General features: G+C 49.7%; 57 protein-coding genes (2 of these 57 only partly in view). 37 read left to right on the top strand and 20 right to left on the bottom strand.

The window, feature by feature from the left end:
* Both ACFQ0F_RS02860 and ACFQ0F_RS02855 read left to right on the top strand, forming a co-directional pair.
* Nucleotides 1–2,463: the 3' portion of an acyl-CoA dehydrogenase gene (locus tag ACFQ0F_RS02860; RefSeq protein ID WP_379068930.1), read on the top strand. It extends 42 nt beyond the left edge of the window; only the last 2,463 of its 2,505 coding nucleotides appear in the window; its start codon lies off the left edge, out of view; it ends in the stop codon at nt 2,461–2,463.
* 74 nt (nt 2,464–2,537) lie between these two features.
* The gene (locus ACFQ0F_RS02855; RefSeq protein ID WP_340674921.1) at nt 2,538–2,780 is read left to right on the top strand and encodes a DUF2789 family protein; all 243 of its coding nucleotides are present in this window, start codon (nt 2,538–2,540) and stop codon (nt 2,778–2,780) included.
* 54 nt (nt 2,781–2,834) lie between these two features.
* Here the strand turns inward: ACFQ0F_RS02855 and ACFQ0F_RS02850 are convergent, their stop codons facing one another.
* The 4 genes from ACFQ0F_RS02850 to ACFQ0F_RS02835 all read right to left on the bottom strand — a co-directional run bounded on the left by ACFQ0F_RS02850 (nt 2,835) and on the right by ACFQ0F_RS02835 (nt 5,136).
* Nucleotides 2,835–3,155 (bottom strand): YnfA family protein, encoded by a 321-nt coding sequence (locus ACFQ0F_RS02850; RefSeq protein WP_340674922.1) that lies wholly within the window; start codon nt 3,153–3,155, stop codon nt 2,835–2,837.
* Nucleotides 3,156–3,240: 85 nt separating this feature from the next.
* A complete protein-coding gene (locus ACFQ0F_RS02845; protein WP_379072073.1) occupies nt 3,241–3,492 on the bottom strand; it encodes a cation transporter in 252 nt (83 codons plus the stop codon).
* A gap of 96 nt (nt 3,493–3,588) precedes the next feature.
* On the bottom strand, nt 3,589–4,476 hold the full coding sequence (locus ACFQ0F_RS02840) for a DMT family transporter (RefSeq protein WP_379068927.1): 888 nt from the start codon (nt 4,474–4,476) through the stop codon (nt 3,589–3,591).
* Between the two features lie 51 nt (nt 4,477–4,527).
* Entirely contained in the window at nt 4,528–5,136 is a 609-nt protein-coding gene (locus ACFQ0F_RS02835; RefSeq protein WP_340675298.1) for a TetR/AcrR family transcriptional regulator, read from the bottom strand.
* 140 nt (nt 5,137–5,276) lie between these two features.
* On the opposite strand from ACFQ0F_RS02835, the gene ACFQ0F_RS02830 reads away from it, so the two are divergent.
* Both ACFQ0F_RS02830 and ACFQ0F_RS02825 read left to right on the top strand, forming a co-directional pair.
* Nucleotides 5,277–5,846, top strand: coding sequence for a carboxymuconolactone decarboxylase family protein (locus ACFQ0F_RS02830; RefSeq protein ID WP_379068924.1), 570 nt, complete (start codon nt 5,277–5,279; stop codon nt 5,844–5,846).
* A 33-nt stretch (nt 5,847–5,879) separates the two neighbouring features.
* On the top strand, nt 5,880–6,527 hold the full coding sequence (locus ACFQ0F_RS02825) for a DsbA family oxidoreductase (protein WP_379068921.1): 648 nt from the start codon (nt 5,880–5,882) through the stop codon (nt 6,525–6,527).
* Between the two features lie 353 nt (nt 6,528–6,880).
* Here the strand turns inward: ACFQ0F_RS02825 and ACFQ0F_RS02820 are convergent, their stop codons facing one another.
* Together ACFQ0F_RS02820 and ACFQ0F_RS02815 are read right to left on the bottom strand one after the other, a co-directional pair.
* The gene (locus tag ACFQ0F_RS02820) at nt 6,881–8,116 is read right to left on the bottom strand and encodes an alpha/beta hydrolase family protein (RefSeq protein WP_379068918.1); all 1,236 of its coding nucleotides are present in this window, start codon (nt 8,114–8,116) and stop codon (nt 6,881–6,883) included.
* Between the two features lie 62 nt (nt 8,117–8,178).
* Nucleotides 8,179–9,204 carry a helix-turn-helix transcriptional regulator gene (locus ACFQ0F_RS02815; RefSeq protein ID WP_379068915.1) on the bottom strand — a complete coding sequence of 342 codons (1,026 nt, stop codon included), beginning with the start codon at nt 9,202–9,204 and terminating at the stop codon, nt 8,179–8,181.
* 104 nt (nt 9,205–9,308) lie between these two features.
* Here ACFQ0F_RS02815 and ACFQ0F_RS02810 point away from each other — a divergent pair, with 104 nt between their 5' ends.
* Nucleotides 9,309–10,193: a metal-dependent hydrolase gene (locus tag ACFQ0F_RS02810; protein ID WP_340675293.1), complete on the top strand. Its 885-nt coding sequence runs from the start codon at nt 9,309–9,311 to the stop codon at nt 10,191–10,193.
* Nucleotides 10,194–10,285: 92 nt separating this feature from the next.
* On the opposite strand, the gene ACFQ0F_RS02805 is transcribed toward ACFQ0F_RS02810, so the two are convergent.
* Complete coding sequence (locus tag ACFQ0F_RS02805) at nt 10,286–10,723, bottom strand: hypothetical protein (RefSeq protein ID WP_379068912.1); 438 nt, start codon at nt 10,721–10,723, stop codon at nt 10,286–10,288.
* A gap of 1 nt (nt 10,724) precedes the next feature.
* Nucleotides 10,725–12,467, bottom strand: a complete 1,743-nt coding sequence (locus ACFQ0F_RS02800; RefSeq protein ID WP_379068909.1) for an N-acyl-D-amino-acid deacylase family protein — start codon at nt 12,465–12,467, stop codon at nt 10,725–10,727.
* Nucleotides 12,468–12,594: 127 nt separating this feature from the next.
* Between ACFQ0F_RS02800 and ACFQ0F_RS02795 the strand changes: the two genes are divergently transcribed.
* Nucleotides 12,595–13,605, top strand: coding sequence for a helix-turn-helix domain-containing protein (locus ACFQ0F_RS02795; protein ID WP_379068906.1), 1,011 nt, complete (start codon nt 12,595–12,597; stop codon nt 13,603–13,605).
* A 60-nt stretch (nt 13,606–13,665) separates the two neighbouring features.
* Here ACFQ0F_RS02795 and ACFQ0F_RS02790 read toward each other — a convergent pair whose 3' ends face one another.
* The 3 genes from ACFQ0F_RS02790 to ACFQ0F_RS02780 form a co-directional block, all read right to left on the bottom strand.
* Nucleotides 13,666–15,015, bottom strand: a complete 1,350-nt coding sequence (locus ACFQ0F_RS02790) for a protoporphyrinogen/coproporphyrinogen oxidase (RefSeq protein ID WP_379068903.1) — start codon at nt 15,013–15,015, stop codon at nt 13,666–13,668.
* A gap of 38 nt (nt 15,016–15,053) precedes the next feature.
* On the bottom strand, nt 15,054–16,592 hold the full coding sequence (locus tag ACFQ0F_RS02785) for a glycoside hydrolase family 5 protein (protein WP_379068900.1): 1,539 nt from the start codon (nt 16,590–16,592) through the stop codon (nt 15,054–15,056).
* An 83-nt stretch (nt 16,593–16,675) separates the two neighbouring features.
* Nucleotides 16,676–17,737, bottom strand: coding sequence for an AraC family transcriptional regulator (locus ACFQ0F_RS02780; RefSeq protein ID WP_379068897.1), 1,062 nt, complete (start codon nt 17,735–17,737; stop codon nt 16,676–16,678).
* A 177-nt stretch (nt 17,738–17,914) separates the two neighbouring features.
* Here ACFQ0F_RS02780 and ACFQ0F_RS02775 point away from each other — a divergent pair, with 177 nt between their 5' ends.
* The 11 genes from ACFQ0F_RS02775 (at nt 17,915) to ACFQ0F_RS02725 (ending at nt 27,663) form a co-directional block, all read left to right on the top strand.
* Nucleotides 17,915–19,426: a cellulase family glycosylhydrolase gene (locus ACFQ0F_RS02775; RefSeq protein ID WP_379068894.1), complete on the top strand. Its 1,512-nt coding sequence runs from the start codon at nt 17,915–17,917 to the stop codon at nt 19,424–19,426.
* Between the two features lie 32 nt (nt 19,427–19,458).
* Nucleotides 19,459–20,289, top strand: coding sequence for an AraC family transcriptional regulator (locus ACFQ0F_RS02770; RefSeq protein WP_379068891.1), 831 nt, complete (start codon nt 19,459–19,461; stop codon nt 20,287–20,289).
* Between the two features lie 129 nt (nt 20,290–20,418).
* Nucleotides 20,419–21,051 carry an RNA polymerase sigma factor gene (locus ACFQ0F_RS02765; RefSeq protein ID WP_379068888.1) on the top strand — a complete coding sequence of 211 codons (633 nt, stop codon included), beginning with the start codon at nt 20,419–20,421 and terminating at the stop codon, nt 21,049–21,051.
* 197 nt (nt 21,052–21,248) lie between these two features.
* The gene (locus ACFQ0F_RS02760) at nt 21,249–21,512 is read left to right on the top strand and encodes a hypothetical protein (protein WP_379068885.1); all 264 of its coding nucleotides are present in this window, start codon (nt 21,249–21,251) and stop codon (nt 21,510–21,512) included.
* Nucleotides 21,513–21,565: 53 nt separating this feature from the next.
* Nucleotides 21,566–21,997 carry a MauE/DoxX family redox-associated membrane protein gene (locus ACFQ0F_RS02755; protein ID WP_340675282.1) on the top strand — a complete coding sequence of 144 codons (432 nt, stop codon included), beginning with the start codon at nt 21,566–21,568 and terminating at the stop codon, nt 21,995–21,997.
* Nucleotides 21,997–22,869 (top strand): class I SAM-dependent methyltransferase, encoded by an 873-nt coding sequence (locus ACFQ0F_RS02750; protein WP_379068881.1) that lies wholly within the window; start codon nt 21,997–21,999, stop codon nt 22,867–22,869. Before ACFQ0F_RS02755 ends, ACFQ0F_RS02750 begins: the two co-directional genes overlap by 1 nt.
* Nucleotides 22,870–23,298, top strand: a complete 429-nt coding sequence (locus tag ACFQ0F_RS02745; protein WP_379068878.1) for a hypothetical protein — start codon at nt 22,870–22,872, stop codon at nt 23,296–23,298.
* 75 nt (nt 23,299–23,373) lie between these two features.
* Nucleotides 23,374–24,228: an alpha/beta fold hydrolase gene (locus ACFQ0F_RS02740; protein ID WP_379068876.1), complete on the top strand. Its 855-nt coding sequence runs from the start codon at nt 23,374–23,376 to the stop codon at nt 24,226–24,228.
* 185 nt (nt 24,229–24,413) lie between these two features.
* Nucleotides 24,414–26,429, top strand: a complete 2,016-nt coding sequence (locus ACFQ0F_RS02735; protein WP_379068874.1) for a hypothetical protein — start codon at nt 24,414–24,416, stop codon at nt 26,427–26,429.
* Nucleotides 26,430–26,565: 136 nt separating this feature from the next.
* Nucleotides 26,566–27,033, top strand: a complete 468-nt coding sequence (locus ACFQ0F_RS02730) for a hypothetical protein (protein WP_379068871.1) — start codon at nt 26,566–26,568, stop codon at nt 27,031–27,033.
* Between the two features lie 54 nt (nt 27,034–27,087).
* A complete protein-coding gene (locus ACFQ0F_RS02725) occupies nt 27,088–27,663 on the top strand; it encodes a TMEM165/GDT1 family protein (RefSeq protein ID WP_379068868.1) in 576 nt (191 codons plus the stop codon).
* Between the two features lie 30 nt (nt 27,664–27,693).
* Here the strand turns inward: ACFQ0F_RS02725 and ACFQ0F_RS02720 are convergent, their stop codons facing one another.
* A complete protein-coding gene (locus tag ACFQ0F_RS02720) occupies nt 27,694–28,533 on the bottom strand; it encodes a sterol desaturase family protein (RefSeq protein WP_379068865.1) in 840 nt (279 codons plus the stop codon).
* Nucleotides 28,530–29,666 (bottom strand): hypothetical protein, encoded by a 1,137-nt coding sequence (locus ACFQ0F_RS02715; RefSeq protein ID WP_379068862.1) that lies wholly within the window; start codon nt 29,664–29,666, stop codon nt 28,530–28,532. The genes ACFQ0F_RS02720 and ACFQ0F_RS02715 overlap by 4 nt, the downstream gene beginning before the upstream one ends.
* A 201-nt stretch (nt 29,667–29,867) precedes the next feature.
* On the opposite strand from ACFQ0F_RS02715, the gene ACFQ0F_RS02710 reads away from it, so the two are divergent.
* Complete coding sequence (locus ACFQ0F_RS02710; protein ID WP_379068859.1) at nt 29,868–30,824, top strand: AraC family transcriptional regulator; 957 nt, start codon at nt 29,868–29,870, stop codon at nt 30,822–30,824.
* 95 nt (nt 30,825–30,919) lie between these two features.
* Here the strand turns inward: ACFQ0F_RS02710 and ACFQ0F_RS02705 are convergent, their stop codons facing one another.
* The gene (locus tag ACFQ0F_RS02705; RefSeq protein ID WP_379068856.1) at nt 30,920–31,786 is read right to left on the bottom strand and encodes a LysR family transcriptional regulator; all 867 of its coding nucleotides are present in this window, start codon (nt 31,784–31,786) and stop codon (nt 30,920–30,922) included.
* Nucleotides 31,787–31,950: 164 nt separating this feature from the next.
* Between ACFQ0F_RS02705 and ACFQ0F_RS02700 the strand changes: the two genes are divergently transcribed.
* The gene (locus ACFQ0F_RS02700; protein ID WP_379068853.1) at nt 31,951–33,081 is read left to right on the top strand and encodes an S-(hydroxymethyl)glutathione dehydrogenase/class III alcohol dehydrogenase; all 1,131 of its coding nucleotides are present in this window, start codon (nt 31,951–31,953) and stop codon (nt 33,079–33,081) included.
* A gap of 285 nt (nt 33,082–33,366) precedes the next feature.
* Here the strand turns inward: ACFQ0F_RS02700 and ACFQ0F_RS02695 are convergent, their stop codons facing one another.
* Nucleotides 33,367–34,209, bottom strand: a complete 843-nt coding sequence (locus ACFQ0F_RS02695) for a metal-dependent hydrolase (protein ID WP_340675274.1) — start codon at nt 34,207–34,209, stop codon at nt 33,367–33,369.
* Nucleotides 34,210–34,476: 267 nt separating this feature from the next.
* On the opposite strand from ACFQ0F_RS02695, the gene ACFQ0F_RS02690 reads away from it, so the two are divergent.
* From ACFQ0F_RS02690 to cueR, 8 genes are all read left to right on the top strand, one after another.
* The gene (locus ACFQ0F_RS02690) at nt 34,477–35,394 is read left to right on the top strand and encodes a crotonase/enoyl-CoA hydratase family protein (RefSeq protein WP_340675273.1); all 918 of its coding nucleotides are present in this window, start codon (nt 34,477–34,479) and stop codon (nt 35,392–35,394) included.
* Nucleotides 35,395–35,708: 314 nt separating this feature from the next.
* Nucleotides 35,709–36,512, top strand: a complete 804-nt coding sequence (locus tag ACFQ0F_RS02685) for a PaaX family transcriptional regulator C-terminal domain-containing protein (protein ID WP_379068849.1) — start codon at nt 35,709–35,711, stop codon at nt 36,510–36,512.
* A gap of 153 nt (nt 36,513–36,665) precedes the next feature.
* Entirely contained in the window at nt 36,666–37,049 is a 384-nt protein-coding gene (locus ACFQ0F_RS02680) for an HIT family protein (protein ID WP_379068845.1), read from the top strand.
* A gap of 114 nt (nt 37,050–37,163) precedes the next feature.
* Nucleotides 37,164–37,322 (top strand): helix-turn-helix domain-containing protein, encoded by a 159-nt coding sequence (locus tag ACFQ0F_RS02675; protein WP_379068842.1) that lies wholly within the window; start codon nt 37,164–37,166, stop codon nt 37,320–37,322.
* A 110-nt stretch (nt 37,323–37,432) separates the two neighbouring features.
* Nucleotides 37,433–38,641 (top strand): cation:proton antiporter, encoded by a 1,209-nt coding sequence (locus ACFQ0F_RS02670; protein WP_379068839.1) that lies wholly within the window; start codon nt 37,433–37,435, stop codon nt 38,639–38,641.
* Nucleotides 38,642–38,735: 94 nt separating this feature from the next.
* Entirely contained in the window at nt 38,736–38,927 is a 192-nt protein-coding gene (locus ACFQ0F_RS02665) for a heavy-metal-associated domain-containing protein (RefSeq protein WP_379068836.1), read from the top strand.
* A gap of 45 nt (nt 38,928–38,972) precedes the next feature.
* Nucleotides 38,973–41,180 carry a heavy metal translocating P-type ATPase gene (locus ACFQ0F_RS02660; protein WP_379068833.1) on the top strand — a complete coding sequence of 736 codons (2,208 nt, stop codon included), beginning with the start codon at nt 38,973–38,975 and terminating at the stop codon, nt 41,178–41,180.
* Complete coding sequence (cueR, locus tag ACFQ0F_RS02655) at nt 41,177–41,566, top strand: Cu(I)-responsive transcriptional regulator (RefSeq protein WP_379068830.1); 390 nt, start codon at nt 41,177–41,179, stop codon at nt 41,564–41,566. The genes ACFQ0F_RS02660 and cueR overlap by 4 nt, the downstream gene beginning before the upstream one ends.
* Nucleotides 41,567–41,592: 26 nt before the next feature.
* Here cueR and ACFQ0F_RS02650 read toward each other — a convergent pair whose 3' ends face one another.
* Nucleotides 41,593–41,946, bottom strand: a complete 354-nt coding sequence (locus ACFQ0F_RS02650; protein ID WP_379068827.1) for a hypothetical protein — start codon at nt 41,944–41,946, stop codon at nt 41,593–41,595.
* Between the two features lie 96 nt (nt 41,947–42,042).
* On the opposite strand from ACFQ0F_RS02650, the gene ACFQ0F_RS02645 reads away from it, so the two are divergent.
* Complete coding sequence (locus tag ACFQ0F_RS02645; protein WP_379068824.1) at nt 42,043–42,420, top strand: septal ring lytic transglycosylase RlpA family protein; 378 nt, start codon at nt 42,043–42,045, stop codon at nt 42,418–42,420.
* Nucleotides 42,421–42,565: 145 nt separating this feature from the next.
* Nucleotides 42,566–43,888, top strand: a complete 1,323-nt coding sequence (locus tag ACFQ0F_RS02640) for an MATE family efflux transporter (RefSeq protein WP_379068821.1) — start codon at nt 42,566–42,568, stop codon at nt 43,886–43,888.
* Nucleotides 43,889–43,904: 16 nt separating this feature from the next.
* Here ACFQ0F_RS02640 and ACFQ0F_RS02635 read toward each other — a convergent pair whose 3' ends face one another.
* A complete protein-coding gene (locus tag ACFQ0F_RS02635; protein ID WP_449304933.1) occupies nt 43,905–44,171 on the bottom strand; it encodes a metal/formaldehyde-sensitive transcriptional repressor in 267 nt (88 codons plus the stop codon).
* Nucleotides 44,172–44,253: 82 nt separating this feature from the next.
* Here ACFQ0F_RS02635 and dmeF point away from each other — a divergent pair, with 82 nt between their 5' ends.
* Nucleotides 44,254–45,213 (top strand): CDF family Co(II)/Ni(II) efflux transporter DmeF, encoded by a 960-nt coding sequence (gene dmeF, locus ACFQ0F_RS02630; protein ID WP_379068815.1) that lies wholly within the window; start codon nt 44,254–44,256, stop codon nt 45,211–45,213.
* Here dmeF and ACFQ0F_RS02625 read toward each other — a convergent pair.
* The gene (locus ACFQ0F_RS02625) at nt 45,200–46,213 is read right to left on the bottom strand and encodes an AraC family transcriptional regulator (RefSeq protein WP_340675261.1); all 1,014 of its coding nucleotides are present in this window, start codon (nt 46,211–46,213) and stop codon (nt 45,200–45,202) included. The genes dmeF and ACFQ0F_RS02625 overlap by 14 nt on opposite strands.
* Nucleotides 46,214–46,344: 131 nt before the next feature.
* Between ACFQ0F_RS02625 and ACFQ0F_RS02620 the strand changes: the two genes are divergently transcribed.
* From ACFQ0F_RS02620 to ACFQ0F_RS02595, 6 genes are all read left to right on the top strand, one after another.
* The gene (locus ACFQ0F_RS02620) at nt 46,345–47,988 is read left to right on the top strand and encodes a GMC family oxidoreductase (RefSeq protein WP_340675260.1); all 1,644 of its coding nucleotides are present in this window, start codon (nt 46,345–46,347) and stop codon (nt 47,986–47,988) included.
* Nucleotides 47,989–48,012: 24 nt separating this feature from the next.
* The gene (locus ACFQ0F_RS02615; RefSeq protein WP_379068812.1) at nt 48,013–49,473 is read left to right on the top strand and encodes a coniferyl aldehyde dehydrogenase; all 1,461 of its coding nucleotides are present in this window, start codon (nt 48,013–48,015) and stop codon (nt 49,471–49,473) included.
* A gap of 250 nt (nt 49,474–49,723) precedes the next feature.
* Nucleotides 49,724–50,173, top strand: a complete 450-nt coding sequence (locus ACFQ0F_RS02610; protein ID WP_379068809.1) for a LexA family protein — start codon at nt 49,724–49,726, stop codon at nt 50,171–50,173.
* Nucleotides 50,139–51,443, top strand: a complete 1,305-nt coding sequence (locus ACFQ0F_RS02605) for a Y-family DNA polymerase (protein ID WP_379068806.1) — start codon at nt 50,139–50,141, stop codon at nt 51,441–51,443. The genes ACFQ0F_RS02610 and ACFQ0F_RS02605 overlap by 35 nt, the downstream gene beginning before the upstream one ends.
* Nucleotides 51,444–51,549: 106 nt before the next feature.
* A complete protein-coding gene (locus ACFQ0F_RS02600) occupies nt 51,550–52,494 on the top strand; it encodes an MBL fold metallo-hydrolase (RefSeq protein ID WP_379068804.1) in 945 nt (314 codons plus the stop codon).
* Nucleotides 52,495–52,543: 49 nt separating this feature from the next.
* On the top strand, nt 52,544–54,802 hold the full coding sequence (locus ACFQ0F_RS02595; protein ID WP_379068801.1) for an ATP-dependent DNA helicase: 2,259 nt from the start codon (nt 52,544–52,546) through the stop codon (nt 54,800–54,802).
* Nucleotides 54,803–54,810: 8 nt separating this feature from the next.
* Here the strand turns inward: ACFQ0F_RS02595 and ACFQ0F_RS02590 are convergent, their stop codons facing one another.
* On the bottom strand, nt 54,811–55,968 hold the full coding sequence (locus ACFQ0F_RS02590) for an iron-containing alcohol dehydrogenase (RefSeq protein WP_379068798.1): 1,158 nt from the start codon (nt 55,966–55,968) through the stop codon (nt 54,811–54,813).
* Between the two features lie 36 nt (nt 55,969–56,004).
* Nucleotides 56,005–56,703, bottom strand: coding sequence for a type 1 glutamine amidotransferase domain-containing protein (locus ACFQ0F_RS02585; protein ID WP_340675253.1), 699 nt, complete (start codon nt 56,701–56,703; stop codon nt 56,005–56,007).
* Between the two features lie 141 nt (nt 56,704–56,844).
* On the opposite strand from ACFQ0F_RS02585, the gene ACFQ0F_RS02580 reads away from it, so the two are divergent.
* Nucleotides 56,845–57,212: the start of a LysR family transcriptional regulator gene (locus tag ACFQ0F_RS02580; protein ID WP_340675252.1), read on the top strand. The gene runs 562 nt beyond the window's last position; only the first 368 of its 930 coding nucleotides appear in the window; the start codon lies at nt 56,845–56,847; the stop codon falls past the right edge of the window.

Raw genomic sequence — 57,212 nt, 5'->3', positions numbered from 1 at the left:
TATATTGGACTAAATCGCTGGCTTGCAGCCGCACTACTGCTGGCTGCCGCAGGGCTCGGCTGGGTACTCGATGCTGGGCATTGGCTAAATTTCGTCACCACCACTCTGGCACTGCTTGCAGCGCTAATACTTATCCCCTCACCGCTTCGCCGACATCTACTCAGCACTCCATTACTTGGCTGGGTGCGCGGGCGCTTACCGAAACTATCCGATACCGAAACTCAAGCCTTGGAGGCTGGTAGCGTCGATTGGGATGGCGAGCTCTTTTCTGGCCGGCCCGACTGGAATCACCTGCTTGAACTACCGCACCCCACGCTCACGACTGAGGAGCGCGCCTTTCTTGATGGTCCAACGCAGACTCTCTGCGCCATGCTCGATGACTGGGAAATCACCCAAGAGCTCTATGACTTGCCGCAAGAGGCATGGAGCTTCATTCGCAAAAATGGCTTTTTTGGCCTAGTCATCGACAAGGCTTATGGCGGCCTAGGCTTTTCCAATACCGCGCACTCTGAAATCGTCATGAAAATCGCTTCACGCGGCGTCTCTGCTGCCGTCACTGTCATGGTGCCCAACTCACTAGGCCCAGGCGAATTGATCACGCACTACGGCACCGAGACGCAGAAAAACTACTACCTGCCGCGCTTGGCCAGCGGCGAAGAAATCCCCTGCTTTGCACTGACATCGCCAGTGGCCGGCTCTGATGCCGGCGCCATTCCTGACTACGGCGTTATCTGTCGCGGACAATGGCAAGGCCAAGATGTGCTGGGCATGAAAGTCACCTTCAACAAGCGCTATATCACGCTTGCGCCAGTCGCCACGCTGATTGGTCTGGCCATCAAAGTCTATGACCCCGATAAACTACTCGCTGAAGATGCCGAGCTTGGCGTGACTTGCGTGATGATTCCTTGCGCTACCGAAGGCGTAAATCAAGGCGCTCGCCATTTGCCGATGAACACTGTGTTTATGAATGGCCCTGTTTGGGGAAGTGACATATTTATTCCGCTCGAACAAGTCATCGGCGGTCCCGACATGATCGGCATGGGTTGGAAAATGCTACTCGAATGTCTGTCGATTGGACGCTCCATCTCGCTTCCAGCATTGGGCACCAGCGCCAGCAAAATGGCCTGCCTGACCACCGGCTCCTATGCCGCTGTACGCGAACAATTCGGGCGCTCCATTAGCGAGTTTGAAGGTGTGCAAGAAGCCATAGAACCGATGGCCGGCTACACCTATATGATGGATGCCGCGCGCGTGTTTACCTCGGGCATGTTGGATCGTGGCGTGAAACCGTCGGTACCGTCGGCGATTTTGAAATACCGTAATACCGACCTCATGCGCGATGTAGTTAACCATGCCATGGACGTGATAGCTGGTCGTGGTGTCATCTCCGGCCCGCGCAACTTTATGTCACGTATTTACTCAGCAATTCCCATCGCCATCACAGTAGAAGGCGCCAATATTCTCACCCGCAGCCTGATGATATTTGGCCAAGGCGCTATTCGCTGCCACCCCTATATTCTGAGCGAAATCGAAGCCGCCAATAACGAAGACACACAGGCTGGGATTAGCCAGTTTGATAGCGTTTTTTATGCCCACCTAGGCCATACCGGGCGTAATGTTGTGCGCTCGCTCGTGCTCGGCCTCAGTGGCGCACGCTTACAAGCAGTGCCCAGTAACGGCCAACTTCAACCTTACTACCGTCAGCTTTCGCGCTTCTCCTCGGTTTTCTCGGTAATGACCGATGTCAGCCTGCTCACATTAGGCGGCGCACTAAAGGCGCGACAACGCTTCACCGGTCGTATGGCCGATGCTTTGGTGCATCAGTACTACGCCTCAGCGACCATTAAGCAATGGCATGAAGAAGGCTATCCTGAGCATATGCGCGACATCGTCGAGTGGGGCTTACAGCGCTCGCTGTTTGATTTGCAAAGCGCGCTCTATGAAGCCATCCGCAACTACCCTGTGAAAGCTCTGCGCTGGCCGCTAATGATTATGGCCTTCCCACTCGGTCAGCGTCTGCAAGCACCTAGCGATGATCTCGGCGCACGCGTCGCAATGAGTATTGTGACTTGCGGGCCAACCAAGGAGCGTTTGGTCAGCGGCGTCTATATCGATGAAGACACTACTGACGCAGTGGGCCGCGTGATTAATGCCTTGCGCTTGGCACAGGAGACACGCCCCGCTCGCGATCGAATCAACAAAGCGATTCGTAAGGCCGGTGCCGCAGAGTTGCAAGACATTGAACTGCTGCTTGGGCATCAGCAAGAAGAGTTGTTGGACTGGGCTATCGAACACGATCTCATCAGCACTGATGAGCGTGCATTGGTCTCTGAGGCCATGGTGGCGATGTACGATGTGATTCGCGTTGATGCTTTCGATGCCGATGGCATTAAGGCATTGGCCGAATGCTCGAAAGATAAGCTGGTGCCGGTGGTACGGCCCTCTGATGCGCCAATGACATAGGCCTAATCCGGTGGAAGGGTGCAATGTACGGCACATGGGTATAGCGTGGGAGGCCCAATAATGAAGGCATCACTATGCATCATGCACATCACCACATGAGCGAGCTATTCAAGCAACTCGGCCTGCCCAATACCGATGCGCAAATTCAAGAGTTTTTGAGTGCGCATCGACCATTACCGGCTAAACGCATAATCGCCGATGCGGAATTTTGGACAGATTCACAAGCCAGTTTTTTGCGTGAAGCCTTGGCTCAGGATTCAGATTGGTCTGTTATCGTTGATCAGCTTAGTCAAGCTTTACGCAGCGCTGGCACCTAACATTAAGGCGTGCAGGCATCCGAAGAGGCGCTAGTGTAGGTTACCTACCGATTATCATGAGGTGCGTGGTGCAAGCATAATAATGGCCATACCGGTCAGTGCCACAGCCGAGCCGATAACATCCCACGATGTCGGTTTAATACCTTCAACTAGCCATAGCCAACCGATTGCCACAGCGATATATACGCCGCCATAAGCAGCATAAACTCGCCCTGCTGCTGTTGGGTGCAGAGTCAGCAACCATGCAAAAAGTACCAAAGATAAAGCGGCGGGCAATATTAACCACGCCGACTTTTCTTCTCTGAGCACGAGGTAAAGCAAATAACACCCAAGGATTTCTGCAATCGCTGTGGCCACAAACAAGCCCAAAGTCATGAACAAATTAGCCTCCAAGACGCCTGTAGAAATAGCCAGACAAGCTAGCCTCTATGATAGCTATACTGAGATGCCTATCAGCACCTTAAGCCTGTCGTAACTCAAGTAATGCACTACGCGATATCTGAATTGCCCCAGAGATGGCTAGAGCCGCCATCGCAAAAGCAACGATAACATCAGGCCAGGCACTAGCAGTAAACCACACCGCGCCTGCGGCACCCATAACTGCGACATTGCCAATGGCATCGTTACGGCTACAAATCCATACCGACTGCATATTGCTATCGCCAGTACGATAGCGATACAACATCAGCGCAACACCAACATTGCTCAGCAGTGCCAGGAGTCCTACCTATCATTGCAGCAATCAGACATGTTGCCTCTCCTCGCCCCATCGCTCAATTAAAAGATACATTACCGCTAAGTCGAATCTTCACAAGCAGCGAGCTAACTTATCAGTATCCTTTTTACTGCGACTACTTCCTAAAATAACCGCCAAAACTCCGCCAAGAATTAAAACGGATGCTTCTATCAAGTGCATAGTAATTATCTCATTGGAAAATACTAAACCTCCAAAAGCTGCAATTATTGGAACAAATAATTGAACTGCTGCTGCTTTAGTAATCGAAAGCCCGCCAATGGCAATATACCATAATAGATACCCCATCCCAGAGGTTACTGCCCCAGATACAACTGCTAATAAAAATCCATTTGAAGATACATCGTAGCTCTCGAAGGTAAAATAAATAAACAATAAAATAAGTGGGGATGTTCTGAGAAAGTTATATGCCGTATCTCGCAATGGATCGACCGAGCCTTTGCCTATCAGTGTGTATCCACTCCAAGCAGCGCCAGAAAAGGCCATCAATGCAAAACCCATGATGGATGGGGTTGTTAATCCAGGGAGTACTAGATATGCCAGTCCAGAAAAAGCAACAATCATACCTAACCACTCATATAAACTTGGCCTACCACCAGAGATAATATTCATTATAGCCATGGTAATCTGGACAGATCCGAAAAGAATAAGCGCACCGGTTCCTGTATCTAAAGAAACATATCCGTACGAAAAGGTTACTGCATAAATAAACAACATGGCGGCACCGCGCCAGCTACCAACTGCCGAGCTTTCTGATTTTTTTCTTATGCAGAAAACAGCAACCATTAGCACAATAATCCCAGAAAACAGGCGAATAATGGTGAAGCTAGCAGGATCAATTGCACCCTCACCCAATGCCATTCGGCACAATATAGAGTTGCCAGCAAATGCAAGAAGCGCAAAAACAGTACACGCAATTATTTTGGCAGAATATATATTCATTGAAGATATACAAATATTTTATAAGCAACTTGAGTAGAAAATAGCAAAAATTTAGGCTGCATCAATTTCTACGCGATAGATATCAATCAAGCTGGCCATGTCGTCTGCTACAGCTGCAATCTGCTCTTTGCTTACGTTCCGCTCAGCAAATGCCCGTAATCCAATAATTTGCGTCTGCAACAATCGAGCTAACCGCGGGCAATTCACCTCAGCTCGTAACTCTCCAATAGCTTTAGCTTCCTCAAGTACTTTGCAAAGCCTCTTTTCAAAAGCTGCAAGCATTGCCTGCACCCTGTCTCTTAATACGACATCTTCTGCATTAACCTCGAGCAAGGTCTTAATTAACATACATGCCTGCGCAGACGTATGGCCACTGCAGGGCTCGGCGAATGAGCGGAGATAGCACTTTAATCCCTCAACAATGCTCGATGACTCAGCGATGGCTTGGCCAAAATCATCACTTGCACTGGAAGCATAAGCCTCCAGTGCCTCAGCAAACAAACCACCTTTGCTGCCGAAAGTGGCATAAATACTGCCTGGGCGCATATCAAGAGCCTCTTCGATATGCTTCATCGACGAGGCGTAATAACCCCTCGACCAAAACAGCTCAACGGCCTTATTGAGTGCTACTTGGCGATCAAAGCTAGCTTTTCTCGACATCCTAATCTCTCACATGAAGGGCTTCCATGCAGTTATCTACATGGATATTGAACGATCACTCAATAATAGCTTGACTGAGCCTGATGATGCAATTAAGGTTGAATTCTTAATTGAACGATCACTCAAAAAGGATACTCCCTATGAACGCTTTTACTTTACACGATCAAAACAGCGCACCCGAAGCAGCCAAGCCACTACTTGAGAAGTCACAAAAAGCCTTTGGCATGATTCCAGGCCTGCATGCGGTAATGGCTGAAGCCCCCAGCTTGCTCGATGGCTATCAAGTCCTACATAATTTGTTTGCTAACTGCAGCTTTAACGCCGATGAAAAAACAGTGGTTTGGCAAACGATTAATGTTGAGCATGCTTGCCATTATTGCGTTCCTGCGCATACAGGCATCGCCAAATCAATGAAAGTCTCCGATGAGATTAGCAACGCACTGCGTGATGAGACCCCCCTCCCTACTGCCAAGCTGGAAGCGTTACGCGACTTTACACTTGCAATGGTGCGTCAACGCGGTGAGATGGAGCCCAAGCAGCTTGAAGGCTTCTACTCAGCAGGGTTTAACCAACAAAACGTACTAGAAGTAATTCTTGGGCTTAGCCAAAAAGTCATGAGCAACTATACCAATCACATTGCTCAGACTCCTGTAGATGATGCATTCAAGCAATTCACCTGGAATAAAGCACTTAACGCCCCTAGCCAGTAATAAAATCAGCCCTATAAGCATCAGGAGTAAAAAATGTCCAACACCACAAACGTACTTAAGATAGACATTGTTTCTGATGTGGTTTGCCCTTGGTGCATCATCGGCTATCGGCAGCTGGAGCAAGCGTTAAAGGCAACGGGTACAGCATATGAAATTAATTGGCACCCGTTCGAGTTGAACCCCAATATGCCGGCGGAAGGTCAGAACTTACGCCAACATGTGGCAGAGAAATACGGGGTAAGCAAGGAGCAATCAGAACAAAGCCGAAACAGCATGGCCGCGGCTGGGGCCAGCGTTGGCTTCGAGTTTCGCTTTACCGACGACATGCGCATGCATAACACCTTCAACTTGCATCAACTCCTGCATTGGGCCAACCAACAAGGGGCCATGCACGACTTAAAACAGGCTCTTTTTGCCGCTCACTTTACATACTCTCGGGATATATCAGACCACAACACGCTGGCTGATATAGCCGCAGAAGTTGGTCTTGAGCGGAATGAAGCGCTAGCCATACTGGAAAGTCAGAGCTTTTCGGCAGCTGTACGAGATGCCGAAAATGGCTGGGTTGAAAAAGGCATTAGTGGCGTACCAGCAATCATATTTAATGACCGCCATCTCGTCACTGGAGCACAAGGCGTCGAAAACTATACACGTATCTTGCAACAACTGGCTGAAGCATAAACTCCAGAAGTTGAGCTTCAACTTAGGCTTGTAGTAAAAGCATAGCTAATGATATTTGGATAAAGGCAGCCGCTTGATGCACGCAATTAAACAGTTCTTTAATACGAGATCCGCCATTCTCAAAAGAGCTGTGATTGTCGCTCTTATCGTCGGGAGCATTCTAAACGTAGTCAATCAATGGGATTACTTTTGGGCAGCGGCTCCCCTTGACTGGCTACATTTTATCGCCAACTTTATGGTGCCGTTTTGCGTTTCTTACTACTCCGGAGCCAGCGCTCAAAAACGCTAGCTCCGCGCTTAACTTTCGCTTTCCCTGACAAGCTAACTCTCTGATTGCGTTAACTTGTTATCTATTAAGGACTAAGTGGATTTAGGCCCTGCCCGCGATAAACCACAGTCTCGTTATCAACTCTTACCTCACTATCCCAAAGGTATGACAAATGAGGATGTGCGCTGCGCAATACCTTAAGAGCCTCTTTATCACCGCGCAGATGCCAATCCATCCAAGCAAGTGAATAACGCCCAGCTATTTCAAAGCCCCAGCTTGGTGTTGGAAATAGCGGATAATTAGTGTGTTGGGCGTGCGTAGCAGCCTCGGTGATGATGAACGCGCGATCGCCACTTAGTTTCTCATATACCGGGCGAACTACTTCGGGGTTAAAAAAGGGTATCGGGGCGACCGGACCATCATGATCACCCGTTTGAATCATCACAGGGATTGGATTGGCATCAAAAGGAGCGGACTGCTCACTAATTGGCGCACCGGCTACAACAGCATGAATTCGTGGCTCAACCGCCTGCAAACCTAAAGCAGCTATCGCGCCCATGCTGTGGCCCACCACTCCCACGCGACTCTTATCAAGAACCGACTTCACTGGCGAGTTCTCAAACAACCAAGTTAGAGCATCCTGTGCCTCTTCGATATTATTTCCTGGCTCACCTTCAGCCTCGTTATCAGACAACCCTTGTCCGCTAAAATCAAAGGCAAATACTAAATAGCCTGCATCAGCAAATACCTGATGCCACCACCGATATACGGCCGTATTGGTCATTAATCCTTCGAGCGCAATAATGACAGGAAAAGGCCCCGCTGAAGGCGGTACCGTTCCGCGCTGTGGCAATACAATCTCACCATAAAGGCGTGTGCCATAGCGATTTGTGAACTCAACAGGTACCAGCTCGACTTTATCGTTATATGCTGGATGGCCAAAGCCATGGTAAATGCTATCGACCCGAGAGCCGCCTTGAAGCTGCGCCAAAAGCGCTCGAAGATGAAAGGATAAAAGCGCAGGATCAGTAATGTCGTTAACTGTCATACCAATAGCAATTGGGTCAACTATCCCCACCAATGCTTCACTGGGCAGAGCTGCAGCTAGCGCATCTATATTTGAAATAACCGACTCAAGCATCAGAGGTGCTTCAGGTGGGTCTTGACCCGGCCTATGTGCAGGCCACTCATTTTTCACTAAAGCAGCGGACTCAGACGACTCATTAATGCCTGAGTCATTAGTAGAGCCGCCGCAAGCGGTTAGAGCCAAAATCAATATCGTTGATAGCAGCGTGGCTATCGCTAAGCGAAAAGATTGCATGCGCGTTACTTCTTATATTTTTTATTGCTCACATAGTGTCCGACATCAAAGGATCTGACAAGTTAAGTTGTCAGTACTCTTTTGGCTGCACTCCGGTATTCGCGTGGCGTACAGCCCTGCCATTGCCGAAAAGCCAATGTAAAACTACGACGCTCAGTGAAGCCCAACTTTAGAGCAATAGTGTCTATATCTAAGTTAGGGTTGCGCAACATATTGACAGCATGCTCATGTCTAATGCGCCGCAGCAGCATCGAATAACTGCTACCAGCGAAGCTTAGTTGGCGCTGTAGAGCTCTAGGATGCATATTCATTGCCCGCGCAAGACCTGCTAAGCCAGCGCTGAATAAGCTCAAGTGTTGTCTAAATAAATAGTCTATCTGCATGGTCAATGGTGGAGCTAAACCATCACCCAGAAGATGTTGGCGGATGGTTTCCTCAGCACTTTTATGCGCATGCGGCAGACTGCCCGGAAGAATGCCATCTAATAATTGGTTATCGCCAAACATGGTATTGGCATCGCTATGAAAGCCAACTGGGCATCGAAAATATGTCTCGTAAAGCGCTGGGGCGGAGGTAGGAGCATGTTTGAACGTTACTCTCCTCGCACCCACCATATTTGGCGCGATCTGAGCACTGAGATGAGCAACGATTGCCATCATTAGCTCTACTAATAGCGGGTGATCTATAAGCCTAGGATCCTCAGAGTCAACACGGGGATGCAGACTGATTGCTGAGCCATGATCTTCAATATCAAAGCGTAATTCAGGATGCACCAGAACAGGCACCCATTCTAACAATGCGTTCAGCTGACGCAGGCTGTGGGCACTAACAAGAAAGGCAGAAACTGCCGGCATAGCATCAAAGTTAAAGGCCTCAGCCAGTGCAAAAATGAAACGACCGCGACTGGCTCGAGTCTCAAGCTGCTCAAGCAGGCTCGCAAGTAGCGGTAAGGGTAACGGCTCCGGCCGCCCTTCTTGAGCATGAATGCCCAACGCCAAACTGGCCAATACCGCATTAAGATTACTGCCAGAGCGCGCTGAGGCAGTCGTTAAAATACTTAAGAACTCAAGTCCAATATAGTGCTTCACTCTGTCGCCATTTAATCCTTATTTGTCACGATATTATCCCTTTTTCTTGCTGACGACACATATGATGACATTAGACACTGCTTAGCTTTACTTGGAGATCACCCATGGCTCGTCCTCAGTACAAAGAAAAAATTGTCGTGCGTAAAGGCTTAGACTTTGGCTTAGATTCCGAAGACATTCCTCGCTACTGGATGGCTGGCGACGCATTAAAAACTCGCGTATTCGATGCCGTCCAATCGACTTTCCCTGATGGCGAGCGTTATTTCATTTCAGCCGTACGCGCCTTTCGTGATCGCATCCAAGACCCTCAGCTCCTACAAGAGGTTAAGGACTTCACCATGCAAGAGGGCCAGCATGGAAAAGTGCACACTCTTTTCAATGAGCGCTTACGCCGCCAAGGCATCAACATCGATGCATTCACACGACACACACGTGAGATTACCGAACGACGCCTAAAGCAGCTGTCACCTGAATACAATGTGGCAATGACTGCCGCGCTCGAGCACTTCACAGCGATGATGGCGGACTTATTTTTTGCTGAAAAAGAGATGTTGGCTGGGGCTGATCCACACGTCCGTGCGATGTTTGCTTGGCATGCCATTGAAGAAATGGAGCACAAAGCAGTGGCCTTCGATGTCATGCAGCGCATAGCGAATGTCGGCTATGCCACACGCGTGACCGCCATGACGCATGCAACGATCATGTTTTCGCTATACACCGTGGTGGCACCGTGGTTCATGCTGGGCATGGATGGCTATAGTGTGACCGAGCGCATTAAGCTCTATCGCAAAGGTGCAGGTTGGCTGCTAGGCCCACGCAAAGGCATATTGGGGCGATTACTGCCGATGATAGCCAGCTATTACCGCCCAAACTTTCACCCTAATGATCTGCCCTCAGTACACAACTACTCGACATGGTTAAGTGCTTTTAACTCAAATCAAAATGCCATTGCTGCGGCAGAAGAAATGTATCTTGGGGCAACTGCTTGAATTAGTAGCGCTAGTAGCCTGGACGATATTTGTGGATATGGATGTACGCAACCATATCCCCGCCATGGTTGCCGCCAATATGAAACCAGACTCTACTGCTCCCGTTTCAGTACAAATGGCCAGCCCATGCTGCGAAGGCCTGGCACATCAAGCACCGTCATGCCCAGCCACTCATTTGGCGACATCTCGCGAAACTCATCGCGCACGAAGCGCCATGGCCATGGCGCTTCACTGCCATAAGTACAGACTAGCGCAGGTTGGCCATCGAGCAGCGAAGGCATTACGGTCACTTTCATGAGCAAGCGCTCATTGCCTGAGGCCAAGACATTAATCGCTGAGGTATTAGACAGGAAGCGTTTGCCTCGCCAACCGGGCAGTCCAGCTAGGTTTATGGCCGAAGGCGCCGAGGCCACCAGCCAGAAAGGCCCGACAAATGATGCCGCCCAAAAACCTGCAAATGAGGCCGTCGTTGGTAGCGCCAAAGTAGGAAAGCGTTGGCGCCATGCACGAAGAGATAATGAGCTTTTCATGTCATTGCGCCGGCAAAAAGCTACCAAAGGCCGATGACTTGCCCAACTCAGGCGTAATATCACCCTCGCTCACTGCAGCGCGGCCATTAATAAATACGTGACGAACCAAGCCTGGGTTGCGATTGACCAGGCGTTGTAGGCCAAAATTTTCCATCTCAGCCCAACTCACCTGCTCCAAATTTTGCGCCAACTCCGCTGGGTCTAGAATGACTAGGTCGGCACGATCGCCCTCACGAATATGCCCAGCATCGATACCTAACCAATCCCCTTGCTCGCCGGTTAAACGCCAAACGGCATGCTCCATCGACATCACAGATTGCCCCTTGTCAGCGGCTTTTTTAATTAGCTTGAGAAAGCGTAGTGGCAGGTTATAAAACGCCATATTGCGAATATGCGCACCGGCATCAGAGAACGTAATTAATGTTCGTGGGTCGTGCACCAGTTTCAGCAATTTGTCTTCGTGCGCATTACCAACGGTGGTGTACCAACGCAGTGATCGGCCAAATTCAACGACTAAGTCGAGAAATAAATCAACGACATGAACTGAACGCTCAGTGGCGATTTCGGCAAAATTGCGCCCAACCAAGCTAGCATCGGGGCATTCGAGCACGATGGCATCGCCAAAGTCGCGCTGCCATACGCGCGGGCTGAGCTTCTCGCCATAGAACTTGCGGAAATTACGGCGATACGCCTCGTCTTTTAGCAGCTCATTGCGCTCGACTTGGTCGCGCAAATCAAGCGCCATTTCACCGGCGCCAAACTCCTCAAAAAACACCACATCAATGCCGTCAGCATAGACTGTGAATGGCGTCGGCATTAGCTGCCAGCGGAAGTTTCCACCGAGCGCTTGAATCAAGCGCGATACCAGCTGCGCCATCGGGCGCACAGTAAAATTACCTTTAAGCTCAATGAGTGTAATCAACGTCATTTTCATCGGACGGCGTAACCAACCCAAGGCTGCGCCGATGTATTCAAAAATTTGTAGCGGGTTAGCGGCATTTGGTGCGCCCTGATGAATACGGCCGCGGCTGCGCAGAATGCGATTAAGTCGACGAATCTCGCCGGCGCGCGCATAGGTACTGGGCAGGCTTTTTGACCACTCGCGATCACCATCGATCTTGTCCCACTTCAGGCGCATGGTCGACAGCCCTAAAAAGCCAGCGTCTAATGCATTTTCTAGCGTTTTTTCCATCTGCTGCATCTCGGCCTCGCTAGGCTTAACGGCGCGATCGGTAGCGCGATGCAACCCAAGTGTGGCCACGCGCACATCGCTGTGGCCAAGCAGTGATACCAAGTTAGGTCCAAGCGGCAGTGTTTTAATAAACTCGACCCATTGCGCCGGTGTGCGCCAAGTTTTGTATTGCTGCAAAATCGGCAGCACTTTTTCGCGCGGCACCGTTTCCACGCGCGTAAAAATATCCGAGGCATCTTCTGCCTCACTACAAATCATGCTCAACGAGCAGCTGCCCACCAGCACAGTGGTCACGCCATGACGCACTGACTCTGACAAGCTCGGCGAGACCATCAACTCAGCGTCGTAATGAGTATGAGCATCGATAAAGCCAGGTGTTATCCACAGGCCATTGGCATCGATCACGCGTGCGGCAAGGCTGCTATCGAGTGGCTCAGCACTGACCTTGGCGACACGTCCGTCGTTGATGGCGACATCGGCTATCTGTGATGGTCCTCCGGTGCCATCATAGTAGCGACCGCGTTGAATCAGAACGTCGTAAATTGTTGCCATGATGAGTCCTCGATTTTTATTTTTTTTGTCAGAAGGCTGAGCTAGTCGCTTCAGTATTTAGGTCTCGACATTAACGCGCGTTAGGCCACATGATTTGATAAATCACGAGCTCTGACGGGTAAATTTCATGCGATATCTTGCGCGAAGCGGTGGATTACTGGGCTATGCCGAGCTCGTGCGCCGGCACGGTCATGATCCGAATGCGCTACTGAAAGCCGTTGGGCTACCACTCACAGCTTTAGAAAACCCCGATATTTATCTGTCCTACCCCAAGCTTGCCGCACTCTACGAGCACACCGCGCAGGTTTTAGACGAACCCCGTTTTGCGCTCCAGCTCGGCCTCCGCCAAGGGCTAGAAGTTGTTGGCGCGCTCGGTGCTTGGCTGTGCGAAAAAGCCACTATCGGCGAGGCTCTATACGGGCTACAGCGCCATCTTAGCTTTCACGCCCGCGGAATCGATGTGCATTTGCATAGCCACGGCGACCAAGTTGAACTAGAGCTGAGTTTAGCTTTTGCCCATACAAGCGACTGCCAGCAACTCATGCTGCTTAGCTTGGCACTCTTACAGCAAGGCATGCGCGAGCTTCAGCCTAATCAAGAAACCGCTACAGCCGTATGGATTGGCGCACAACGGCCTCTTCCCAGCGTACTGCGCGCCTGCGAGGAGTTTTTTCGCTGTTCGGTGAATACGACAACCCCACGTTATGCCATACGATTTCCACTAAGCTTGCTCAGCCGGTCAGTGGCCGTCTCACCCAAGTTACGCGCTCGCCTACAGCAGCATTGGCGTGATGATTGGCAACTCATGCCGATGTCGATTAGTAGTCAAGTGGCTCGCTGCATCGCCGCTCTGCTGCCCACTGGCGACTGCTCATTGTCGGCAGTCGCGCAGCTAATAGGCCTACATAGCCGCACCCTGCAAGCCAAACTTAAGGCCGAGCACACTAGCTTCGATGCTTGCTTGCGTCAGGTGCGCCTAAACTTGGCCTGTACGCATTTACGCGATAGTGATGTGGATATCACGCGGCTTGCGCTGGACATGGGCTATGGTGATATTGCGGTGTTTAGCCGCGCATTTAAACAATGGACAGGATTTGCGCCAAGCCAGTGGCGGCGCGATAAGGTGCTAACAAGTTGATCCTTCAAAAGAGCAAATGCTTACTACTGTATGGTTGATAATACTGGGATGACAGCGATGTCACTTTGACTTCCCACTCAGTATCGCGGCCACTGCACGCTCAGCCGATGCCAACGCGCCTTCGATACAAGCTCCTGCCAGATAGTCTCCAGCAAAAGCCAGGTCTGGGCGCTGCAAGCGCTGAAAACTGGCAATTTTCTTATACTGCCCAACACCAAACTCTGGGATTGCCTCTTCACGCAATGCCACATGCAGTGGCTCAGCATCGACAGGTAGGCTTGGATAAAACGCAATCGCACGAGCCCAGGTATCTTTAAAAATCCACTCATCAGACTGACCAATATAACGCCGTGAAGCCTTGGGAGAGAAATACAAACTGACAATCTCTTTACCCTCAGCACGCAACGCCGGATAGCGCTCGCCGCATAAACCAAGCGCCACAATATCTCGCTCGCCAACGCCGGCCGGCACAACCAAACTCACTGGATGGCCTTGCTCTCGATTAATCAAAAATGCGACATGTAGGTTTTCGCAATACGACTGCCCTTCAAGAAACTCACGCTGCTCAGCGTCATAGCGTTTAGCCGAAAGCGAACCGCATAACTTTGCTGCAACGCTCGCGGTAGTCGCACAAACAATGCTATCAAAAACCTCTTCGTGCTCACCGTCAGCATCTCGCCAGCACAACTTAGTACGCTCACCGTCCTCTAGTAGGGCGTGGACTTCAGCGCCAAAACTAGGCTCTAAGTCTCCTAGCAAACGACTGGGCAATTGATCAATCCCACCAGGGAAACTATAGAAACTAGCGCCAGCCGAATTCGACATCATGCTGACAAACATTGCCCGCGACACTTGCTCGGAGGGCATAAACCAAAAAGGCTCAATGGTTTGCCGAATAAACGCATGGTAAGCAGCTTCACCAACCTGCTCTATCGCATCATCTGCCACGCTACGGTCATCCAAGTGGCAGAGTGATTCTGGCGACACCCAATCCAGCTTTTTGCGCTGCGCGTTAATCTTGGCCAAATAAACGGTTAAACGCCATTTATCCGCCAAACCTAATGTAGGCAACCACAAAGTAGACCATGCCGACGCCCACACATTGCTGGCATTAAAACGATCAATGCCCGTTGGCGAGACAAAATCAAACTGGCGGCTTAGGCGGTGTACACCATCTTGCAGGCCTAGCTCTGGCAGCAATGCGATCAATCGCTCATAGAAGCTAGTGAAGAATGCTGCGCCGCTATCGAGCACAATGTCGCGATTGGGGTCGCGCCAACTCATGGCCCGCCCACCCGGCGTCATTTCTTTTTCGAAGACTCGCACCGTATAACCCGCCTGCTGCAACAGTCGCGCAGACATAGCGCCAGATACACCTGCGCCAATAACGGCAACATTGCGCTTCTTCATATTGATTCTCTCTTATTCACAATAAATGAAACGGATACTTAGCGACTTGGCGTGACACTTACGCGGTAGTCATCCTGCACTCGTAACGATAATAAAAAACCGCCAGCCATTTTCTTTAGCTCTGCTTGCTCACCACCAGAAATTTTTGGCGTTCCTATACGTTCGGGAAGCCACAACTCGAGAACACCTGGCTTAGCCGTGGTACCTGTCAACTCAATGGCTCCAGTGTCGATATCAGCGGAAAGTGTTAACAGCCGCCCTGGTGCTGCACGAGGGTATGCGCGAGAAAGCGTCAATGCATATTCAGGCACAAGGCCCATATCGATATCGCCAGGGCAACCATTTCGCCAAAGCGCGATCTGATCACCAGGAATTTCACCATTAGACTCATTGAGTGAATGCGGGTCGCCGCAGGCTTGGCGCCATACCCACCATGCGCCGCCAATGCGGTATTTGTCCTCAAACGAGGCGTACTCTCGAAGCTTCGCATCATTTTCTACAGGATCTCCGAACCATCCCCACTCACCAGACCATAAGGCTGTGCCCAGCGAGTCCGCCGCTAGTTTCGCGAGCTGAAAACCTTGCTCAATACTAAGCGGCGCTATCGTAATGGAGTCGGCGTACAGGTGAGGAGCAAAGACAATATTGGTATCGCTGGTAAAGCCTTTTAGTGGTGGGAGCGTTGCACCAAAGGCTGACCAATCCACTGTGGGCTCAAAAAATACAATGTGGGAAAAGCCATTGATGGCTTTCGCTTCTGCAGCGCGAATGGCTTTTATCGCGCGGCCGTAAAAGCTACCTGTGGATAGCAATTCCGACACGCCAAGCAAAAAGCCGGGATGGGGCTCATTGAGCAGATCATAGCCAGCGACTGCAGGCTCCGCCGCAAACTCAGCAGCAAGTTTTCCCCAAGTAGTCACTAGAGCGCTTTGAATGCCATTTCTATCTAACCAGAAGTTGGTAAAAGCAGCTGTAACGGCTGGCGATAGCTCACGAATACTGATTCGGCAGGTACTTAAGCCGTCGGTAATGGTTGCCCAATCAGGGGCGCCATCCCAGCCAATGGCAGGCTGTAATAACGGTGGCAAACAAAACTCACCAGCAGGTGTCGCAATATGCTTACCCCACGCGTCTTGATGCATGTCCAACACCACATACATGCCTTGAGCTTCAGCAGCGCGCACTTGCTCGCGAATCTCACGTATATACGCTTGGTTTAGCTCGCCTCGTATAGGCTCTAACTGTGACCAGTGGATTACCAAACGAATCACATTAAAGCCAAGGCTGGCCATATTTGGCAGGTCATTTGGTCGAGGCTTTACCGCAGGAGGAAGATCAGGATGGCCCTGGTAGTAATCACCTAAAGAGGTGTAGTTCACGCCACGCAGTAACACCTCTCGATCGAACTCATCGTAAATTCCTGCTCGGCTACCTGTCTCCGCATGTAATCGAGGCAATGGCGCCGCACGCGCAGCAGATTCAGAAGCCGCTGTGCTTTCTTCCTGGCGAGTGCCTTCATCGATACAACTGACCATCACGACTGATGCAATTAGACAGGCAAGAAGATTAGCTTTCATCGGGAATATACCTCTGGCGTAGAGGCGTCATGGTAAGGCTCAGGCGTTAAGAGTCATTACCGAATCGAGTCATGCTTATTGTCCTATTCGGACATATTGGCATTGCGATACTCGCCTGGAGTTACCCCCGTCCATAGCTTGAATCGACGATAAAAGGAGGCCACTTCCTCGTAGCCCAAAGCTTGAGCGATATCGATAAATGACTGCGTAGGATCAGATAAGAGTAACTCCGCCTGCTCTTGCCTCAGCTCATCAAGAACGAGTTGATAGTGCGTATTTTCAAGTCGAAGGTAGCGCTGCAAAGTTCGACCACTAACGCCCAGCTGAATGGCCACTTCAGATTTATTGATAGCGCCATTTTGTAGCTGACGAGAAAGCTCATGCCGCACCTTCAGTCGCCACGTCTGGCTATCGCTACTTAGCGCAGACAGCTGCTTTTGAGCATGAGTCTCTAAGGCCTGTAGTAAGCCTGCATCAGCTTGTCGCAAAGGTAGCATTAGCATGTCGTGGTCAATAACGATGCCGCTAAACAGCTGATCAAACAGTACAGGGCATCCAAAAAGCTCAAAATAATCCGCGCTCTTTGCACCCTCGGGCAAGCTATGCTCAAACCTGATTTCACATGGTGGGCGTTTGGTGTCAGCAATCCATTGGCCAAATGAAAGCCAAGACGCAAGTACATTTTCCACCATATGACGCTTCACCTGTGGGTCGGCGACTCGTGCATGCCAACTCATGCAAATACGCCCATCCAACGGCTCGACCTGACTCACACCAAGCTCACCTACTAGCCGCTCGTAGCTAGCCACTCGCGCCATAGCATCACCCAGTGAGGCGCAATTAATTAAAATATAGCCCAAGACGCTCCATGCATCTGGCTGCACTATCAGCCCTGCCCGTAGCCCAAACAAGACATCCTGCGACTGCTCAACCAGCGCCATCAACAAACGTTCGTGTATCGCAGCAGGCAAGCGGCGCTGCGCATTCTGAATATCTTGCTGATCCAAACCTAATAAGTTGAGTGCCTGTTCGCCATCAACGCCTAGCTTCTTTGCTGCGTGAACATACCGCAGCAAACCAGAGGCCGATGCTTCGCCAGCAACGTCTTTAAGATCGTGTGCTGCTGATGTCGAAAAATGAGTCATAGGGCCTGCTTAAACGCCGAAACAGCGCTCAATCTATACTGAAATTAAGCCCTTTGCCTATGTGATACATCGATATCAATGCCTTGTCCGAATCGGACAGTGAGGATGACTGTATTCGGCAATGACTTGCTTTAGGTAGTCCGTAAAATGCTTTGTAATCTATACAAGGTCGGCCTAATGATGAAGATCTCTATTTTTCTCGGTGTGTTGTTGTCTCTTATGGTCTCTGCCTGTGGCGGGAGCACTAGCAGCTCTAAGCTAACACCCTCCTCATCATCTGAAGCCGCTGCGGCGAAAGCATCGTTCAACCAAGCCAATGGCTGGGTAACCGATGCTGACGGCCATGTCATTATTTTCCACGGCTTCAATATGGTCGCCAAAGAGACGCCCTATACGCTTGAATCAGTCGGTTTTGATGATGATGACGGTGCCTTTCTCGCCGAGCATGGCTTTAACGCAATTCGTCTCGGGTTCATGTGGAAGGCTGCCGAGCCTGAGCCTGACCAATTCAACGAAGGTTATCTCAATAGCATTGAACGCACTGTTAACGCACTAGGCAAACACAAGGTGTTGACCTTATTAGACTTCCATCAAGATGCGTATAACGAAGCAGTTGAAGGCCAAGGCTTCCCAGACTGGACGGTGTATGACGATGGCATTCCATGGCTGCCTTTAATTCCAAAAGAAGCACAGCTGGTCTATCAGCGAGTATGGGATAACTTTTGGGCTAATAAACAAGGCGTTAACAACACACGGCTGTGGGACCACTTTGCTAACTTCTGGCAGCACATTGCGACACGCTTTCGCAACAATCCAAATATTCTTGGTTACGACCTTATGAATGAGCCATGGCCAGGACTGCAAACCCCGCTTTGCCTCAACCCATTGGTCTGCCCTCACAACGACACGCTCAGCAAGTTTTATGGCGATGTGATTCCCAAGATTCGGCAATATGACGCAAACACCCCCTTCTACTACGAAGGCAGCCTACTAGCAGGCGGCGGCATGGCACTAGATATTGACATTAAAGACCCAAACACAGTGCTGTCATTTCATAACTACTGTTTGCTAACCGTAGTCGGCGCAATCGCAGGCATACCAACACCAAAGTTTGTCGGTGACCTCACGTGCCCTGAGTTAGAGAAGCTCACTTTCGACAACTCCATCACGCAAGCTCAAACCCAAGGCCATCCTGCCGTGCTAACTGAGTTTGGATCAGTGCCAGACCTTGATGCGGTAGAACGAGTTGCAAAACAGGCTGATGATTACAAAGTAGGCTGGATGCACTGGACCTATTTCAATACAGGTACCACTAACTTTCCAGGCACGCCCAGCTTAGTGCTGGACCCTTCTAAAGCGCCAACAACCGATAATATCAACACAGAATTGCTCAAAGTTTTATCTCGACCTTACCCGCAAAAAACCGCTGGAACACCTGTTAAATGGGACTTTGATAGCGATAGCAAAGTCTTTGACATGTCCTACACAACATTACGTGCAGACGGCGCAGGCTCATTTGCAAAAGGCGGTGAGACCACGATCTTTGTACCTAAACTTCACTACCCGAACGGGTATAAAGTGAGTGTTACTGGGGGCAACTTAATATCCGAAGCTAATGCTCCATATGCTGTGATTACTGCTAACAATGGCGCAAGTCAGGTCGCTGTTAAAATCGAGCCTAGGCTGTAGGGCGCAGCTGCGTGTGTGATACTTAGGGCATTATGGATATTTTAACTTACCTGCTATCACACTTTAGCCTCAAGGCTGGTGTCTTTTACACCGGCCCAATTTGTGGTGTTCACGACTTCGAAGAAGATACGACTCAAGGCCACGTGCACTTGATACACCGAGGCTCAGTTAAAATTTCTGGCCCCAACATACCATCGGCAATTGTCATTAATGAGCCCACCGTCCTATTTATGCCAAGGCCCGATAAACATCGCCTTGAGATAAGCGAAGGTGAGGAAATTCAAGCGCTCTGTGGCACGATACATTTTGGCTACAGTCAAAAAAATCCTATCTCTGACTCACTTCCTGCTATTTTGGCAGCGCCATTAAGCGCACTTACAAATGGCGTTCAAGTCACCGACTTATTATTTTCAGAGGCTTTTGAACGGCTTGAGGGAAGGCAAGGTACTCTCGATCGGCTCTGCGAAATCCTCATCATGAAACTGCTACGACATGGCATGGCTGAAGGGCTCATTCATGGTGGCGTACTAGCGGGTTTGCTCGATACAAAGCTATCGAAAGCGCTCTTGGAAATTCATGAGCACCCTGCCCGCGCATGGACCGTTGCCAATATGGCAGATGCTGCTGGCATGTCACGCTCACGGTTTGCTGAGCACTTCAACCGTGTTCTCGGTGAAAGTCCCGCTGATTATTTAACGAGCTGGCGCATTATCACGGCACAACAACTCATTCGTCAGGGCATGCAGATTAAGCAGGTTTGCGGAGAGGTTGGCTACGGAAGTGCCAGCGCTTTTAATCGTGCATTCTCACGTAAAGTAGGCTGTTCACCCTCGCAATGGCTAAAGCAACACACTGACTTATAAGCAATGTCGCCTCATTGAGACGATCTGAGTCAATTCCAAGACGATCAGTCAATTTGCTTGACTATTTCTGCCAAGAAACACTTTAACATTCTTGAAAATGCTACGTAATGGCATCGAAAAGGATGGATTATGCTCAAAAAAAGCGACACCTCAGCTGCAGATAGTGTTTCTGAGGATGACTTAATTGCTGCACTGAAAGCTGGCGATAGCGCAGCCTACAAACTTGCTGCTCAGCGCTACGGTGGCGCTATGCTTTTCGCTGCGAAAGCCGTTAGCCTCCTTCATGCTGAAGATGCGGTGCAAGACGCTTGGATTGCCACAATCGACGGGATAAAAAAATTCGAGCACCGTTCATCATTGAAAACGTGGCTGATCAAAGTAACGGTAAATCAAGCTTACGGGCACCTTCGCAAAAACCATCGCTATGTATCTTTAGATGGCCTGCAGCCTGATGCAGATCCTTACAGCGAGTTATTTAGCCCTCAGGGGCGTTGGCTAGCACCTGTTTCACAATGGTCTGACGATACGCCAGAAAAGCTGTTAGAGGCTCGAGTGATGGGTGACTGCATTGATCATCACTTAGCCTCCCTGCCGCAAGGTCAGCGCATGGCTCTCGTCTTAACCGACTTCAATGCCATGACGGTAGAGGCCATATGCGAAGAACTTGATATCAACCCTGGTCATTATCGAGTACTGCTTCATCGAGCAAGAACTAGCTTATTCAGCATGCTCAGCCATTATGAATCAACCGGCGACTGCTGACTCTCAGCCAAGTACTCAGCCGTTTTACTATCTTCAATCGGCCAAACACTTGGGTCTGGTGGCGAAACCATTAAGCCTATTTGCAAAGCAGCACCAATGATAACTACAGATTATATTTTCATGAATTTCTGTAACTTTTAGGCTGCTCCAAGCAACTACTGCATGTGTAGATAAGCAGCTAGTGAGCAAGCAAGAGGATGAGCAATATGATGAGCTGCAAAGAAATATGTGCCCACCAAGCAGGTTCTCAACAAGCTGACCTTGGCTGGAGACTCAGGTTAGAGCTCAGCTTCCACTTAATGATGTGCGGCAACTGCAGAATGGCAGCTAAACAATTTCGCCTGATGCTCTCTACTACGCCGCGCCGCCAAGCTGAAGCACCAAGCGAGGCACAGATAAAACACTGGATGATCGGTGTGGAGCGTGCTCTAGAAAATAGCAAAGAGCACAAGTCTAACTAATCATATTGCACGACCAAATAATTGACCGAAAACGAAACCATATGAGGTAGTTCATGAGTACAACTTACGCATCAGATGCATTAGCGAAACCATTATCGCGCTCTTTATTAGCACTTCGCCTAGGGGTGTTTATTGTGATGCTTATGTGGACGCTTGATAAGTTTTTCAATCCAGCACATAGCAGCAAAGTCTTCGAAAGCTTTTACGGCATTGATTGGCTATCTCACAATTTCTCATACATTATTGGCTTCATTGAGCTAGCACTAGTCATTGGATTTGTCACTGGATTTAGCCGACGCTGGACCTATGGTGGCATTCTATTAATTCATGCTGTTTCCACATTTTCCTCCTATAAAATGTATATGGACCCTTTCAATAATCTATTATTTTTTGCTGCGTGGCCAATGCTAGCAGCATGCCTAACACTTTATTGGCTGAGAGATTGGGATACTTTATTTAGCCTTTCAAATAAAGGAGCGCGCTAATGTTACGCATCTTAGGTATTTTACTATTTTCAGCTACTCTAACAGTCGAGCCTGCGCTAGCTGACTCGTTGAATAGCGTAATCAAATCACCTCATCGCGAGGTTTCAGCACAAAGAGATGAGTACCGTCACCCACTAGAGACAATCACATTTTTTGATATACAGCCGAATATGACTGTCGTAGAAATTTGGCCAGGCTCTGGTGGTTGGTATACCGAAATATTAGCCCCCTACTTGAGAGATCAAGGCAAGCTCTATGCCGCACAATTCAATGCCGACTCAGAGTCGGCATTTTACCGAAACTCACGTGCAAAATTTGAAGCAAAGCTCCAGTCAGACCCAGAGTTATATAGCAAGGTTAGCGTTGTTAGCTTTAACCCTCCTACTCATGTTGATTTCGCCCCAGAAGGCAGCGCTGATCGCATTCTCACATTCCGCAGTATTCATAACTGGTATATGCGTGGCGGCGGCGATGAGCGGGTATTAGCGGCATTTTCAGCCTTTTATAAAGCACTGAAACCAGGTGGCATATTAGGAATTGTCGAACATCGCTTACCTGAAGCACGACCGTCATCAGATCAAGAAGGCAGTGGCTATATGCACGAAAGCTATGTCATCGACCTTGCACAAAGAGCTGGTTTCAAGCTGTTGGCGCAGAGCAATATCAACGCTAACTCTAAAGACTCTGCCTTGCACCCAGAGGGAGTTTGGACACTACCGCCAACTTTACGGTTAGGTGATAAGCAGCGCAGCCACTACGTATCTATCGGGGAAAGTGACCGCATGACTCTTAAACTCATTAAACCAGAATCTTCCATAGCTGATGCGAAAAACTCGATGACAACATCACAACCGACTGCAATGGATAAATAAATGACACATCAAGAATCAAGAAAGCCAAACGTAATAAAAGAAATATACTTTTCTTTTTCCGCACTCCCTTTATGGGTTCAAGCATGGGTTGCGCTAATACTAGTGCCAATCAACTTTGCCAGCCTGCTATTTATTTCAGAGCCACACGGAAAAATAATCGCTTTTTTATCACTTATAGCAATAGCACCAAATATTATTATAATCTTCTATGAAAAAGGCTTTTCTAAGCTTATGGCCCTGCCTCATATAATTCCATGGCTATTACTAGTCGGGCTAATACTGGCAACTCCATTGATTGATGGAGAATATAAATCATACCTATACGCACTAGCCACTATCAATACAATATCATTATTTTTTGACATTCCTGATGCCATTAAGTGGTTTAGAGGCGACAGAGACGTTGTACGGAAATCTACCCTTAATTAGAAGCTGCCTCCGGCTTAAATAAAGCATAAATACACCAAAATCAACTTAGCTAAATAGTTCGAAGAGATAAAGAGTATGTCGGCAAAAAAACTGATTCAACAATGGAAACAGCAAGGTCAGCCATTACAGGTTGCCGGAGCAAACTCATACATTTGGCGCCAAGGCACGGGTGAACCTGTTGTATGTATGCATGGCGTACCCGCCTCTGGCTTCTTATACCGCAAAGTTTTACCTGAACTGGCTAAACGTGGCTTTGAAGGGATAACTCTAGACTTGCCAGGCCTAGGGCTAGCCGACCGTCCGACTAACTTTGATTACAGCTGGAGCGGGCTATCCGCATGGTATGTAAAAGCGCTGGATGCTGCTGGCATAGACCGCTTCCATCTTGTGGTTCACGATATTGCAGGCCCCATTGGTTTCGATCTAATTCGTAGACTGCCAGAGCGAATATTGTCTCTAACGGTGCTCAATACCATGGTCGATGTGTCGACTTTCCACCGCCCTTGGACGATGGAACCATTTGCTTGGCCTGTCATTGGTCGACTTTGGTTACAGTCGGCGCGAACACCCTTGTTTTACTTTTTGATGAAGCTACAAGGCATGCATAACATTAGCCGTCATGAAGCGGCTGCTTATGGGCAGTTATTGTTAGGCCCAGATGGAGGCAGAGCTTTTCAGAAAATAATGTCCTCATTCAATCGAACAAAAGAGTTTGAGCACGCGATTAAAGCCAGTCTCGCAGTACGAGCCTTTCCGGCTCAAATCATTTGGGGCATGGAGGATCCAGCGCTGAAAAGCGCACAATATGCCCCTCCACTGATGAATGCACTTAATTTAACGTCATTCCAAAAGGTCTCTGGAAAGCACTTTCTGCAAGAAGATTCCTATTGCGAGATTGCCGAAGCGATTGCCATACAAGCCTCGCGTTGAGTCATGTTGCTTACGTTTTATCTTGATGAAAACGGTACCGCTTGTATGTGCTCATGAACGATGGTGCCCTTAGCTTTGTGTAATCGGCCCATCATTCAAAAAGCCTGTCATTCGCAACCAAACTCATACAACAAACGTGGATTTGACCACAGAGTAAACGCGTTCAGAGTCGCATAGTGGCTTGTATGAGCTACTTAGAGTGCGTTAAGCAGATACGCCTTACAAAGCATCGAGAACGTGGTGCAGTCATGCTCATGACAGCAGGCTTTATGCTTTTAGGCGTGACGTGCCTTGCTTTGGTTGTAGATACGGGGCGTCTCTATGTCATCAAACGCACCCTACAAAGGCAAGTTGATGTGGCTGCTCTTGAGGTGGCTGCCCGTGGAGGCCGATGTGATGACGGATCGGCACAGCAAATTGCTCAGGAAAACTTAGCGCGCAACGGATTTACTCTCGATGCAGAGCATCAGCTTGCATTGCCAGAATGTGGCGACATTATTATTAGTAATAATATGCGGCAACTCGATACCGCTAGCAGTAGTAACAAAGCAATTGCTATTTCACTTAGTCAAACCACGCCAGCGAGCATGATTGCCGGTGGCGCCTTTGGTGAAAGCATCACAATTTCTGCACGCGCCGTAGCAAGTGCAAATGGCAGCCCTTTAGCCATGCTTACGCTGCGCAGCACATTACTCAATGTAAATATCACTAAAAACAGTAAAGCAAAGTTACTTAGCGACGTTTTTGGCGGCCTACTAGGTGGCAACTTGAACATTTCAGTTGGCGCTTGGAATGGTCTTATTCATACCGATATCGATATTTTTGAGTTCATGGATCGCTTAGCCATCAATATCGGCGTTACTGCTGGTGAATATGACAGCCTACTCTCCACTAATGTGAGCACAGGAGAGCTAATCCAAGCGGCAATTGATGTGCTAGACCAGCAAAATGGCACTCCGCAAGTCACACTCAATGCTTTAGAGGCGATTGTCGCCTTAGATCAGATTTTATTGGCTAGCTCGATTAGCTCAGGCCAACTCAAGCTAGGTGAGATCGTTGGCCTTGCATCTGACGCGGACTACGATGGCGCTAAAGCACGGGTTCAGCTCTATCAGTTTATCCAAGGCATCATTCTGCTTGCCAACCAACATAATGCCGTCAGTGCTGTTATCCCTATTGATCTATTAGGCAATACAGTCGACCTCGCCATTAAGGTCATTGAGCCGCCACAGTTTGCCGCTATTGGTGACCCTGCAGCAGCGAAAGATGAGGCATATCTGGCCGTAAATAACAGCCCTAATAGAATTTATGTACGCTCTGCGCAACTTCGTATGGTTTTAAGTGTGTCGCTAAGTAATCAACTGACATCACTAGTCTCAGGCTTAGGCACTGCTGTAGGCAACTTAGCCAGCCCATTAGTTAGCGTGATAAATGGACTGCTTGGCCTGAACTTAGGCGCATTACTTGGTGGACAAGACCAATTAAGTATTTTATTGCTGCCCGCCCCGTTTCGATTTGATATAAACCTAGATCTTGCCGGCGGCGATGCTCGAGTGACAGACTTTAGCTGCCAAGGCGATGAGAAGTCCCTAACTGTACCGGTTAAAACCGCTGCAGCAACTCTTCGTATTGGCAAGATGGGTGTCTCCGCGAGCGATGCTCAAGAGCAGGTAATGTCTAGCCAAACAGAGCCTGTGGTACTACCAATACCACTTGTCGACTTCGGCATTAAGCATTGCTCATTACTCGGCTGCGGCGCACGAGTGCCATTTGCCGCCGGGGGACTTGGCTTAAAGGTCAAATCATCTGTCTTTGGCGCTGAAGGTACGCTTCTGTTTGAGTCTCCCGCTGAGGAAAACTTACCTGACTTAGTCAATATGGCGGAAACACGTGGAAGCCAGGTATATCAATCGATTAGCTCGGCAAGTCTTATAGGTAGCCTAAGGAGCACCTTGTCAGGGCCAGAAATTACCGCTTACGAAGCTAATGGCAATACATTGGGTTCAGCGCTGATGCTCGTAGGAAGTATCGCAAACACGGTAGTGGCGCTTCTGAAAACAGCCATAAGCACAGTCTTATCGCCACTGCTTGACCCATTGCTAACGTTTTTAATAGAAAATCTTGGCTTAGACTTGGCAAAAACAGAGGTTGCCGCAAACCTAAGCTGCCACGCAAACCAAGGCGTATCCATAGTTATGTAGGCGCAGGTAAGCGAACATCCTAGCTCAAAAAAAATGCTTCAAGTAGGCGGCAAATCGTAATCAGTCGTTAATGTGCGTAGGTCTTCAATGATGTCGATCAAGACATTGAGCACAACACACTATCTAGAGGTATGTCATGAAATCTTGGAACAATCTTGCAGCAGTCGCCGTGGGGCTAAGTCTGCTAGTTAGCGGCCCTGCTTTTGCTAAAAAGCCTGACTTTGCTGAACATGGTGGAAATCACTCAGCAGATCATGATCACGGCAAAAAGCACAATGAAAAACGTCACACTAACTACTTTAGCCAAGATAGATCGAAGCGAATCAACGACTACTACAGCACCAAAGCTAAGAAGTCAGGCCATTGCCCTCCTGGCTTAGCCAAGAAAAAAAATGCTTGCCAAGCTCCGGGACAAGCTAAAAAATGGGCCAAAGGTCAGCCACTGCCAGCCGACGTGATTTATTACAACCTGCCCCGCAACTTGCTATACGAGCTAGGAAATACTCCAGCTGGCCAGAAGGTGGTGCGTGTTGGAGAGGATATTCTGCTAATCAATGCCGTGACTGGTTTGGTTATCGATGCAATCGAGCATGTCTTCCAATAAGTCACTGACAATGCGCTGCAGCTAGATCCTACTTATTCTCTTTAGGAATCCAGCGTGGATGCATTTTTAGTCTCAACCGGTATCGTGGCGCTTGCTGAAATGGGTGATAAAACCCAGCTATTGGCTTTTATGCTGGCTGCGAAATTTCGTAAGCCAGCCCCCATCATCTTCGGCATTTTAGTAGCGACACTGCTTAACCATGGCATGGCCGGTGCGCTTGGCACGTGGATTCCTCATCTATTAGATGCCGAGGTTTTGCGCTGGGTGCTCGGCATTGGTTTCATTATCATGGCTATCTGGATTTTGATTCCCGACAAGCTCGACGAAGGTGATGCCAAGTTCGTGTCATTAGGCGTTTTTGGCACCACCGTCGTCGCATTTTTCCTTGCTGAAATGGGCGATAAAACCCAAATAGCCACGGTCGCGCTTGCCGCTCAGTACCAAAGTTTTATCGCAGTCGTTCTTGGCACCACTGTGGGTATGCTCTTGGCCAATGCTCCCGCCGTGCTTCTAGGTAACAAGTTCGCCAGCTCATTACCAACCACATGGATACATCGTGTGGTCGCCGCTATTTTTGCCATCATGGGCTTAGGTATTTTGCTCGGCCTTGGCTCTTATTTAGGCCTATAGAGCACTGACGAGTTGGCTTGTCAGTGCTCGTTAGCCGGTCCTCCCAGCTGTTTGTTGCACACTCTCCTGCTGCTCAATTTCTACCGCTGTTAAGCCTCTCTTCTTCCCTTGCACATACCTCAAGTACGCAGGTATGTGTGTTTTACCCATGTATTTATCAAGATACGGTAGAAACCCAGCGTAATTGCCTTTGAATTTAGCATGGTGGAAATCGTGATAAACAGGGCCTTCGTACACAGGTAGCAAGTGCACCGGGTTCCAGGGAATGTCATAGCCAATGTGGCCATCTGCACCTTCAATTTGCCGGATAATTACCCAAATCCATACGACATACAGATGCGCTCCCAAAAGAATGGGGCCTATCAGGGTCAGCGTTGCGGTTAACGAATACTCCAGCCAGTGCATATAGTTGCCGTTGATACCGCAGGTGTTACGAACCCTGTGATGCACGCTGTGCACATGCCTCAGCAACCACTTGTTCTCGTGCATGTAACGATGCATCCAGTAATACAGAAAATCATCTAGCAGCACGAAAAACAGCAATTGCGCCAAAATTACATACCAGATAGGCAGCTCGTTGTTGTGCACGGCAGTATGTTTTAGCAGCGGCCAGCTCAGCACCAGCAGCGAAGCCAAAATAGCGTTATTAACAAGAATACGCCCAAGAGACGGCAGCAAAAACTTTTTAACCTCAAACGGTTTCTGTTGAATTTTATATTTTCTCAGCGAGACGGGATCCAACCAAGCAACGATTGTCCAAGGCGTTGCGACAAGCAAAAAAGCCGCCATGCTGATGGCCAGTGTGGCCATGGGAAACTGCCAAAACCAAGGATCGTTATAAAAGCCCTCCCACAATCCAAATATATTCATAACGACTCCAAGCAAACCGAATCGGCTATCGCAACATTAGGCGACCTCTTTTTGTAAACAGTACCAAAGCTTAAATCGCCATAGGTGACGGTTGGCCGGTACCCGGGAAACCCCCAATAACTGGTTAGCTCGGAGGAGTTCGCCATATTTGGGAAATCTGTATACAGCGGATGGTTACCAGCAATGGTTTTCTCAACCACCATAGAAATGTATTGATCAAGCCCGCCCTCAAGGGTGTTGCCATTCAGAATCACTTCCATGCCGGTTTGCTGCGCGTATTTCTTCAGGCCAGGAATCCGTGAATGCAGAGGCGCGTAGCAATCTGGCCCAACGCCATTTTCACTGGTTACCTTCAAACCTTCCGGTGTATGCGCCACAAATGAATGATTTCCAACGGTATGGCCAGGCGTACGAATCAGTGCCAGCCCGTCACCAATCATCACATCTCCATCCAGTTGAATAATGCGACTTTCCGGAACACCCGCCAATCCATTGGGGCAGTACCAATCGAGCTGTGGTGGCATCAGGAAATTAGCCGCAGTCCACTCTTCTCTCATCACCAGAAGCTTGGCATTGGGGAACAAACCTGGATTCTTGCTATCTCCCAACCAGCGACGAATGTCCTGAGTGTGCAAATGGTCATAGCTTATGTAATCCACGTCTTCCGGCGTCAAACCAACCTGTTTTAAGCACGCTTCGACTGTGTTGATTTCAGGCGCGAGAAACTTCCTAACCAACGCTTTGAGCGGTCCAGCCTTGTCGATCACTTTCCTGAAGTACGGGGTTTCTGCGTTCGCTTCGGCATCTGACGGTGACAGCAATATTGTTTTCACACCTTCTTCACTATCAACTTGCACAATAAACACGCGATTCAGAATATGGATATAGGGGTTAGGGATAACATTGCAGTTCAGAAAAGCGTATTTGCTGGGGTACGGCACGCGGATTAACCCCATGCTTTGATAAAACCTAGCCTGAGGCTTTGCCAGCATGTCATCACGGAAGCTGACCGCCGCTTTACGCATGGCTTCCAGCCGATAGTGCGCAGTATTGCACTTTCGAGCCTCTTCGAAATGCTTGATCGGCTTGATGATGCTGCTTTCAATCGTGCTGGTTTTGAGAACGCTGCCCATATACCACCCCTTCTATAATTGTGTTGGGATCTATGACTCGCTGATTGAAAAGCATCCTAGCCTGCTATAACGTAGCTTAATTGTTTGATTACGAATAAAAATTACTAAAAGGCGATAAAAACCATCAGCAAACCAGAGTCAGACGCCTCTCGAAATCACCCGCTAAACTTTGTGGTTGGAGCGTATATTCAGCCCATTCTCGTGGCTTACCTTCAACAAGGCGGCCGCTTATCTGCCCTTGCTGATGCTATTTCAGTTAGCGATTTATGGATGATTAACCCTCCGGAAATTGTCGCAGTAGAGGATTACTTTCGACTTTGCCTTAGCGCAAGCGAGCTTCTTCATGATCCCTTGCTCGGTATAAAGGCGGGTCAAAATGCAGGCTTGGAAAACTTCGATGTGCTAGGTGAGGCCCTCGTCAATCTGCGCGCAAAATCTCTGACCTTAGGCCATGCATTGCATCAGGTGATGGCTCTTGAGCGACTGGTACATCGGCTGGGCACCTCTCGCATTGAATCTGACGGTGGAAATATTCGACTGATCTGGCGAGCCCATTTCCAGCAGCACAAGGCTGCGCGATTAGTGTGCGAAAGCGTACTTTCGGGAATTATTCATCTGGCAGAACAGCTGACGGGTCGGCTGATACCCGTAATGGAAGTGTGCTTTATTCATGCAAGGCCCGAAAACCATCAGGAAGCAAAGTACCAGCAAGGATTTCGAGCCCAGTGCCGATTCAGCCAAAGCCATAACAGCATGATGTTTGCAGCTGACGTATTGGCCTGGCCTTTAAAGAACATAGCTCGCCCTTCCGTTGCCGAATCTACTGCAGGGCAAATCGTTGATCAGGTGAAAAACCATATTGGAAAGAACCTACTAAACAGCCCAAAGCTCCCTCAAATAGCCGCTATTCTTGGGCAAAGCGAGCGCAGCTTGCAGCTGCAGCTAAAGCAACAGGGAACCAGTTATCAACAGCTACTGGCCGATGTTCGCTTGCATCATGCTCAGGATTATCTGCAGTATTCGAATTTAAGCATTCTGCAGATCAGTCAGTTACTAGGCTTCAAGGAGCAAAGCTCGTTTAACCACTTTTTTTTGCAAGGCAGTGGCTTATCGCCGAAAAAGTGGCAGAAGGTGAGCCGGGGGGCGCTGACAAGTTAACTTCCAAGCACAGCAATAATTGAACCTTTCGCCTCTCAGCAACCACCGCTCGCCACAAACCGAAAAGGCACTCGATGATACAAACAGTAGAGCAACTACAGTAACCGCTTTGCCAAATAGTCCACTAACAATCGTATTTTCGGTGATAAGTGTCGATTGTGAGGATACACAGCCCAGATCCCCTCTTCGGGCTCTCGGTAATTATCGAGCAATGTAATCAGCTCGCCCGACTCTAGATGCTTGTTAACGTAATAGTCCGGTAGCTGCACGACGCCTAGGCCTTTTAACGCGGCATCCACTAAGCTGTAGCCGCTGTTATAGCGAATTTTACCGACCACCCGAACATTCCTATCTTTACCCAACTCCTTGAAGTGCCAGTAGTCCAGAGTACCTAGCAGGCAGTTATGCTTACTAAGCTCCGTTAAGGAGTACGGCATGCCATACTGGTCAATATAAGATGGTGAAGCACAGACGAAATTTGTTCGATGGCTTAGCTTTTTCGCCATCATGGTAGAGTCGCTCAGCTTGCCGATTCGTATTGCTAAATCAAAACCGCCTTCAATTAGATCAATATTTTGATTGCTCAGAAAAGCCGACACCTCAATGTCGCCGTATTGCACCATGAAGTCATTTACTAAAGGCAGTAATTGCTGCTCTCCATAAGTAACAGGGGCCGTCAGCCGAATCATACCTTGTGGCTTCAAGCTTAAGTTGCTCACGGCCTGCTCAGCTGCATCTAAGCTGTCGAGAACACTACGACAGTGTTGATAATAAACACGCCCCTCCTCCGTTAGCGATACGTTGCGAGTTGTGCGGTAAAGCAGCTTTATGTTCAGTCTTTTCTCTAAAGCACTAACTTGCCGACTGACTTGAGCCGTCGAAATGGCCATTTCTTTTGCGGCTCGGGTAAAGCTCTCATACTCTGCAACGTATACAAATTCAGTAATGCCATCCCACTTCATGATTATTACTCATACGCAAAGGTATTTTACCAAAGACGCACATTATCACTTCTGCAGGAATAAATATAATGACCATCATAAGCTCAAAAATGCTCCTGCCTGTGGCGGCTGAGGTCAGCCAAAATAGAGGAGAAAAACTCATAAACTAAAGAGTACGAACTCCTATGTCAGATCAATTTATTAAATCACGAGCTGCAGTTGCTTGGGGCCCAAACCAGCCACTGTCTATAGAGGAAGTGGATGTCATGCTGCCGCGCAAAGGTGAGGTACTAGTAAAAGTTATTGCTAGTGGTGTATGCCATACCGATGCATTTACTTTATCGGGGGATGATCCCGAGGGGATTTTCCCTGTCATTTTGGGTCATGAAGGTGGCGGCATCGTCGCACAAATTGGCGAAGGCGTTACCAGCGTAGCGGTAGGTGACCATGTCATTCCGCTATACACGCCTGAGTGTGGTGAATGTAAGTTTTGCCTCTCTGGGAAAACCAACCTGTGTCAGAAAATTCGCGAGACACAGGGCAAGGGTCTTATGCCGGATGGAACCACACGCTTTTACAAAGATGGCCAGCCTATTTTTCACTATATGGGTTGCTCAACGTTTTCTGAATACACCGTATTGCCTGAAATTTCTTTGGCAAAAGTGAATAAGGAAGCGCCCCTAGAAGAGGTCTGCCTACTCGGCTGCGGCGTCACAACAGGCATGGGTGCGGTAATGAATACCGCGAAAGTTGAAGAAGGCGCTACTGTCGCTATCTTTGGTCTTGGCGGCATTGGGCTGTCAGCAGTCATCGGGGCAACGATGGCTAAAGCCAGCCGTATTATCGCTATCGATATCAACGAAAGTAAGTTTGAGTTAGCGAAGAAGCTGGGCGCAACTGACTTTATTAACCCGAAAAACCATGACAAGCCTATACACGATGTCATAGTAGAGATGACTGATGGCGGTGTTGACTACTCGTTCGAGTGCATAGGTAATGTAAATCTCATGCGCTCTGCGCTTGAGTGCTGCCACAAAGGCTGGGGCGAGTCGATTATTATTGGTGTTGCCGGTGCCGGGCAGGAAATCTCAACTCGCCCATTCCAGCTAGTCACCGGTCGAGTCTGGCGTGGCTCAGCATTTGGCGGCGTCAAAGGTCGCAGCGAACTGCCAGAATACGTCGAGCGTTATATGAAAGGTGAGTTTCCACTAAAAGACTTCATCACTCACACGATGAACCTGGATCAGATTAACGAGTCATTTGAGCTAATGCACAAAGGCGAAAGCATCCGCACTGTTATTCATTTCAACAAGTAGATAGATACAGTCGCTGCTCCTTTAGCCGGGGCAGCGCTCGAAGGATAGTGGAAAATTGGATTGGGTTTAAAGCCTCCTGTTTCCTCGACAGATATAATTTCATCGAAAAAACTTGTTAGCCCAGAGTTTTTTTATTTTTGAATAAATAAGGCTCAACGATTAGTTAAAAAAGCTACTGAGTTAAATACTGCCGCATGGTTCATTTGAAATTAGAAAGCCTGTCTCGGTGATTTAAATCTACGAGACAGGCTTTCTAAATCAAATAGACTGATTGCCACATCGAATCTACTGCTCAGCACATAACTCACTTCGGAGAGTATGCAAAATAACCTGCGCATCTAAGTCATTAGGATGAAAATCTAATCGATAGTAGTGAAGTAGCTCTGGAAGCAGTTCGGAAAAAAAGCCGTTAGAGCCCCAATAGCTTTTTAAGAAGCGGCTCCAAGAGGCTAAATTAGAAAGTTGCCTGTCTTGGCGCAAGCAAACGATCATGCCAAAAAGCACTGTTGGGGTAATGCCTATCGACACAACTGTCATGGCCAACGCACGTGTAAAATAGCCTCCTCCCGTGCTTTGATAGACATCAAAAGCTACTGCGCGATGCTCCGTCTCCTCCATGGCGTGCCAGAGAATTAATGCCTTAATTCTGTCGTCAACAATGCTTGCCCTAAAGTCATCTCTCTTGGCTATTTGGCTGCTAATCACACCAGTGAAATGCTCTGCCGCTGCGGTTAACGCCAAACGAAATCTCTTCGACAAGTGTTTATTTCCAAGCCTTCTAACTCTTGCTGTGGCTCTATCTAGCGCAGAGACATCAATACCTTGTCTTCTCGCCTCTTCGTTAGCCACATAGTGCTCTTTACCATGCATAGCTTCTTGACCAATAAAGGCGCTGACATTCTTTTGGAGTAGCTCGCCCTTAACTTGATCACGCATATCACGCACAGAATCTACAAAGAAGGCTTCGCCTTCAGGAAAGTAAGCTTGAAAAGCCAGCCAGAGCATGGAGGGCACTGGATCATTATTAATAAAGTACTTATTGATTCCTGTGAAATCAAAGTCCATGCGCCGCACGGGAAAGCTTGCCCCCTTCTGATGAATAGCTTTTGGATTGTATGCACTTGGCATGATGACCACCTCAATTTGATGTTATGCACTAAGAATACGTGTGTCTGAAAATAATGCCGCGCTCATGCTTTTCTTAGCAGACACCATTGTCATGGCATCTCAATAACTAAGAGCCAACTCAGCAGTCTGTCGAGCATGAAGCTACCGACAGGCTAGCGGATGAATTGCTTCACCAAGAGACATATAATTAGATTTCAAGTATCATTACAATGTATTTTTGAAAAATAAATTTACCGTAGCTTTGTTGCCAATCCGTGGAGCACTCGTATGAATAATTTGAAAACAATGACCTTTGAGGTTACTGGCCGTATCGCTCGAATCACACTCAATCGCCCCGCTCGCGGCAACGGCATCACGATGGATATGCCTCGCGAGTTGGCTGCCTGTGTTGAGCGCGCCAATCTTGACCCTAGCGTGCATGTGATTGCGCTCGCTGGAAATGGAACTGGCTTCTGTGGTGGCTATGATTTGGTCGACAGTGCCGAGTCACTGAGCTTCGAGCATCTGAGTCAGAGTGACTTGCCCCCAGGCTCTCCCGCAGACCCCATGGTGCAGATGCAAAACCATCTGCCCGGCCAAACCTGGGACCCGGTTATCGACTATCAGGGCATGAGTCGCAATGTGAAAGGCTTCATGAGCCTGTTTCACAGCGATAAGCCGGTGGTCTGCAAGGTGCATGGTTTTTGTGTGGCGGGTGGGACCGATATGGCACTGTGCTCGGATTTATTGGTAATAGCTGATGATGCCAAAATTGGCTATCCGCCAGCCCGTGTTTGGGGCTCACCAACGACCTCCATTTGGTTTTATCGATTGGGTTTAGAGAAAGCTAAGCGCCTGCTTTTTACCGGTGACTGTTTGTCTGGCAAAGAGGCTCAAGAGTGGGGGTTGGCGATAGAGTCTGCGCCGGCTGCGCAGCTTGATGAGCGCTTTGAGATCCTGCTGGAGCGCATTGCGCGTATGCCGATTAATCAGTTGGTGATGATGAAGTTGCTGCTGAATCAATCCGTTTCGCAGCAAGGCCTACACACCACTCAAATTCTTGGCACCGTATTTGATGGCATTACGCGTCACACGCAAGAAGGTTATGCCTTTCAGCAACGGGCCGCCGAGGCTGGCTTCAAGCAAGCCGTTCGAGAGCGCGATGAACCTTTTGGTGATTTTGGTATGTCTTCATTTAAGGGATGAAAGCAGGTTCCATCAAAGGAAAAAGCAGCGCATCTATGGGGCCACCTCTGTTAGTACGCACATTCAAATCCGTAGAGAAAAGTGCCCCAAAAGCTCACATCGGCAAATGCCTAATAGCGAGAGAAATGGCATTCAAACTTGTAGTAATGACCATCCCAAGTGCACTTTGCCTAAATAATACAGCTTCATATAAGGCACTATAAATATATAACATGTAGCGTTAAAGCATACGCCTCTAACAATAACGTTAAGTAGCTGATGCTTGGCTTTCCTCTCATGGAGTGCTGGATGCCACAACTATTGAGCCTACTCCTATGAAGAAAATGAACACAGCAAGCCCTAAAGATTTGATTTTAAACATATTACTAGCAGCAGAAGGCCGACCTCTCTTGACTCGCGAAGCAGTCGAGGCCTGTGCCTTGTTTGGCATTCCTCCTAGTAGTGTACGCGTGGCACTCGCTCGCTTAAGCGGAGCTGGTCAAATCGAGGCAATCGGTCGCGGCGCGTACCAACTGGGTCCAGCAGCAGCGGAGCTCGCCCGCGAGCTGGGGTCATGGAAGACCATAGAGCAGCGTCTAAAAGAGTGGACTGGGGCCTGGATCATGGTCTGCTCTGGAATGCTGGGTCGCACAAATCGCACCGCTCTGGCTAAACGCCAGCGTGCCTTAAATCTTCTGGGCTTCCAGGAGCTCGATCGAGACATTTATGTCAGACCAGACAATCTGGTCGATGGGCTTGAAGTCATTCGTCAGCGACTACGTCGGCTGGGACTCGAACAAGATGCAATAGTACTGAAAGCTTGTGAGCTAGATGAAGAGCGCGAAGCCCAGGCTCGCAAACTATGGAATAGCCAAAGCCTTACTATTGGCTACAAACAGATCAGAGAACGACTAGAGCATTCGCTCTCAAAAATTGAAGCACTGGAACTCGAAGAGGCCGCACGTGAATCGTTCTTGATTGGTGAGGCTGCGATTCGCCAAATGATTTATGACCCCTTATTGCCGCCTCCTCTAGTAGACGAAGCCGAACGCAGAGCCTGCCTGACAGTAGTGAAACACTACGACATGGTGGGCCATGAAATTTGGCGCCGTATTTCAGATAGCTACCTAACTGAATGAAAGCCTGCTTGACCTGTGAGCTTTCTCTATTAATACAAATAAAGTACATGGGGGTTGTTCTTGTTCACCAAACTCCCATTCACTAAACAGCCTTTGTCGTGATAAACATACTGATGCATATATATTAAATTTTAATTAATCTTGGAGAGATTTATGGCAACATATCATTGTCCTTTTTGCCATATCCGTGCCGAGCAAATTATTGATCAAGATGAGTGGGTATTTGTAATACGTGATGGCTTTCCAGTAACCAGAGGCCATACGCTGATAATTCCAAATCGTCATATTGAAAGTTACTTTGAAACGACTAAAGCCGAGCGTAGAAGCATGGATGAAATGCTCTTCAAGCACCGCGGCGAGCTTGCCCTACAGTACTCGACAGATAGCTTTAACATAGGAATCAATGACGGGCCAATGGCAGGACAAACGATGAAGCACATCCACTTGCATATAATTCCAAGACACTCTGACGACATGCCAGATCCACGAGGTGGGGTTCGTTTCGTTATCCCTGATAAAGCAAAATACTGGCCTTAATGAGATACTAAAAAACTAATTTTTAATTTAAACAGCCATTTAAATATACTAGCTGACCTGATTTTATAGACTTAGTAGCACTAGGCGTTTCAATCTAATCTCGCCCTCTATGCAGTGAACTACCACTGCCCCCTTACGCGCCTTGTGATCGATAAAATACTCTCTATCACCGCCATCGCCAACGAACTTGGCTTCAATGATGCCCGCGATTTTCGCCGAGCGTTCAAACGCTGGACAGGTATGGCGCCCAGTAGCGTTAGGAAGAAGATCTAGTACTTATGCGGCTTGGTCCGAGTAGTTATTGTATTAAGACGCTATAGCGCAAGCTCATTGCTGCTAATCTGAAAAACAATATGTGGCCTAGTCTTGAGGTGTAACTGCGCGTGAACTGGCAAATTATTACCATCTGCGTTGGCATAGTCGCCTGGGCACTGATCTCTCAGCGTTTATCAAAAACTCTGCTGACATTGCCCATGTTATTTGTGGGCTTTGGCTACTTATTGGGTGAGGCTGGCGCAGGGCTTCTCGATATTCGGGTTGATAGCAAGCTGCTTCATATATTTGCCGAGTTCACGCTGGTACTAGTGTTGTTTAGCGATGCCGCCAGCGTGCGACTATCGAGCTTGCGCCGGCATGCCGCCACACCGGCTCGCATGTTGCTGGTTGGCATGCCACTGACAATCGCGTTAGGCACCGCAGTAGTGCACTGGCTATTACCCGAAGTACCACTCGTGCTGGCATTGCTGGTAGCGGCGATCTTAACGCCCACCGACGCCGCGTTGGCGCAACCCATTTTAGCTAGCCTTAAAGTGCCAGAGCACGTGCGCGAAGGCATTAATGTAGAAAGCGGTCTGAATGATGGCCTAGCAGCACCCGTTATTATGATGTCGGCAATATTGGCAGCGCAGGCTACCGGCACCTACATCAACGATGCGCCTGAAAGCCTTTTTCAATTCGTTGCACTACAGCTCATTGTTGGCCCACTCATTGGTGGTGGCATTGGCTACATCCTCGCTCGTTTGCTAGATCGCTGCATTATCAATGGCTATGTGTCGCCCCCTAGCCGCGGCATTGCCGTGCTCGCCGGCGCGCTACTGTGCTTTACCGCCGCCGAGCAGCTAGGTGGCAATGGCTTTCTCGCCGCCTTTGTGGGTGGGCTAACGTTGGGCAACACACTCACTAGCGAGCGCGACTTCATCGTCGAATTTGTAGAGGGCGAAGGTCAAATTCTCACTATCCTGACCTTCATCATTTTCGGCGCCATTTTATTGCCCATTGGCCTTAGCCATATCAGCTGGCAAACCATCCTTCTAGCACTAAGCTTCTTGACGGCAGTGCGCATGCTACCGATATGGCTGTCATTAATAGGCACTGGCATGCCAACTGCACATAAGCTCGCACTCGGCTGGTTTGGGCCGCGCGGACTGGCATCAATTTTGTTTGTATTAGTGGTCGATGAGCAATTTAATTTACCCGGATTCGAGCAGCTAATATCCGTCGTCGTATTAACCGTGCTGATGAGCATCGTATTGCATGGCGCCAGCGCACAACCTATCGCCAACTGGCTGGGGCGGCGTTCTAATTCACGGTAATTTTAAAATCCGCTTGACCTTACCACTATGGAAAGCCTGATCTTAAGGATGCGGCCAGCTGAGGCCGCGCATTGCGACTCATCGGAGAGATACCATGCATACATTTAAAGTTTCAGGAATGGGCTGCGGTAGCTGCGTGGCGAAAATCACTACGGCCATTCATGCGATCGACTCCAAGGCATCTGTTAACGTTGACCTGTCACAAGCTCAGGTGAAAATTGAGTCATCTCTAGCGTATGAGCTACTAGCTAGCGTAATTAAAAACGTCGGCTTTGATGTGCAATAAACAGGTGTAGTAGCCAGATACGATAGCCGACTCAAGGAGCCTCATATGAACAAACTCTCAAGCGAGATAGGCAGTGATAAAACCATGAATGAGCTAGATCTTTTTGTCGATGGCATGACCTGCGCATCTTGTGCCGGCCGTGTTGAAAAGGCGCTCTCCGCTGTCGACGGGGTTGAGTCGGCAACGGTTAATTTAGCCACTGAAAAAGCCCATATCCGCATGAAAGGCAGCGCCTCGCCAACACGCTTCATTGAGGCGATCGTGAATATTGGCTACCAAGCTAGGCTCGTTGAGGACAATGCAGGCCCCGAGGTGAGTAATCGCCATGCACGTGAAAAGCAGCATCTGCTTATTGCAATCTTACTCACGCTGCCTTTAGTCGTTCCCATGCTGGTAGCGCCATTCGGATATGACTGGATGCTGCCGGTCACCCTGCAATGGCTATTAGCCACGCCGGTGCAGTTCATCTTAGGCGCTCGGTTTTATCGCGCTGCCTGGGGTGCGTTAAAGTCGCGGACAGGCAATATGGACCTGCTAGTAGCAATAGGCACGTCGGCAGCTTATGGCCTCAGCGTGTACCACCTAATGGTATCGAGTGCGGCGCACGATCAGGTCTACTTTGAAGCATCGGCAGTCGTGATCACGCTGGTCATGTTGGGCAAATGGCTGGAAAGCAGAGCGAAACAACAGACCACAGAAGCGATTCGCGCACTGCAGGCGCTACGCCCAGATACCGCGCGCATTCGCCAAGATGGCCAAGAGCGCGAAATTCCCTTATCTGAAATCAAGCTAGGCGACATCGTTGCCATTCGCCCCGGCGAGCGTATTCCAATCGACGGCGTCATCACAGAAGGCCAAAGCTTAGTCGATGAATCCATGCTTACTGGCGAAAGTCATCCCGTAGTAAAAGGCGTTGATGACCAAGTGGTGGGCGGCTCAATAAGCACCGATGGCTTGCTGCTAGTAAGCGTGCAGCTGCTTGGCTCTGAAACATTGCTGTCTCGCATTATCAGGATGGTTGAGGATGCGCAGGCTGCAAAAGCTCCCATTCAGCGCCAAGTCGATAAAGTCAGTGCGATCTTTGTCCCCGCCGTTTTAGCTATTGCCGCCTTCACCTTTTTTGCTTGGTGGTTATCGGGCAATAGCATCGAAATTGCCATCATCAATGCCGTCGCAGTCTTAGTTATCGCCTGCCCCTGCGCGCTGGGTCTTGCCACGCCTACTGCCGTGATGGTGGGCACTGGCGTTGCTGCCCGACGAGGGATTTTGATCAAGGATGCAGAAGCCTTAGAGATAACGCATAGCACGCAGATTATTGCCTTCGATAAAACAGGCACTTTGACACTCGGTAAACCTGAGCTCGTGGCTCAAGAAAGCGTGGCTGCTACAGATGACATGCTAACTATAGCCGCCAGCCTTCAAAGCGATAGCGACCATCCATTAGCTCATGCCGTGATGAAAGCGGCAGAGAAAGACCAACTACAGCTGCTGAGTGCTAGCAATAGCCGCGCCATAGCTGGCCGAGGTGTATCTGGCAGCGTGAATAGCATTGAGTATTTGCTGGGTAATAGGCAGCTCATGGAAGAGAGCCATGTCGACATGTCGCCGCTGAAAACCAAGGCCGAAGCATTAGAGGCGGAAGGTTGTACTATCTCTTGGCTAGCGCGCGTGACTGACTCAGCATTACTCGGCTTTATGGCCTTTCGTGATCAAATCAAGCCCGAGGCATTTTCCGCTATACGTCGTCTGCAGCAGCTCGGTATAGAGACCGTGATGATTACAGGGGACAATAAAGGCAGTGCCAATGCCGTGGCCAAGCAGCTTGGCATTGATCATGTGGTGGCTGAAGTATTACCACATGAGAAAGCGCAGGAGATCACTCGCCTTAAAGCACGAGGCGTGACGGCCATGGTGGGTGATGGCATTAACGACGCTCCTGCACTAGCGGCGGCAGATATCAGCATGGCGATGAGCGATGGTAGCGACGTTGCCATGCACACAGCTAAAGTGACCTTAATGCGCGGCGACCCGAGCTTGATCGCAGAAGCCATTGAGATTTCACAATTGACGTGGACGAAAATTCGCCAAAACTTATTTTGGGCATTCGCCTATAACACAGTCGGTATTCCGCTGGCTGCGCTAGGTTATTTAAGCCCTGTCATTGCCGGTGCTGCCATGGCTTTCTCAAGTGTTAGCGTTGTCGCCAACGCCTTATTGTTAAAGACATGGAAGCCATCGAAGGCAGAAAAATGAATATTGGTGAAGCGGCTCGTCAGGCAGGCGTAACAAGCAAGATGATTCGACATTATGAGTCAATCCACTTGATTGCTGCATCACCTCGCACGAACGCGGGCTATCGGATCTACTCGAGTGAAGCTGTGCACGAGCTACGCTTTATCAAGCGCGCACGGCATATGGGCTTCTCATTAGATCAGATTGCTGAGCTGCTATCGTTGTGGCGAGATAAAGGTCGAGCCAGTGCCGAAGTAAAGCAGCTAACCAGCCGTCATATAGATGAGCTCGATGCTCGCATCACGCAGCTGCAAGAAATGCGAGCGTCACTTGAGGCGCTTGCAACTGCCTGCCATGGCGATAATCGACCCGACTGCCCCATCCTAAACAGGCTGGGCAGCGAGTAGTTTCAAGAGATGCACACCACTGCTAATCATTCCTCCGCTACAGCCGGTGCTAATACGATCGTCAGCAGAACAACTGACCGCTTAACCCCAACCAGCGCATGCTCTGTGCCGCCATTTAAGTACACTAGTTCGCCGGGCTTGATGGCGCTGGTTGTACTCGTCGTTTTTAATATAACCTCACCCTCTATGCATTGAATCACTATCGGGCCATTCACACTACAATAGGTCGAATGATGCATATTGGTGCCAGCATCGATCACGAGCCGCGCAAGCTCGAGCCCCGATGTTTTCGTTATCACCTTTGATTTCTCGACAGCTAAGTCATTCGCCCAAGTCTTGAGGCATACAACCTCGCCTTCAGCTGCGTGATGTGTTGCCATATTTGCTCACCCATTTTTGACATGTGGATCGTTGAAGCTTACACCCAGAAAACTAGCATGACTCGGTGCTGGCAAGTTAACCATCAGGAATACGCCATGAAGAAAATACGAATCACGCTATTTACGTTTATGGCCTGTTTAAGCTTATTTGGCTGTAGCACAGCACCCACTAAAAGTGCTGGCTTTACAGCCTCTGGGCAAGCTTCTTTCTACGCCGATAAATTCCAAAACCGTAAAACGGCTAGCGGCGAGCTGTATCAACAAGACAAGCACACCGCTGCTCATAGAAGCCTGACTTTTGGCACTAAGGTAAAGGTTACAAATACTGAAAATGGCGACAGCGTCGTCGTAAGAATTAACGACCGAGGCCCCTTCATTAGAGGCCGAATTATCGACCTATCACAGTCTGCATTTAGCCAAATTTCCCACACACGTTCAGGCGTCATAAATGTCGTCATCAGTCTGGTTCCATAAAGCACTGATGAGCTGCTACCGTAGCAGCGAACTGCCAGAGTACGTCGAGCGCTATATGAAGAGTGAGTTTCCATTGAAAGACTTCATCACTCACACAATGAGTTTGGATCTAATTAGTATTTACACACTCAACATTAGGTAGTTCATGTCGCCCGATCGTCGTCGCACTATTCTTACCTTGGCGCTACCAATTATTGGCGGCATGACTTCGCAAAACATCATGAACTTGGTCGATACCGCCATGGTCGGGTCGTTGGGAGCGAATGCCTTGGCGGCGGTTGGTATTGCCGGCTTCGCAAACTTCATGTGCATCTCGATCATCCTAGGCTTATCGACCGCTGTGCAGGCAACTGCGGCTCGGCGTAAAGGTGAAGGCAACGAGGCCATCATGGCAGGCCCGCTCAATGGCGGCTTACTGCTGGCTGTCGCGATTGGGCTACCGTTATCGATTCTGTTTTATTTGCTCACGCCATGGCTTTTTCCCTATTTAGTGGATGACCCCGCCGTGCAGCCATTGGGCACTGAGTACCTGCAAGTGCGCCTTATCGGCATGATTTTCGTGGGCATGAACTTCGCGTTTCGGGGTTATTGGAACGGTGTCTCCATGCCGCAACTGTATTTCCGTACTTTATTGATCATGAATGTGCTCAACGTCTGCCTTAACTACGTGCTCATTTATGGTCACGCGGGCATTCCCGCTCTAGGCGTCTATGGTGCCGGTCTTGGCACGACGCTCTCGCTAGCCACTGGCACCGCCATCTACTTTTTTCTTGGCCATCGCCATGCATCTGCGCACAGCTTTTTACACGCCCTGCCGAGTAAAAACGTACTCATTAGCATGCTGCGCCTGTCGATACCCTCCTCCATTCAGCAGTTCTTTTTTGCTGCGGGACTTACCGCACTATTTTGGATTATTGGCAAAGTGGGCACCGCCGAATTAGCTGCCGGCAATGTGCTGGTAAATATCATGTTGGTGGCGCTACTGCCGGGCATAGCACTTGGGCTCACGGCGGCCACGCTAGCAGGCCAGGCCATGGGCAAAGGTAATATCGCCGATGCCAAACAATGGGGCTGGGATGTCAGCAAGATCGGCTTTTATTTGCTCGCGGTGCTGGGTATCCCCATGGTGGTCGTGCCCGAACTGCTGCTATCTGTGTTTATTCATGAGACGGAAACGATGCAGCTAGCGATCTGGCCACTGCGCATCATCGGCCTCTTCATTGCCTTCGATGGCGTTGGCATGATTTTGATGAATGCGTTATTTGGCGTTGGCGCTAGCAAAGCCGTCATGAAAGTTTCGCTGCTCATGCAATGGTGCGTATTTCTGCCATTAGCTTGGCTCATTGGGCCGGTATGGGGCGGCGGCCTGATGGCCATTTGGCTATTACAAGTAGCGTACCGCGCAATACAAGTTAGTATTTTTAGCCATATTTGGCGCAAGGGTAACTGGCAAAGTATTAAGGTTTAATAGCCCTGCTTGATACCTACTTAAGATACGAGCGCAGCACCGCAACCACCTGCTCAACGTCCTTGCTACGCTCCTCCGGCGTGACATCAACTGGGCCTAAATGCTCGCGGATATGTCCTTCTAATATCTCTGTCATCAGACCATTCACTGCGCCGCGAATTGCCGCTACTTGCTGCAATATGGCGGCGCATTCGGCCCCACTCTCAATAGCGCGCTCCAAGCTTTCCGACTGGCCTTTGATGCGCCGAATTCTCATTAAGAGCTTTTTATTGTTCTGATGCATATGAGCCATAGCACGTCGTCCTTTATGTAAAATACAATACTGGGGTATAGTATATTGAAATAGCACTTCACGAGCAGATCTAATGTCCAACTTAGCAAGCGCCTCCCGATTCTCGCACGGCCACAGCTTCCACGAAGGTAACCCATCGGCCGAACGCAAAACGCTTATCGTCGTCATAATCACCGCAATAATGATGTGCGCAGAAATTGCTGGCGGCTGGATATACAACTCCATGGCCCTGCTCGCCGACGGCTGGCATATGAGCTCGCACACGCTCGCCTTAGGCTTATCTTTGCTGGCCTATGCCGCCGCAAGGCGCTACGCCAACGATCGCCGCTTCAACTTTGGCACCTGGAAAATAGAAATATTGGGTGGTTACACCAGCGCGATTTTATTGATACTCGTTGCCGGCCTAATGCTTTTCCAGTCATGTGAACGCCTGCTTTCACCAAGCCCAATTTTCTATAACGAGGCCATTGCCCTAGCCAGCCTTGGTCTTGTGGTAAACATTGTTTGCGCATGGCTATTGCGAGATGACCATACGCATGGCCACAGCCATGACGCGCATGAGCACGACGATCATGGCCACGAGCATCATGACCTAAACCTACGCTCAGCCTATATCCACGTCATTACCGACGCCGCCACCTCTGTGCTCGCCATCATCGCCCTTATAGGCGGCAAATTCTGGGGTGCCGACTGGCTTGATCCCACAATGGGAATCGTTGGTGCCGCACTGGTGAGCTTTTGGGCTTATGGCCTAATTCGCGACACTAGCCGCGTCTTGCTTGACGCTGAAATGGATGCGCCGATCGTCAAAGCCATTGAGAAGTCTATCGCCTCAATGAGCCCACGCGCCGAGCTCACTGACCTTCACGTTTGGCGCGTTGCGCAGAAGCAATATGCCTGCATTGTCAGCGTCGTCGCTGAACACCCTTTATCCGTCGATGAGGTGAAACAGGCTCTGATGCATCACCACGCAGTGGCTCATATTAGTGTCGAAATCAATGCCAATTTGCCGCAATCAACTAGTTTGAAGTGATGCTCGCTCGCCTGTCAGCAGGGGATATTCCTGTCCAGCCTTTATAGACTCGTGAAAATGCGCTGTGCTCGGAGTAGCCAAGCAGCATGGCAATATCAGCGATAGATAGCCCGCGATCACGCAGATAACTTTCGGCCAAGCACTGGCGCACCATAGCCAGTTCGGCGCGAAAGCTGCTGTCTGCACTATTCAAAAGCCGCTGTAAGCTCCTGGTCGAACTATGCAGCTTTACGGCCACTGCTGTTAAATCAGGCTCGCCATCGTGCAGCATTCTTGCAATAGCCTGACGCACCTGCGCGATAACCGGCTCAATAGTCGGCGTATTATCGAGCAGCTGAATGGCATGTCGTTCCATTACAGCCACCACGTTTGCATCAGCCGCCATCAACGGTATCTGCATTGCCTCTCTACTAACTCGGATCAGCGCCTCACTCGCACCAAACTGCACCTCACAACCGAACCATTTTAGATAAGGCTCAATGTTTTCAGGTGGTGGCCCTGGAATCGTGATCAGCGTTGCTACATCTCGCCTTCCAGTTAAGGTACGGCCAAGCTGTATGACTATTGCAAGACCCGTTTCGTTAACCAGTCTGCCGGGATCAAATATAGCGGTATCCCAAACCAAATCGACATGGCCTGGCGCCAAATGTGTAGTCATGGAAACCACGTCATAGACAAGCCGCTGATACCTATCTAAGCGCTTAAGTACCTCGGCCAATGTTGGGCAAGCGGTGGCTAAATAACCAAGCGTGCCTAAATGATGTGGCCTAATAGTCTCGGCGACATTTAAACCTAAATCGGGCTCATTAAAGTGACTTACCGCTAAGGCAAGCATGTCACTCCAGAGCTTTACCCGAATCCCGCGTGGGTCTGAACTATCCACGGCCCTGTAAAGCTGACCTAAGATGGCCTGAGGCTGCTCTCCCCTTGACTGTAAGTAGTCATATAGCAGGCTGGCAAAAACCCCTGGCACCCGCTCTGTCTTCTCAGTGTTTATCATTAATTTTTATAGCCACTTCAAGGCCTATTAAAATGGCGCAAATAGTCAAGCGGCGTCAAGCATTAAGCCGCAAACTGGTCTATGCATTATAAAAATAATGGCGAAGCTTTAAGGAACTATCGGACACCAAAATGACAACAAATAATAAAAATCAGCAGTATGACTACGACTATATTGTGGTTGGCTCAGGCTTTGGTGGCAGCGTATCTGCCCATCGCTTAACGGAGAAAAACTACTCCGTTGCCGTAATGGAAATGGGTCGCCGATGGACTCCAGAAAACCTACCAAAGAACAATTGGCAGCTCAGTTCGTGGATATGGCGCCCTATGCTTGGCCTTCGCGGGTTTTTCAATATGTCGTTTTTTCGGCATGTTGTTATTTTGCATGGCAACGCAGTTGGCGGCGGCTCAATAACGTATGCAAACACCCTATTAGTGCCGCCAGATCATGTCTGGGATGACGGCGCTTGGGCTGGCCTAAACGATTGGCATAAAGTCATGCCAACCCACTACGAAACAGCCAAGCGAATGCTAGGTGTTACCGAAAACCGAATCGTTGCACCAGCAGATCTCGCCCTGAAAAAGATGGCCGACGCTTATGGCTGTGGCGACACGTGGTACAAAACCGATGTCGGTGTTTTCTTCGGAGACAAAGACAGTGACGTGCCCGGCCAGTCGTATCCAGACCCCTTCTTTAACGGCGAAGGCCCAGACCGAAACAGCTGTATTGGCTGTGGCGGCTGCATGGTTGGCTGTCGCTATAACGCGAAAAACACGCTAGATAAAAACTATCTGTATCTCGCTGAAAAAAATGGTGCAGAAGTTCACGCAGAAACGAAAGTGGTTGGCGTTAAGCCGCTAAATAACTGCGCTGATGGCGCGAATGGCTATGAAATCACGACGGTGCCTTCTAATTTTCGCGGGCTCTATTTCGGCATTGGAAAGCGCGTTTGGCACTGCAAGTCACTCATATTTGCAGGCTCTTCGCTGGGCACACAAGAGCTACTGTTCAAGCTCAAAGACAACGGCTCGCTGCCGAAAATCTCCGACGAACTTGGTAAGCGCGTTAGAACAAATGCTGAGTCATTAATTGTGGTTCGCGTGCCCGGTAGCACCGAGGACATGTCTAAAGGCATCGCCATCGGCTCCGGCATTCATTTAAGCGATAACACCCATATTGAAGCAACCCGCTACCCTGCCGGTTCAGACTTCATGGGCCTAATGCTAACAGCGCTGACTAAGGGCAAGCCGGGCTGGACTCGTCCGTTTTTGTGGGCTTGGGTGGCCATGAAAATATTGCTGAAAAATCCAATTCGAGCGATTAAAGCGCAAGCTCCTTTTGGCTGGGCAAAAGAGACCATTATTTTTCTCTGCATGCAGACCATCGATGGCTTCATCAATATGCGACTGAGGCGACTATGGTACTGGCCATTTCGAAAAGCCTTAGTCACCGACGGCGAGCGCATACCAACGTTCATTCCTGCCGCCAATGATTTTGCTGAAAAAGGCGCGGAACTATTGGGCGGATTGGCAGGTAGTAGCTTTCCAGAAATCTTCTTCAACACACCGACTACCGCGCACTGCATGGGCGGCTGCTCTATGGGTAAGTCGGCTGAGCACGGCGTGATCGATGGCCAAAACCGAGTTTTCGGCTACCAAAATATGATGGTCTGCGACGGTTCAATGTTAGGTGCCAATCTAGGTGTCAATCCATCGTTAACGATCACCGCGCTCACAGAGCATGCGATGTCGTTGATCCCTGCCAAACCCCAATAATAATGAATAGATTTTGAGCTAAAAATGATCACTAAAGATGAATTAACAGCGCAGTTATCCAACACGCTGGCACGTCAGAAAAAAGCCTTTCGCCAACGCCCAACCCCTATTTCTTATCAAGAGCGAATCGATGCACTTGATCGATTTCAAGCCGCGCTCTATGAGCAACGGCATGACTTAGCGGCAACGATAAATCAGGACTACGGCGGGCGCTCAACAGCAGAAACATTGCTGATGGAAATCTTCGTCATCATCGATGAAATTCGCCACACCAAAAGGCATTTGCGGAAATGGATGGCGCCCAATCACGTCATGCCAAACTGGCAATTTCTGCCCGGCAGAGCACGCTACGTTTATCAGCCATTAGGCGTTATTGGGGTCATGGGAGCCTGGAACTACCAGCTCTTGCTCGCACTATCGCCAATGATTGGCGCCATCTCTGCCGGCAACCATGTCATGGTCAGGCCATCAGAGTTAGCGCCATTGACCGCCGAACTCATGCGGAAAATCATCGCCGATTGCTTTCCCGAAGAATACGTAACCGTCATTACCGGCGGGCTCGAAGTGTCGCAAGCGTTTTCCACACTGCCATTCGACCACCTTATTTTCACCGGCTCGACCAATGTCGGCAAAATTGTTATGCGCAATGCAGCCGAGCACCTTACGCCGGTAACGCTTGAGTTAGGCGGCAAATCGCCCGCGCTTATCGGTGAAAATTACGACCTTAAATCGGCTGCGCAAGCGGTACTTCACGGAAAGCTGTCTAATGCCGGCCAAACCTGCGTAGCGCCTGACTATGTACTAGTCCACGAAAAATCGCGTGACGAATTCGTACAGCACTGTGTTGATGCGGCGGCTACGTACTATCCGAGCCTGGTGAACAATCCAGACTACACGCATATTATTTCAGCTCGCCATTATCAGCGTCTGGAAAAAATCACTGCCGAGATCACTAGCAAGTCGGGCAAGGTTGTCACTGTTAACCCAGCTAACGAAGCCTGCACCATCGAAAATGGCGTATTTCCACCCACTATCGTTTATGACTGTGCTGATGATTGTGTGGCGCTGAACGAAGAGATCTTTGGCCCCATCTTGCCTATCGTCACCTACCGCACGCTAGACGAGGCCATCGAATACATTAATGACCGACCACGACCATTGGCGCTGTATTACTTCAACCGTAATAGAGCACTGAACAAAAAAGTCATCGATGGCACATTATCCGGCGGCGTAACCATCAACGGCTGCCTCTATCACCTCGTGCAAAACAACTTACCGTTTGGTGGCGTTGGCGACTCGGGAATGGGCGCGTATCACGGCCATGACGGCTTCCAAACATTCTCGAAGAAAAAAGCTATTTTCTATCAAAGCCGCTTCAGTTTGAGCAAGCTCCTTAGACCGCCTTATGGCCCATTGTTCAGCTTCTTTGTTGGCACGCTAATGCGAAACTGGCCAACAAAAGAAAATCTCGACAGCAAGAAGTAGTAATTGCTTTAGGGGTGGTGGACTAATGGTTTATCGGCCACCACCCCTTACCAGCTTGTCAGGGCCTTTGGGGCTCCGTGCAGTTTTCGATGATCTCGCCAGACGTACCAGGTGAGACTGCCGCGCTCTCCTGTGATGCGCTTGGGCATGCCATCAGGCTACTCAAGCGACAACCATCAGCCGCCATGAAAGCTCGCCTGCCTCACACAAATTATTGACGGCTTAGTGCTTGCAAGCAGATACTGTCCGCATGAACAGCATTATCGGCACCCCCGCACTTTCCGCTTCGCACCCACGCCTGCCATTGCTGCAAGGCTTCGTGCCGGCTGGCTTTCCATCGCCTGCCGCCGACTATGTGCAAAACACTATTGATCTCCACGAGCGCCTCATTCACAACCCAGAGGCCACGTTCTTCATTCGCGTTAGTGGCGACTCCATGATTGATGTCGGTATCGTCGATGGCTCTGTACTGATCGTAGACGCCTCACGCCCTCCAGTGTCTGGAGACGTTGTGGTGGCCAGTATCGATGGTCAACTCACGGTTAAGCGCTTCAAACGTGTTGCCGATCGCTATGAGCTGCATGCCGAAAATGCACAGCGCCCCTACCCCGTATTGCACCCGACTGAAGAGCTGCAAATCTTTGGTGTGGTGACGAGTCATATCGTTGAGCACGTCACGCTCACACGGCCGCGTCGCTGATATGCCGACCTACGCCTTAGTCGATGCCAATAATTTCTACGCGACTTGCGAGAAGATCTTTGATCCGTCATTAGCGAATGTGCCTCTGGTGGTGCTGTCGAACAATGACGGCTGCATTGTGGCGCGATCAGCGGAGGCCAAGATATTGGGCATTCCCATGGCTGCGCCGATGCATCAGTGGAAAGGCTTTTGCGCAAAACATGGCGTGGCTATTAAGAGCTCGAACTACACGCTCTATGGCGACATGAGTGCGCGTATGTTGGCGATTTTGCAAAAGCTTTGCCCTGAGGTCGAAAGCTATTCCATCGATGAGTCGTTTTTGAAACTGGATGGCTTTGGTGATGTCACTGCTATGGGGCACGAGATACGCCAGACCTTGCAGCAGCACATCAAAGTGACCTGCGGTGTCGGCATTGGGCCCAGTAAAACGTTGGCAAAATTCGCCAATCACATTGCCAAGAAACACCCTGAGTACGGCGGCGTGTTTTCAGTGCAAGGCGTCACTGAAGCTGTGTTCGAAAAGCTTATGGCGAGCTACTCAGCAGGCGAGGTGTGGGGCGTAGGACGCCAATTGAGTAAGCGATTAGCTGCCGATGGTATTGAGACGGTGTTGGACTTATCGCGCTGTGATGCCAAGGCCATTCATCAGCGCTATGGCGTGGTGCTGGCCAAAACCGTTCGTGAGCTTCGCGGCGAGGCGTGTATTAGTTTTGAGGATATTGCAGCACCCAAACAGCAGATCATTTCTTCTCGATCATTTGCTACCTGCCTTACCGAGTTTCAGGCGATACAGGCCGCGGTGTCTCACCACCTTAGTCGAGCGGCCGAGAAGCTAAGGGCGCAAAACTCCGTGTGCTCGCATGTGTATGTGATGATCAATACCAATCGATTTCGCGAGCAAGACCCGCAATATCGGCAAACGATTTTGACGCCACTGCCCCACCCTTCGGCCGACACATCGGTGCTGATGAAAGCCGCAATGGCAGGTCTTCGTAAAGGCTTTGTGACAGGGTTTCGTTACCACAAGTGTGGTGTCATATTGGGCGAGATTGGCCAGGCAGATGACCAGCAAACTGATCTTTTTGCCACAGTCGATGACCCCAAGCGGCTGCGGCTGATGAGCCTAATGGATAGCATTAATAAGCATCAGGGCGCAGGCACACTGCACGTCGCTAGCACGCAATTGAGTGATGCCTGGCATATGCGGGCCAATAATCGCTCGCCGCGCTACACCACGTGCTGGGATGAGTTTCCGGTGGCGTATGCTTAGGCGCATATAGATTAAGTGGCGGATCTCAACCATGGAGCCGAGCCATCAGCTTTAAGCTCATTCAGTTAAACTTACCAGAACTCCGATTTTCAACAGGAAACCAATCATGAAACATACGTTTATGGCGATAGCACTGGCGGCGTTGACTGCCAGCACACAGGCGTTTGCCGCCGCAGAGCCATTGAAAGCGCAAGCCCCCGGCTTCTACCGCATGATGCTTGGGCAAACTGAAGTCACGGTGCTAAATGATGGCACCGTCGACTTACCCGTCGATCAGCTATTGCAGCAAGATGCCGCGAAAACGATTGCCGCACTCCAGAAGGTGCATCAGACCGCGCCGCTAGAAACCTCGGTAAATGCTTACCTAATAAACACCGGCAAAAAGCTTGTGCTAATTGACGCCGGCGCCGGCAGCTTGTTTGGCCCAACACTAGGCAATGTCAGTAAAAATCTAGCGCTAGCCGGCTACACGCCCGAGCAAGTTGACGAAATTTATATCAGCCATATGCATGCCGACCATGTCGGCGGCCTAAGCAAAGACGGCAAAATGGTCTACCCTAATGCCACCGTGCGAGCCGATGCTACAGAGGCTGCGTATTGGCTTAGCGAGGCTGAAATGGCGAAAGCGCCAGACGATAAAAAAGGCTTTTTTAAGAATGCGATGGCATCACTAAAGCCCTACCAAACGGCGAATCGCTTAAAGACCTTTTCTGGCAAAACCGAGTTAGCAGCAGGCATTGCCGCACAGCCGAGCGCAGGCCATACGCCAGGTCATATCAGCTATATGGTGCAAAGCGGTGATCAGCGCTTATTGGTGCTCGGCGACATCATTCACGTTGCCGCCGTACAGTTTGATCGACCTGAAGTGACGATCGCTTTTGACTCAGATGCGACTGCGGCTAAAAAGCAGCGTTTGGCGTTATTTAAGCAAGCGACGGAAACTGGCTTACTCGTTGGCGCAACGCATTTGCAATTCCCATCGTTGGGCTACATAAACGCCAACGGTAAAGGCTACCGCTGGGTGCCATTGAACTATCAGCGCATCAAGTAACTCAGCGCATCTGCCCTAGCGGGCCGTTAATGGCTTGCTGGGAGGCAGCATGAATTATCGCGTTGCCGTGCGCTCATTGTGCGAATTTACGGCTAAGACCGGCGATCTAGACCTGCGCTTTACGCCCGCGCCTAGCCCTGAAGAAGGCATGCATGGTCATCGTGTTGTGCAGCATCGACGCCCCAATTATTACGAAGCTGAGATAGACCTTAAAGCGCATTATCCGGGCTTAGAAGTTATTGGCCGCGCCGATGGCTACGACCCAGAACTCAACCGCTTAGAAGAGATCAAAACCCACCGCAGTGATATTGAGCGCATCCCTGACAATCATCGTGCGCTTCATCGCGCACAAGCCTTGATTTACGGCCACATGCTCTGCAGCCAGCGCGGCCTTAAATCATTAGAAGTCGCCGTGGTTTACTACCACGTGATCACCGCGGAAGAGACTACGGAGCCGGAGACGTTTAGCGCGGCGGACTTAGCTTTGTTTTTCAATATGCATTGCGAGCGCTTTTTAGCGTGGGCAGAACAGGAAACCGCGCATCGTGAAGCGCGTAATCAGTCGCTCGATGTACTTGAGTTTCCACATGCCACTTACCGCGATGGCCAGCGCGACTTGGCCAAGGCCGTTTATCGTGCGGTGAAACATGAGCACGCTTTACTGGCACAGGCCACCACCGGCATCGGCAAAACGCTGGCTACTATTTTTCCTCAGCTGAAGGCGATGCCGGCATCGAACATCGATAGGCTATTTTTTCTCACCGCGAAAACACCCGGCCGGCAATTAGCCCTCGGCGCATTTCACACGCTGCGCGAACATCACCCATTGCTGCGCATTCGTGTTTTAGAGTTAGTTGCGCGCGAAAAAGCCTGCATTTATCCAGATCGCGCCTGTCATGGCGAGTCTTGCCCCTTGGCTGAAGGTTTTTATGATCGTTTGCCAGATGCGCGCGCCGAAGCCGTTAAGGCCGCGTGGCTAGACCAAAAACGAGTGAGTGAGATTGCTCAGACTCATTCGATTTGCCCCTACTACTTGAGCCAAGCCATCGCCCCCTGGGCCGATGTTTGCGTCGGTGACTACAATTATTATTTCGACATGAGTGCCATGCTCTACGCGCTCACGGTGCTCAACGAATGGCGCATTACGCTACTGGTCGATGAGGCGCATAACCTGATCGAACGCGGGCGCGGCATGTACACGGTATCGCTGAGCCAACACGCGCTGATTAGCGCCTTTGATGCCAGTCCATCTGCACTCAAACGCAGACTCACCGATCTTAATGCGGTTTGGCATCGGCGCTTTCGCGACTTCACTAATGGCTATACAGCACTTGCCGACGTGCCTGATGAGCTGATCAAAGCCCTACAAGTTGTGGTCAGCCACATCACCGATTGGCTTAGTGACAACCGCCAAATGGCGCCTGAGATTTTACGTTTCTACTTCGATGCGCTGCTGTTTCTTCGGCTCGCTGAGCAGTACGGCGATCACGCGCTATGTGACGTCATCATTGATGATCCAAAAGACCCGAGCACGCTCAGCACAGTGAGCATTCGCAATATTTTGCCAGCACATTATTTGCGCCCACGATTTGCTACTGCCATCAGCTCTACCTTGTTTTCGGCGACGCTGAACCCGACTGATTTTTATCGCGATATGTTGGGTATGCCTGACTCCACTAAAGCGATCGATGTCGACTCGCCGTTTTCGTCAGCGCAGCTGCGCGTTCGCATTGCGACGAATATATCCACACGCTATCAAAATCGAGCGCAAAGCTTACCGGCTGTCTGTGAGCTAATAGCCAAGCAATGCGCTGAGCAGCCTGGCAACTATTTGGCCTTTTTTAGCAGCTACGACTATCTGGCCGCCGCCGAGCAGCATCTCGCTAAATGCTACCCCGAGCTGTGTTTACGGCTACAACAGCGCGATATGAATGAGGCGAATCGGCAGGCTTTTGTTGACAGCTTTGGCAATGATAGTGAGCAGCTGGGGCTAGTCGTATTAGGCGGCGCTTTTGGTGAGGGCATCGACTTGCCGGGCAAGCGTTTAATTGGCGCGTTTGTCACCACGCTGGGCATGCCATCACCAACCGATATTAATAAGATTATCGAAACGCGAATGGAGGCGCAGTTTGGCAGCGGCTTCGATTACACCTACCGCTTCCCTGGCCTGCAAAAAGTGGTTCAGGCCGCTGGCCGCGTTATTCGCGACACCAGCGATACCGGCGTTGTCTATCTACTCGATGACCGTTACGCCAGACCTGAAAACCTCAATTTGCTACCTTCGTGGTGGCAAATTGAGGGGGTTTAGCTAAATCATCACAGCGCAGCGATTAAGATCTCGCGGCTTATCTCGGGCGTGATGGCCTTCTGCTCACCGAGTTTGACCATGCCATGCTGAGTAAGTTTAGCGATCAAACCATCAATCGCGGCCTCGCCTAAGTCCACATGCGATAGGCGTGTTGGTACTTGCATGGCAGTGAAAAATTGCTCAGTTAGCTCAATGGCGCGTTGAATGCGCGACTCTTCGTCGCCATCAGTCAGGCCCCATATCCGCTCTGCGTACTGCAGCAGTTTCTCGCGTTTCGCTTCCTTACGAACTTTCATCACGGCAGGCAATACGATCGATAGCGTGCGAGCATGATCAATGCCATAAGCACCGGTTAGCTCGTGCGCAATCATGTGCGTAGACCAGTCTTGCGGTACGCCTGAGCCAATTAAGCCATTTAAAGCCATGGTTGCCGCCCACATAATATTGCCGCGAATAGCCAAGTCGTTTTTAGTCTCGACAGCTAATGCTTTCGGGCCTTCTTCAATAAGCGTAAGCAGCAAGCCCTCGGCGAAACGGTCTTGCACTTTGCCGTTCACGCTATACGTGAGGTATTGCTCCATAGTGTGAATAAAGGCATCAACGACACCGTTGCTGATTTGACGATCAGACAAAGACAGCGTTACTGCAGGGTCTAGCACGGCAAATAACGGCCTCACCAATGGGCTGCTAAAAGGCAGCTTATTGCCGTCACGAGTGACCACCGCGCCAATATTCGACTCTGAGCCGGTGGCAGGCAGCGTTAAGACACAGGCAAGCGGTAATGCCTTTGTGATGGGCTGCCCTTTAGCGACAAAATCCCAAGGATCATCGCCCTCAAACACGGCTGCAGCGGCGATAAACTTAGTGCCGTCAACGACAGAGCCGCCGCCAACCGCTAGCAGGAAATCAATACCATGCTCGCGAATCGGGTCTAGCGCTTTCATTAAGGTTTCGTAGCTTGGGTTGGGCTCAATCCCGGAAAACTCAAACCAGGTGTGCTCGCTCAATGCGGCAGTAATTTGATCATAGACACCATTGGTTTTAATTGAGCCGCCACCGTAGGTAACTAAAACCTTAGCGTCTTTCGGAATAGCTTGGCTTATCGCCTGAATTTGACCTTCGCCAAACAGTATTTTCGTGGTGTTTTGAAAACTAAAATTCAACATGTTTATTTCCTTATCTATTCAATGAAGCTGGCTAGCTTAGGAGGCTAGTGCAGCAAGTAATTTTTCTGCCGCAAGTTCAGAGCTTGCAGGATTTTGGCCAGTAATCAGTAAGCCATCTTGAACAGCAAATGCTTGCCAATCGCCTACTTTTTGGTAGTCACCACCGCGCTTAATTAGCTCGCTCTCTAGTAGAAATGGCACTACATCTGTTAATTGCACAGCATCCTCTTCGCTGTTACTAAAGCCGGTTACCGCTTTACCTTTAACGACGTAGTCGCCAGCAGCATCTTTAATGTTCAAAAAGGCTGCGGTTGCATGGCATACCGCAGCAACGGGTTTATTGGCTAACAGGAAAGACTCAATTAAAGCGATGGAGTCGCTACTGTCGGTTAAATCCCACAATGGACCATGTCCGCCGGGATAAAACACTGCGTCATAATCTGCTGCATTAACATCGGCCAGCTTTGCCGTTTTTGCCAACAAGGCCTGCCCTTCTACATCATCATCAAAGCGGCGGGTTGCCGGCGTTTGAGCATCTACTGATTCACTTTTGGGATCGATAGGCGGCTGACCGCCTGCTGGTGACGCGAGTGTGATGTGAACGCCTGCATCAACAAATGTGTAGTAAGGGGCAGCAAACTCCTCAACCCAAAACCCAGTTTTCTCCCCGGTATTACCCAGATCGGCATGAGAGGTAAGGACCATCAATACCTTTTTAGCATTTGCGTTAGTCATGATTTATGTACTCCTATACATCGTGAATGAGTGGCTTACTGTTTCAGCCTCTAACCTTGGCATGCAGTGTATTGGCGCGCGTCTAATCGAACAATACGGATAGAATTGACTACATTAGATGAATAATTGATACAATCAGCCATGAATTTATCCTTTGAACAACTTAAAAGCATGGTGGTTTTTGCTCAAGTAATTGAGCAAGGCAACCTGAGTGCGGCGGCTAAACACATCGGTATATCTCGCGCATCAGTCAGTTATCACCTCAAAAAACTGGAGTCACAGCTAGGTGTAAAGCTACTCAATCGCTCAACGCGCGCTATTGCCTTAACGGAAACTGGCATGGCGTACTACCAGTCCTGCCGCATCATTGCGGAACAAGCCACTACGGCAAATCTGCAAATTGAAAACCTTAAAAATGAGCCCGAAGGTTCATTAAAAATCACCTGCCCCGTCAATGTCGGCTTACAAATAGTGGTGCCTGCGCTGAATGGCTTTCGCCGGCTTTATCC

It is taken from the genome of Paraperlucidibaca wandonensis (genome assembly GCF_042677145.1).
Lineage (GTDB): Bacteria > Pseudomonadota > Gammaproteobacteria > Pseudomonadales > Moraxellaceae > Perlucidibaca > Perlucidibaca wandonensis.
This window is presented reverse-complemented; position numbering and strand designations above follow the sequence as displayed.

Excerpts from the sequence above, each read along its gene's own strand:
- ACFQ0F_RS02855 (WP_340674921.1), top strand. The coding sequence starts at position 2,538 with ATGCATCATGCACATCACCACATGAGCGAGCTATTCAAGCAACTCGGC.
- ACFQ0F_RS02850 (WP_340674922.1), bottom strand. The coding sequence starts at position 3,155 with ATGACTTTGGGCTTGTTTGTGGCCACAGCGATTGCAGAAATCCTTGGG.
- ACFQ0F_RS02840 (WP_379068927.1), bottom strand. The coding sequence starts at position 4,476 with ATGAATATATATTCTGCCAAAATAATTGCGTGTACTGTTTTTGCGCTT.
- ACFQ0F_RS02835 (WP_340675298.1), bottom strand. The coding sequence starts at position 5,136 with ATGTCGAGAAAAGCTAGCTTTGATCGCCAAGTAGCACTCAATAAGGCC.
- ACFQ0F_RS02830 (WP_379068924.1), top strand. The coding sequence starts at position 5,277 with ATGAACGCTTTTACTTTACACGATCAAAACAGCGCACCCGAAGCAGCC.
- ACFQ0F_RS02825 (WP_379068921.1), top strand. The coding sequence starts at position 5,880 with ATGTCCAACACCACAAACGTACTTAAGATAGACATTGTTTCTGATGTG.
- ACFQ0F_RS02820 (WP_379068918.1), bottom strand. The coding sequence starts at position 8,116 with ATGCAATCTTTTCGCTTAGCGATAGCCACGCTGCTATCAACGATATTG.
- ACFQ0F_RS02810 (WP_340675293.1), top strand. The coding sequence starts at position 9,309 with ATGGCTCGTCCTCAGTACAAAGAAAAAATTGTCGTGCGTAAAGGCTTA.
- ACFQ0F_RS02805 (WP_379068912.1), bottom strand. The coding sequence starts at position 10,723 with ATGAAAAGCTCATTATCTCTTCGTGCATGGCGCCAACGCTTTCCTACT.
- ACFQ0F_RS02800 (WP_379068909.1), bottom strand. The coding sequence starts at position 12,467 with ATGGCAACAATTTACGACGTTCTGATTCAACGCGGTCGCTACTATGAT.
- ACFQ0F_RS02795 (WP_379068906.1), top strand. The coding sequence starts at position 12,595 with ATGCGATATCTTGCGCGAAGCGGTGGATTACTGGGCTATGCCGAGCTC.
- ACFQ0F_RS02790 (WP_379068903.1), bottom strand. The coding sequence starts at position 15,015 with ATGAAGAAGCGCAATGTTGCCGTTATTGGCGCAGGTGTATCTGGCGCT.
- ACFQ0F_RS02785 (WP_379068900.1), bottom strand. The coding sequence starts at position 16,592 with ATGAAAGCTAATCTTCTTGCCTGTCTAATTGCATCAGTCGTGATGGTC.
- ACFQ0F_RS02780 (WP_379068897.1), bottom strand. The coding sequence starts at position 17,737 with ATGACTCATTTTTCGACATCAGCAGCACACGATCTTAAAGACGTTGCT.
- ACFQ0F_RS02775 (WP_379068894.1), top strand. The coding sequence starts at position 17,915 with ATGATGAAGATCTCTATTTTTCTCGGTGTGTTGTTGTCTCTTATGGTC.
- ACFQ0F_RS02770 (WP_379068891.1), top strand. The coding sequence starts at position 19,459 with ATGGATATTTTAACTTACCTGCTATCACACTTTAGCCTCAAGGCTGGT.
- ACFQ0F_RS02765 (WP_379068888.1), top strand. The coding sequence starts at position 20,419 with ATGCTCAAAAAAAGCGACACCTCAGCTGCAGATAGTGTTTCTGAGGAT.
- ACFQ0F_RS02760 (WP_379068885.1), top strand. The coding sequence starts at position 21,249 with ATGAGCAATATGATGAGCTGCAAAGAAATATGTGCCCACCAAGCAGGT.
- ACFQ0F_RS02755 (WP_340675282.1), top strand. The coding sequence starts at position 21,566 with ATGAGTACAACTTACGCATCAGATGCATTAGCGAAACCATTATCGCGC.
- ACFQ0F_RS02750 (WP_379068881.1), top strand. The coding sequence starts at position 21,997 with ATGTTACGCATCTTAGGTATTTTACTATTTTCAGCTACTCTAACAGTC.
- ACFQ0F_RS02745 (WP_379068878.1), top strand. The coding sequence starts at position 22,870 with ATGACACATCAAGAATCAAGAAAGCCAAACGTAATAAAAGAAATATAC.
- ACFQ0F_RS02740 (WP_379068876.1), top strand. The coding sequence starts at position 23,374 with ATGTCGGCAAAAAAACTGATTCAACAATGGAAACAGCAAGGTCAGCCA.
- ACFQ0F_RS02735 (WP_379068874.1), top strand. The coding sequence starts at position 24,414 with ATGAGCTACTTAGAGTGCGTTAAGCAGATACGCCTTACAAAGCATCGA.
- ACFQ0F_RS02730 (WP_379068871.1), top strand. The coding sequence starts at position 26,566 with ATGAAATCTTGGAACAATCTTGCAGCAGTCGCCGTGGGGCTAAGTCTG.
- ACFQ0F_RS02720 (WP_379068865.1), bottom strand. The coding sequence starts at position 28,533 with ATGAATATATTTGGATTGTGGGAGGGCTTTTATAACGATCCTTGGTTT.
- ACFQ0F_RS02715 (WP_379068862.1), bottom strand. The coding sequence starts at position 29,666 with ATGGGCAGCGTTCTCAAAACCAGCACGATTGAAAGCAGCATCATCAAG.
- ACFQ0F_RS02705 (WP_379068856.1), bottom strand. The coding sequence starts at position 31,786 with ATGAAGTGGGATGGCATTACTGAATTTGTATACGTTGCAGAGTATGAG.
- ACFQ0F_RS02700 (WP_379068853.1), top strand. The coding sequence starts at position 31,951 with ATGTCAGATCAATTTATTAAATCACGAGCTGCAGTTGCTTGGGGCCCA.
- ACFQ0F_RS02695 (WP_340675274.1), bottom strand. The coding sequence starts at position 34,209 with ATGCCAAGTGCATACAATCCAAAAGCTATTCATCAGAAGGGGGCAAGC.
- ACFQ0F_RS02690 (WP_340675273.1), top strand. The coding sequence starts at position 34,477 with ATGAATAATTTGAAAACAATGACCTTTGAGGTTACTGGCCGTATCGCT.
- ACFQ0F_RS02685 (WP_379068849.1), top strand. The coding sequence starts at position 35,709 with ATGAAGAAAATGAACACAGCAAGCCCTAAAGATTTGATTTTAAACATA.
- ACFQ0F_RS02680 (WP_379068845.1), top strand. The coding sequence starts at position 36,666 with ATGGCAACATATCATTGTCCTTTTTGCCATATCCGTGCCGAGCAAATT.
- ACFQ0F_RS02665 (WP_379068836.1), top strand. The coding sequence starts at position 38,736 with ATGCATACATTTAAAGTTTCAGGAATGGGCTGCGGTAGCTGCGTGGCG.
- ACFQ0F_RS02660 (WP_379068833.1), top strand. The coding sequence starts at position 38,973 with ATGAACAAACTCTCAAGCGAGATAGGCAGTGATAAAACCATGAATGAG.
- cueR (WP_379068830.1), top strand. The coding sequence starts at position 41,177 with ATGAATATTGGTGAAGCGGCTCGTCAGGCAGGCGTAACAAGCAAGATG.
- ACFQ0F_RS02650 (WP_379068827.1), bottom strand. The coding sequence starts at position 41,946 with ATGGCAACACATCACGCAGCTGAAGGCGAGGTTGTATGCCTCAAGACT.
- ACFQ0F_RS02645 (WP_379068824.1), top strand. The coding sequence starts at position 42,043 with ATGAAGAAAATACGAATCACGCTATTTACGTTTATGGCCTGTTTAAGC.
- ACFQ0F_RS02640 (WP_379068821.1), top strand. The coding sequence starts at position 42,566 with ATGTCGCCCGATCGTCGTCGCACTATTCTTACCTTGGCGCTACCAATT.
- ACFQ0F_RS02635 (WP_449304933.1), bottom strand. The coding sequence starts at position 44,171 with ATGCATCAGAACAATAAAAAGCTCTTAATGAGAATTCGGCGCATCAAA.
- dmeF (WP_379068815.1), top strand. The coding sequence starts at position 44,254 with ATGTCCAACTTAGCAAGCGCCTCCCGATTCTCGCACGGCCACAGCTTC.
- ACFQ0F_RS02625 (WP_340675261.1), bottom strand. The coding sequence starts at position 46,213 with ATGATAAACACTGAGAAGACAGAGCGGGTGCCAGGGGTTTTTGCCAGC.
- ACFQ0F_RS02620 (WP_340675260.1), top strand. The coding sequence starts at position 46,345 with ATGACAACAAATAATAAAAATCAGCAGTATGACTACGACTATATTGTG.
- ACFQ0F_RS02615 (WP_379068812.1), top strand. The coding sequence starts at position 48,013 with ATGATCACTAAAGATGAATTAACAGCGCAGTTATCCAACACGCTGGCA.
- ACFQ0F_RS02610 (WP_379068809.1), top strand. The coding sequence starts at position 49,724 with ATGAACAGCATTATCGGCACCCCCGCACTTTCCGCTTCGCACCCACGC.
- ACFQ0F_RS02600 (WP_379068804.1), top strand. The coding sequence starts at position 51,550 with ATGAAACATACGTTTATGGCGATAGCACTGGCGGCGTTGACTGCCAGC.
- ACFQ0F_RS02595 (WP_379068801.1), top strand. The coding sequence starts at position 52,544 with ATGAATTATCGCGTTGCCGTGCGCTCATTGTGCGAATTTACGGCTAAG.
- ACFQ0F_RS02590 (WP_379068798.1), bottom strand. The coding sequence starts at position 55,968 with ATGTTGAATTTTAGTTTTCAAAACACCACGAAAATACTGTTTGGCGAA.
- ACFQ0F_RS02585 (WP_340675253.1), bottom strand. The coding sequence starts at position 56,703 with ATGACTAACGCAAATGCTAAAAAGGTATTGATGGTCCTTACCTCTCAT.